Here is a 54,956-nt window from a genome sequence, read left to right as displayed (position 1 = left end):
ACGGACATGCCGCTTGCGCGGTGGATCCTCGGGTCAAGCCCGAGGATGACGTCGGAGGTTGTTCTTTTTCCGCACCAAGGTGATCATCTCCGCATGGGTGAACGACGAACACAGCCTGCGTGCCTATGGCTCGAAAACCGATGCCACTGCGGGGATCAGGTCCATCCTGGAGAGCGGCCCAAAAAGGCGGCCTTCGTAGCATTACAGCTGAGCACTTCCCCCCATCAGAAAGGAGAGTGCCAGCGCGACAAGCCAGGCTGACATGAGCGGCACTACGCCGATTGCCAGGATTGCCCTCGAATTGGAAACATCAGCCAGAAAGATTGCATGCACCGCCAGGAATAATCCGAGCGGCATGCCGATCCACATCGCAGCACCGCCGAGACCCCAAGAGACGCCGCAGATCCAGATCGCAGCGAAGAGGTGAACACCCATGCGCAACGCCCAAACGATCTTTTCCCCGATGTGATTGATCGACACCATGTCGACCAGCGCATCCATGTAAAGCCACAGATAGCCTGCAAATTTTACCTCCGGCCCACCAGGAAGGTGCTCGATCAGAGGGATAAGAGCCAGGTGATAGATCAGACCGGCAACGTCTCCCGCAAAGAGGTTTCGATGCTTGAGACCGAACATCGAGAGCCACCCCGCGAGCGAGACAAGCGGGAGAGCAACGAGAATTCCTGTAGTCATGACGTCATCCTTCAACGTGGCGACGCGCGCCATTGGAAAAACAGCGTCTCAAGGCGACCGTGTTCTGCGAAGAAAGTTGTCGAACGCAGATGAACGGAGCACGCGAAACGCCTGCTACCGTCGAGGTCCGCGGCCCCTTTCAGTGGGGATGGAATATCCCTGCTTATCAAGCAGGGCGACCGGGGCTCACCATACCGGTCCGCCATTTTCGACGCCCAAAATCTATTCAGGGCGTACTTCAAAGTCAAGTTGCAGGTGACAGTCTACTGTCAACGTGACAGGTATGGCTTTCGTTATTCTTGAACGTCATGGGAGCAGTTGTTTACCCGCCCTTCCTTCGGTGTCTGGCCAAAACCAAACACTTCGGAATAAGCCTCTTTTACCAATGCCCCCTGATCACCCAGCCGCACCCACCTGAACCCCACGCCCGAGCGCCGTGAACACCGTCTTCACGATCCCGGCGCGGTCGAGGCCGGCCTTGGCATACATCACTTCGGGTTTCGCCTGGTCCATCCAGAGATCCGGCAGCACCAGCGAGCGGATTTTGAGGCCGCGATCCAGCAGGCCGTCATTGGCGAGGAAATGCATGACCTGGGAGCCGAAGCCGCCCACGGCGCCTTCCTCCACCGTCACGACGATCTCATGGTGGCGGGCAAGCTGGCGGATGAGGTCGTGGTCGAGCGGTTTGGCAAAGCGCGCATCGACAACCGTCGTGGAAAGGCCCGCGGCATCCAGGTCTTCGGCGGCCAGCAGACAGTCGGCCAGCCGCGTGCCGAAGGAGAGGAGCGCCACCTTGGCGCCCTGCTTCATCACCCGGCCCTTGCCGATTTCAAGAATTTCGCCGCGCTCCGGCAGGTCGACGCCCACCCCTTCGCCGCGCGGATAACGGAAGGAGATCGGGCCGTCGTCGTAAGCGGCGGCGGTGCGCACCATGTGTTTCAGTTCCGCCTCGTCGGCCGCCGCCATCACCACGAAGCCGGGCAGGGACGCAAGGAAACCGGTGTCGAAGGAGCCGGCATGTGTCGGCCCATCGGCACCGACGAAACCGGCGCGATCGATGGGAAAACGCACGGGCAGGCCCTGGATCGCCACGTCATGCACCACCTGATCGTAACCGCGCTGCAGGAAAGTGGAATAAAGCGCGCAGAAGGGTTTGTAGCCTTCAGACGCAAGGCCGGCGGCAAAGGTCACCGCATGCTGTTCGGCAATGCCCACGTCGAAGGTACGGGCGGGATAGAGGTTTTGCAGCTTGTCGAGCCCGGTGCCGTTCGGCATCGCCGCGGTAATGCCGACGATCTTCTCGTCAAGCTTCGCCTCCTGCACCAGCGCATCGGCAAACACGCTCGTATAACTCGGCGCATTGGGTTTCGCCTTGGCCTGCGCGCCGGTGATGACGTCGAACTTGTTGACGCCGTGATATTTGTCGGCCGCGGCTTCCGCCGGCGCATAACCCTTGCCCTTCTGCGTCACCACATGGATCAGCACCGGGCCCTTGGCATTATCGCGCACATTGCGCAGAACCGGCAGAAGGTGCTCGAAGGAATGCCCGTCGATCGGGCCGATATGGTAGAAGCCCATTTCCTCGAACATGGTGCCGCCGGTCACGTAACCGCGCGCATGTTCCACGGCCCGGGTGATGGCGCGGTCGACATTTTTGCCGAGATAGGCGGTGAGTTTCTTGCCGAATTCGCGCACGCCCATATAGGTGCGGCCCGACGCAAGCCGGGCGAGATAGGCGCTCATCGCCCCGGTCGGCGGGGCAATCGACATGTCATTGTCGTTGAGAATGACGATGAGGCGGGCGTCGAGCGCGCCGGCATTGTTCATTGCCTCGTAAGCCATGCCGGCCGACATCGCGCCGTCGCCGATGACCGCAATCACGTTGCGTGGTGTGCCGGAAAGGTCGGCCGCCACCGCCATGCCGAGGCCGGCGGAAATCGAGGTGGAGGAATGCGCCGCGCCAAACGGATCGTATTCGCTCTCGGCGCGTTTGGTGAAACCGGAGAGCCCGCCTTCTTGGCGCAGCGTGCGGATGCGCTCGCGCCGGCCGGTGAGGATCTTGTGCGGATAGCACTGGTGGCCGACATCGAAGATCAGCCGGTCATCCGGCGTGTTGAACACCTTGTGGATCGCAATCGTCAGTTCCACCACGCCCAAGCCAGCGCCCAGATGTCCGCCGGTCTTGGAGACGGCGTCGATCATCTCGTCGCGCACTTCCCGGGCCAGTTGCGGCAGGTCGCGGTCTTCGATCTGGCGCAGGTCGGCGGGCCAGGTCACCTGGTCCAGAAGCGGCGTCTTGGGCATGGAGGTCACGATGGGGATGCCTTTTCTGCTCTCGCGGAGCCTTTGTTTCTTCCCAACATGAGGAGAAACACGGCTTTTTCAAGTGTCACAAAGCCGCGCTTCTAGCGGAAAACCGTCTCAAGGCAAAGGGACGAACTCGTCTTCATCCCCCGGCACGATATCGAACCGGGCCGTACGCCATTCTTCCTTCGCCTGTTCTATCCGTTCCTTGGACGAAGAGACGAAGTTCCACCAGATATAACGTTTGGAATTCAGCGCCGCGCCGCCGAACAGCATCAAGTGACAGCCCTCCGGCCCGCCTTCGAGCGTGATCTCGTCGCCCGGTCGGAAGACCAGCAACTGGTCCGCCGCAAACCGATCGCCGGCCACGATCAGCGAGCCGGAGAGAATGTAGATCGCCCGTTCCTCATGCGCGGCGGAAAAGGGAAAACGCCGCCCGGCGGCAAGCGCGAGATCCGCATAAAGCGTATCGGTCAAGGTTTCGACCGGTGAGGAGAGGCCGTCGAGCGAGCCCATCACCACGCGTCCGCTGATACCGGCGAGATCGATGATCGGCATGTTTTCCTTGGCCGTATGGGCAAAGGCCGGATCGATCTCCTCCTTGTCGTCCGGCAGCGCCAGCCAGGTCTGCAGGCCGGACATCGACAGCGGATGGCCGCGCAGATTTTCCGGCGTGCGCTCGGAATGCACGATGCCGCGCCCAGCCGTCATCAGGTTCACGTCGCCGGGGCGGATGACAAGTTCGGTGCCGAGGCTGTCGCGATGTTTGATCTCGCCGTCGAAGAGATAGGTGACGGTGGAGAGCCCGATATGCGGATGCGGTTTCACATCCAGCGCCTCGCCCGCCTTCAGGATCGCCGGGCCCATGCGGTCGAAGAAGATGAACGGCCCGACGAGCCGCCGCTGGCGCGTCGGCAGCGCCCGGCGCACGAAAAATCCGCCGATATCGCTGGAGCGCGGAATGATCAGGTTCTCGATGGCGTCACAGGCAAAGGCATCGCCCGCGTCGGGATCGGTTCCGGGAAAGAAGGACATCGGCTTTCTCCTGTTTATGGTGCCGCACGCACTCGGCTTTGGAATGTTCATTTAGGGAGAAAGAGGCCCTCCCCAACCCCTCCCACAAGGGGAGGGGCTTAACCCTGCCGCACCATCGGTGCCCTTCATAGAGAGCGCTTCGGCGATCGGGCGCTCTGGTTGGGCGAGGCGTTGCCGCGAGTCTTCTCCCCCCTTGTGGTGGGGTGAGGAGCGGTTCGCGAAGCGAAGCAATCGATCCAGTGAATCGATTGCAGCGACGAACGCCGACAGGCCAGAGAGGGCCTTATTTTCCCGCACGTCTTCGCTGCACCAGCCCGACAAACCCGGTTGATCAGAGCAAGGTCCGGTGCCAGAGGCACGGATCATCACTATGCCACCACAGATCTATTCCGTCTTGTTCATTTACCCTGTCGCGAGCGCGAAAGCCCCGCCTGCGCATCCGCTTTGACATTTCACCTGCAAATCGCTACAGCGGGCGCCATGTATGCCGCGGTCTGTCGCGGCCCTTCGCGCGAAAATGCGCCTTGCTCCGAAAGACCTTGAAATGTCCGAACTGAATAACGCCGTTCCGGCGATTGCCAAGGCGTTGTCGAAACGCGGCTATGAAACCCTCACCCCCGTGCAGCAGGCGATGCTGAACCCGGATCTGGCCAATGCCGATGCGCTGGTCTCCGCCAAGACCGGCTCCGGCAAGACGGTCGCCTTCGGCATGGCCATGGCCTCCACGCTGCTGCCGGAGGGCATGGAGCGTTTCGGCCGCGCCGAGGCGCCGCTGGCACTGGTGATCGCGCCGACCCGCGAGCTTGCCTTGCAAGTGAAGCGCGAATTCGAATGGCTTTATGAAATGACCGGCGCGGTGATTGCAAGCTGCGTCGGCGGCATGGATATCCGCACCGAACGCCGGGTTCTGGAACGCGGCGCCCATATCGTCGTCGGCACGCCCGGCCGCATCTGCGACCATATCCGCCGCAATGCGCTCGACATGTCGGAAGTCCGCGTTGCCGTACTCGACGAGGCCGACGAGATGCTCGATCTCGGTTTCCGCGAGGATCTCGAATACATCCTCGAACAGGCACCCGATGACCGCCGCACGCTGATGTTCTCCGCCACGGTTCCGTCGGGCATTGCCCGGCTTGCCAAGCAGTACCAGCGTGATGCGGTGCGCATCGAGGTAGCGTCCGAAGAAAAACAGCATGCGGATATCGAATACCGCGCCCTGATGGTGGCCCCCTCCGACCGTGAAAACGCCATCGTCAACGTGCTGCGTTTCTACGAGGCGAAGAATGCCATCGTCTTCTGTTCGACGCGCGCAAACGTGAACCACCTGACGGCCCGCCTCAGCAACCGCAATTTCTCGGTCGTGGCGCTCTCCGGCGAACTGACGCAGAACGAACGCACCCATGCGCTGCAGGCCATGCGCGATGGTCGCGCCCGCGTCTGCATCGCGACCGATGTCGCCGCGCGCGGCATCGACCTGCCGGGTCTCGAGCTCGTGATCCATGCGGACCTGCCGACCAATTCGGAAACCCTGCTGCACCGCTCGGGCCGCACGGGCCGCGCCGGCAACAAGGGCATCAGCGCCTTCATCGTGCCGGTCAACCAGCGCCGCAAGGCCGAGCGTCTTCTGATGGGCGCCAGCGTGACGCCCGCCTGGGTGCTGCCGCCGTCCGCCGAAGAGGTGATTGTCCGCGACCAGGAACGTCTTCTCGCCGATCCGGTGTTTTCCGAAGAGGTGCGTGAAGAGGAACTGGATCTCGTCGCGCGGCTGGTCGAAGCCTATGGCGCCGAAAAGCTCGCCGCCGCCTTCGTCAACCTGCACCGCAACAACAATGCAGCGCCGGAAGACCTGATCGAGATCTCGATCGACGGTCCCCGCAAACCGCGCGAGCGCAGCAATGATCGCTTCGACGCGCGCGGCGAGGCTGGCGAAAGTTTCCCCTCCACTCCGCGCACGCCGCGCGGCGATTTCGGCCCCGCCATCTGGCTGTCGCTGTCGGTCGGCCGCAAGCAGAATGCCGAACCGCGCTGGCTGATCCCCATGCTCTGCCGCAACGGCAACATCACCAAGTCGGGCATCGGCGCGATCAAGATGCAGCAGACGGAAACCTATGTGGAACTGTCCGCCGATGTGGCCGATACCTTCCTCGGCGCCATCGGCCCCAACCGCATGCTGGAACGCGGCGTACGGGTGACCGTGCTGGACGGCATGCCGGACCTTTCCCGCCAGTCCGAGCCGCGCAGTTTCGAGAAGCGCAGCTACGAGGACCGCCCGCCGCGCCGCGAGTTCAACGACGCCCCGCGCGAGGGTGGCCGTGACGACCGCGCTCGTGATGAGCGTCCTCGCGAAGACCGCAGCCGCGATGACTGGAGCAAGGGCAAGCCGAAGGCAAAACCGACCTATGCCGGTGGCGAGGGGCGCGAGACGAAGAGCTTCGACAAACCGTTCCGCGACAAGCCCTATCGCGAAAAATCGTCCGGTGACCGCCCGGCCGGTGACCGCCCCTATGGCGAACGCTCCTATGCCGACAAGCCCGCGGGCGACCGGTCTTTCCGCGAAAAGCCGTTTGGGGACAAACCTGCCGGTGACCGTCCCTTCAAGGACAAGCCCTTCAAGAAGGACGGCAAGCCCGCCTTCAAGGACGGCGGCAAACCCGCCGGCAAGCCGGCAAAACCCGCCGCCGGCAAGGGCAAGCCGAAAAAGGCGAACGGCAAGGACCGTTGGAACTGACGTTCTGAACACGACGGGCGGGCCGCGCCATCAGCGGCCCGCCCGTCGACATGGTTTCGACGTCAAGGCGAATCCATCTTCTGGAGGCTGTGTTCCATGCAGGTGCTTCGGAGGGTTTCGATCTTTCTTTTCAGTCGGCATCGATACCAGTCAGCCGTTTCAGGAGCCAGTTGCTCGAATCGATACCAGATGCTGTCGATCCGGTCATGCCAGCGTGCCTGAAAAATGGGTTCGTGATGAGCAATCCGATTGCGCAGATCGCGCGCCTTGAGCAGATCCTTGTGGACCTTCTTCAGGTTCTCACCCTTCGGCCATATCCTGTGCAGATGCGGCGTCCAAAGACTGTCGCGATATTTGTTCTCATGGAGCGAGATCCAGAAATGTAGGGAAAGGCCGGCGATAATTCTGCCGGATCGTTCGTCCTGCTTCTGTGACTTCAGGCGGGCACGAATTTCCCGAATGTTCTTGCGGCGTTCGGCATTCAGATGTTGAACGAAGGCTCGGCACCGATACCAGTCTTCGCGAGCATAATGGCTTGCGATTGAGGCCGAGATTCGATTGCGCAGAGCAATTTCGAAACCGCCCATGACCTCGTGTACATGCTTCGCCAGCCGACCATTCGTCTGGTAGAGTTGCAGTGCGTCGCGCAAGGACGTCATGGATGCGAGATAGGTGCTGAGTCTCTCCTGACCGATCGTTGAGACGATCAGGGAGAGCTGATCGTCGGAAATATCCTTCAGATATTGATCCATGGACCTGCCCACGTTATATTATCAATGAACACTCCGGTGCGTCCCTGTCGGCTCGTCCGACATATGCCCGGGGTGATGCATTTCAGCGGCCATTGGCGAGGCGCCTATCGATTTTTGCGCCTAATGGTTGCGAAGACAATCTGAAAATCCATCACTTCGGACGAGAAGCAGACTCTATCGCACTCTCGGCGAACCCCTCCTGATGGTGTGATCTTTCCCCGACTCTATCGTGCAACGAAAAACCTGTTCCGCTTCGTCCTCTGATGCGCTATCGCCACGCGAGGGCAGGGATAGAGGATTTTTCGCATGACCACGCTTCGCATTCTGGATGGCGGCATGAGCCGCGAACTCGTTCGCCTGGGAGCGGAGTTGAAGCAGCCGGAATGGTCGGCGCTCGCCCTGATCGATTGCCGGCAGATCGTCCGCCAGGTGCATGAGGAATTCATCGCCGCCGGCGCCGATGTGATCACCACCAATTCCTATGCGCTGGTGCCCTTCCATATCGGCGAGGAGCGTTTCGCCCAGGAGGGTGCGGCGTTGATTGCGCTGTCGGGCCAATTGGCGCGCGAGGCGGCCGATGCGGCGGGACGTCCGGTCACGGTTGCCGGTGGTCTGCCGCCGATCTTCGGGTCCTACGAGCCGCAGAATTTCGATCCGGCGCGGGTGCAGGATTATCTCTCCGTGCTGGTCGAGAACCTGTCACCCTTCATTGATGTCTGGCTGGGCGAAACGCTGTCCCTGATTGCCGAGGGAGAGGCCGTGCGGGTGGCGGTGGAAAAGACCGGCAAACCCTTCTGGATCTCGTTCACGCTGGCCGATGACGCGGCCCAGGTGGCCGGCGCCAAGCCGAAACTGCGCTCCGGTGAAACCGTGGCGGATGCGGCGCTCTGGGCCGCAGGGTCTGGCGCCGAGGCGCTGCTTTTCAACTGCGCCCGTCCGGAAGTGATGGAAGCCGCCGTCAAGGTGGCGGCAGAGGCGATGCGCGCCAAGGGCGTCTCGATGCCGATCGGCGTTTATGCCAATGCGTTTGACAGCGATACGGACGAAAGTGCCGCCAATGAGGGCCTGCACGAGACACGCAAGGACCTGACAAGCGACGTCTATTCGCGTTTTGCCTGCCGCTGGGCAGATGCCGGCGCCTCGATGATCGGTGGCTGCTGCGGCATTGGCGCGTCGCATATCCACACGCTCGCCGGTGTTTTGAGGGCTCGGTAGCGGCTCACCCGCACGGTTCGACCACCACCTCATCGCCGGTCTTTTCGCCGAGCGTCAGGCAGCCACCCGCATGGCAGAGGCGCCAACCCGCGCCTGTGGCGCCGGAAGCGGCAAGCGTCAGGCGGGGTAGCGCCGCAAGCTGCGGTTGCCAGACCCACCAGCCATTCTCTAGCGCGGCATCCGGACCCGGCTCCATACCGGCGCCGGAGCCCTTGATGGCCGCCTCCTCAAGCTGGAGCCCCGCCGGTGTGACGTGGTAATTCTCGCGCCATTCCACCTTTTCCACCGAATGGGTCCAGCTCAGCGTGAAGCTGGAGGCGGCAATCACCGCCACCTTGCCCGCCGTCAGGACGCAAAGGCTCATGGTGCACCGGCGAGCGGACCGGCGGTCTTGGCGCGTCGCACCATTACGTAATGATAGGCGATGAAGGCAAAACCGAGCGCAAAACCGATCTCGTCGGTCAAGGGCAGGGCGAGCACCATGCACGCGCCGGCCACCAGTGCCACGGCGCGCTCCAGAAGGTTCAGCCGCGCAAACAGATAACCCACCACCGCCGCGCCCCAGAGCCCGATGCCGAAACAGGCCTTGAAGAAGACATAGGCCACCTCCACCGGATAGCCCCAGGCCTCCGCGATCGGCCCGGCATCCTGCAGCATCAGCGCCGGGGCATAAACGGCCATGAAGGGCACGACGAAGCCGGCTGTCGCAAGCTTCGTCGCCTCGATGGAAATCTTGAGGCCGGAGGTTTTCGCCATCGGGGCCGCGGCAAAACAGGCGAGTGCCACCGGCGGGGTCAGATCCGCCATGATGCCGAAATAGAAGACGAACATGTGGCTGACGATCAGCGGCACGCCGAGTTCCAGCAGCGCCGGCCCGGCGAGCGACGAGGTGATGATGTAGTTCGGGATCGTCGGGATGCCCATGCCGAGGATCAGGCAGGTGATCATCGTCAGCACCAGCGACAGGAAGAGGTGCTCCTCACCGATGCGAATGATCGCGCCGATGAAGGTGGAGGCGATGCCGGTCAGCGTTAGCGTGCCGATGACGATGCCGACGATCGCGCAGGCAATGCCGACGGGAAGCGCGTTCTTCGCACCCTCCGCCATGGCATCGCGGCAGATCACCAGCGTGTCGCGGCCACCCCTGACGAAGAAACAGGCGGCGATCATGCCAAGGATGATGAACACGAGGATGTTGACGCCGAATTTCAGGAAGGCGCTCGCGGCAAAACCGATCGCCAGCCAGAAGACGATGCGGAAGGCGAGTGGCCCGATGCGCGCGGCAAGCGGCATGCCGAGCAAAAGCACCACGACGAGCGCCAAACCCATCGTGCCGGCAAAGATCGGCGTGTACCCGGCAAACAGCAGGTAGACGAGAGCGGCGAGCGGCAGGATCAGCGGCCAATGTTCCTTCACCGCGGCCCACGGGTTCGGCAGGTCCGCCTTGGCGAGCCCCGCAAGCCCCGCCTTGCCGGCCTCCAGATAGACCATCCAGAAACAGACGCCGAAATAGAGGATGGCGGGGATCAGCGCCGCCTTGACGATGTCCGCATAAGGTACATTCAGCGTCTCGGCCATGATGAAGGCAACGGCCCCCATCACCGGCGGCATGATCTGCCCGCCCATCGAGGATGTCGCTTCGACCCCGCCGGCAAAGGCGGAACGGAAACCGAAACGCTTCATCAGCGGAATGGTGAACTGGCCGCTTGCCACCACATTGGCAACGCCGGAGCCGGAGATCGTGCCCATCAGCGCCGAGGACATGACGCAGACCTGCGCCGGCCCGCCCTTCCAGGACCCGACGAGACCGAGCGCGAAATCGTTGAACAGGCCCAGCATCCCGCCGCGCTCCAGGAAGGAGGCGAACACGACAAAGATGAAGATATAGGCGGCCGAGACATAGATCGGCGTGCCGTAGATGCCCTCCGTGCCGAAGCCGAAATGCTCGATGATCTGCTCGAAATCATAACCACGATGCACGAAGGGGTCGGGAAAATACTGGCCGAAGAAACAGTAGGCGAGAAAGATGCCCGAAATGATCGTCAGCGGTAGGCCCATCAGGCGGCGCGCGCCCTCAAAGACGAGCACGATGACGATGCTGCCGACCACGAGATCGACAGGGGTCAGAAACCCGCTGCGCAGGATCAGGTCTTCGTAGAAGACCCAGTTGTAGATACCGGTCGAAAAGCCGAGGAGGCCGAGACCCCAGAACCAGAGACGCCCGGCGGGTGTCTTTGCCACCAGATTGCCGATCAGCCCGAAACCGAGCAAAAGCAGGAAGCCCACATGCATGGCGCGCACCACCTGGCTCGGCATGGTGCCATAGGCTGCGGTCCACAGCTGGAACAGCGAAAAACAAAAGGCGATCCAAAAGGCGATACGGCCCATCGGCCCTTCGCCGAAACCGGAGGGCAACCCTTCCGTATGGGCCTCCTCGATCTCGACCGCTGCTTCCTTTTCCACCAGGGTCTGTGTCATGCGTGTCCCACACTGATTGGTCTTCTTCGCGGAGGCTTCATTGAACGCCGACAGATGACGTGCCGTCACTTTTCCTGCGTTCTCCGGCAAAAGCCCCTCACCCTAACCCTCTCCCCGCTTGCGGGGAGAGGGGACGTGCCCCGCGGCCGGGTCCGAAAGAGGAGGTGAGGGCGCGGCATATCCCTTCTCCCCGTCAGGCGGGGAGAAGGTGGCGGCAGCCGGATGAGGGGCGTTTCCGACACCCGGGCGATGGCAAGATGCCACCCCTTACTTGATCAGTCCGACTTCCTTGTAATAACGCTCCGCCCCCGGATGCAGCGGCACCGGCATGCCATTCAGCGCCTTTTTCACGTCGATCGCCTTGGCGGCGGCATGGGCCGCGGTCAGCTTCGGCAGGTTTTCGAAGAGAAGTTTCGTCATCTGGTAGGCGGTCTCGTCCGAGACGCCGGAATGGGTGACGAGGAAATTGCCGACGGCTGCGGTCGGCACATCGGCCGTCTGGCCGTCATAGGTGCCGGCGGGAATGGTGGCGGCCGTATAGGGCGCGCCGATCTTCGTCACCACATCGGCCGGCACGGCCACGACATTGATCGGCAGCGAACTGGCGAGATCGCGGATCGAGGCGACGCCGAGACCTGCCGATTGCAGGGTCGCATCCAGCTGGCGGTTCTTGATCAGCTCGACGGATTCGGCAAAGGGCAGGTATTCCGTCTTGCCGAGATCCTTGTAGGACATGCCGGCGGCCTCAAAAATCTGGCGGGCGTTGAGCTCCGTGCCGGATTTCGGCGCGCCGACCGACAGGCTCTTGCCCTTCAGATCGGCAAGCGAGGTCACGCCGGACTCCTTCGAGGCGACGATCTGCACGTAGTTGGAATAGATGCCGGCAATGCCGCGCAGTTTGTCCAGCTTGCCGGGAAATCCGGCCTCCTTGTTGCCGTCCCAGGCCATCTTGACGGAATCGCCGAGCGCAAAGCCGATTTCACCGCGGCCGGCCTGCAGCAGGTTGAGGTTCTCGACGGAGGCCTTGGTGGCCTGCACCTGCGTGCGCGAATCCTTGATGTTCTGGCCGTAGATTTCCGACAGCGCGACGCCGAGCGGATAATAGACACCAGAGGTGCCGCCGGTCAGGACATTGATGAATTCCGCGGCGTTTGCCGAAGGCGCGACCGCCGAAAGCCCGGCGGCAATGGCGGTGGCAAGAACGGCGCGGCGTGTGATCTGTTTCATGATGACCCTCCCAAGTCGTGTTCACTGTCCTGCATCATGGAGTGCGGGGGAGGGGTGGTCAATTGCTGCAGGCTTCGACTATTGGACTATTGTCTTATACGGCAGCGCTGATAGGCGCTGCCGTCGGTTCTCGTGGCAGGCGTTAAGCCTCCTGCATGGCGCCCGGACCCGGCACGGCGCCTGGCGGCACCTTGCCGAGGATGATCATGCCGAGCACCTCGTCCTTCGTCACGTCTTCCGTGCGCGCATGGCCGACCACCTTGCCGTTCTTCATCACGAACACCCGGTCGGCGAGATCGAACACGTCGTGGATGTCGTGGGAAATCAGGAAGATGCCGATGCCTTCCCGCTTCAGCTGGGTGATGAGTTCGCCCACTTGTGCGGTTTCCTGCGGCCCGAGTGCCGCGGTCGGTTCGTCCATGATCAGGATGCGCGCATCAAAGAGGATCGCACGGGCAATCGCCACCGATTGCCGCTGGCCGCCGGAGAGCGCCTTCACCGGCTCCTTGAACCGGCGGAAGTTGGGGTTGAGCCGCCCCATCACCTCGCGCGCCTTCGCCTCCATCGCCACATCGTCCAGCGTGCCCCAGGGGGTGCGCAGCTCGCGGCCGAGGTAAAGGTTGGCGGCGGCATCGACGTTATCGGCAACCGCCAGCGTCTGGTAGATCGTCTCGATGCCATATTGTTTGGCATCGCGCGGATTGTTGATGTCGGCGGCCTGGCCGTTGATCAGGATCTCGCCCGCATCACGCCGATAGGCGCCGGAGAGGATCTTGATGAGGGTGGATTTGCCCGCCCCATTGTGGCCGAGAAGCGCAACGACCTCGCCGGCGTGAAGATCCACAGAGGCATTGTCCACCGCATGGATGCCGCCGAAGGAGATCGAGATGTTGCGCATCTCGACAAGCGGAGTGTGTTTGTCTGACATGATGTCCTCCGTTACCGGCTGCGGCCGCGATAGATGGTGTCGAGCCAGACGGCCACCACCAGGACGATGCCGACGACGATGCGCTGGAAGGGCGTATCGATCCCGAGCAGCACCATGCCGGATTGCAGCGATTGCATGACGAGGGCACCCAGCATGGCGCCCGCGATGGTGCCCGTGCCGCCGGCAAGCGAGGTGCCGCCGATCACGGCTGCGGCGATCGTGTAGAGTTCGTCCAGCTCCCCTTGCGCATTGGTTGCGGCATTGAGGCGGGCGGTGGAGATGGCGGCTGCGATGGCGCAAAGCGCCCCCATCAGCGCAAAGATCTTGACGGTGACCCAACGGGTCTTGATGCCGGCAAGTTCGGCGGCTTCCGGATTGCCGCCGATGGCAAAGACGTACCGGCCGAAGCGCAGGCGGGTCGAGATGAAGGTCATCACGATGCCGACGGCAAGCGCGACAAGCACCGGAACCGCAATGCCATGCGCGATGAACAGGCCACCCTCCGGCCAGGCAATGCCGTTGGCTTCGGCATAGTTGCGGGCGATGTTGATCGGCCAGGGATAGCTGTTGACCACCCAGACTGCGACGAGCACGATCGCGCAGCCGACGCCGGAAAGAAAGACTTCCGCCCAGACCGGGCGCAGCGGGAAACCGAAGCGGTAACGCTGCCGGCGCGAATTGAGGATGATCGCGACGATCGCGGCACACGCCAGCAGTCCGACGATCCAGCTCCAGGTGGCGCCGATCGAACCGTTCGTGCCGCCGCCCATCAGCCTGAAGGTCGCATCCATCGGTGCCACGGTGCGGCCGCTGGTGACGAACCAGGTGGCCCCGCGCCAGACGAGCAGGCCGCCGAGCGTCACGATGAAGGAGGGCACGTTGAGGAAGGCGATGATGGATCCGTGCAGTGCGCCGATCGCCGCACCGAGCAGAAGCCCGGCGGCAAGCGCGATCACCCAGATCAGCGGATGTTCGAAACCCAGGATCTGCGGCAGGATTTCCGCCTGCAGCACACCCATGATCATCCCGACGAACCCGAGGATCGAGCCGACGGAGAGATCGATGTTGCGGGTGACGATGACGAGAACCATGCCGGTCGCCATGACCGCCACGGAGGCCGTCTGCACCGAGAGGTTCCACAGGTTGCGCGGGGTCAGGAACAGACCGCCGGTGAAGATATCAAAGCCGATCCAGATGATCAGCATGGCGCCGATCATGCCGAGCAGGCGTGTGTCCAGTTCCGTGGCGCGCAGCAGGCGCTTCATCGGGTTTTCGGCGGGGGTGCTGACCGCCGCCCGGTTGACATTGGTTGCTTCGGCCATGCCCTTGCCGTTCTCCCTGTTCGTGCCGGTCCATCCCTGGACGGGCGAAAGGCGCGCCGCTTGAGGAGCGACGCGCCAGCCATCTGTGTTTCAGATCAGTTGCAGGCCTTGACCGAACCGGCCTTGACGCCCTGGCAGGCGGCAGCCTTGGTGATCCAGCCCGCGTCGATCACGACGTTCAGGTTGTCCTTGGTGATCGCCATCGGGGTCAGGAAGACCGACTTCATCGGCACTTTCTTCGGGCCGCCGCTGAAGGTCTGCACGCCCTTGATCTCGTCCATCTTCTTGCCATCGGCGAGTGCCACGGCGATTTCCGCGGCGTTCTTGCCGAGTTCGCGCGCGTCCTTCCAGACGGAGACCGTCTGCGTGCCAAGTGCCACGCGGTTCAGCGCAGCCGCGTCACCGTCCTGGCCGGAGACCGGAACCGAACCGGCAAGGCCCTGAGCCGTCAGAGCTGCAATCGCGCCGCCGGCGGTGCCGTCGTTCGAGGCAACAACGGCGTCGACCTTGTTGTTGTTCTTGGTGAGGAACTGCTCCATGTTCTTCTGGGCATTTTCCGGCTTCCAGCCGTCGGTATAGGCTTCACCGACATTCTTGATCTTGCCGGAATCGATCGCAGCCTTCAGCACTTCCATCTGGCCGCCGAACAGGAAGTCGGCGTTCGGGTCGGACGACGAGCCCTTGATGAAGACATAGTTGCCTTCCGGCTTGGCCTTGAACACTTCCTTGGCCTGCAGGCGACCAACTTCCTTGTTGTCGAAGGTGATGTAGAAGGCCTTCGGGTTTTCGATCAGGCGGTCATAACCGACGACCGGGATGCCTTCTGCCGTGGCCTTTTCGATGGCCGGGCCGATGGCGGACGAATCCTGCGCCAGAACGATCAGTGCGTTGGCGCCCTGGGCAATCAGGCTTTCGATGTCGGTTAGCTGCTTGGCGGCAGACGACTGGGCGTCAGCCGAGATGTACTTGTCGCCGGAGGCGGCGAGCGCCTTCTTGATCGCTGCCTCATCCGTCTTCCAGCGTTCTTCCTGGAAGTTGGACCACGATACGCCGATGATCTTGTCCTTGGCGAAGGCCGGAGCGTGAACGGCCGTTATGACAGCCGCGCAGGCCATCAGCTTCAAAACTGATTTCATAGGAACCTCCCGATTGACGCGGTGGCCGACCTCCTCGTCTGCCTCTCCCGCTTGACCTACCGTCGATGAACCCCGCTACCCCTGAGGGAGATTGTTTTTCTCGACAGTCGAGAAAATATCTGTCAGATGATTTTCAGCCTGTCAACAGCACCAATTTCAGTATTTTCAGCCTCTGGTCCAAAACATGGCCACTGCCGTTCCGCTCAATCCCTCGCAGGCCGTGAAGCCGGGCACGGAGCAACTGCGTCGCCACAATCTGGCAGCGGTTCTCGGTGCCTTGCGGGAGGCCGGCCGGCTGTCGCATACGGATCTGTCGGAGCGCACGGGGATGGCCTCTGCCACCGTCACGGCGGTGACCGCCGACCTCGAGCGTGTCGGCGCGATCGAGCGGCTGGAGCAGGCGGCGTCTGGTGGTCGCGGCCGACCGCGTGTGCTTTTTGCCCGTCGCCGGACCTTTTCGCATGTGGTGGCGGTGCAGATTTCGTCCGATCAGCTGCATTACGGGCTGGCCGATTACGGCGGCACGATGATCGACCGTTTCAGCCGCCCGCGCGACCTGGTGTCGGGCACACCGGGCAGCCTGTTGACCGAGATGGCGGAGGCCTTCGCCCGGCTGATCGACCGCTCGAAACTGTCCCCCGGATCGATCGGGGCGATTTCTCTGTCAAGCAAGGGCATCGTTGACCCCGACGCCGGTCGTCTCGTCTGGTCACCTGTCTTCGGGGAGAGGACGGTGGAGTTTTCCTCGCTGCTTGGCGCTTATCCCGGGGCTGATCTGTTTGTCAGCAACGAGACGCTACTGGTGGCGCATGCGGCTGCCCGCAAGGCGATGGCGCAACGGTCACAAGGCGATTTCAGCGGCCTCATCGCGCTTTCGCTCGGCCACAGCATCGGTCTCGGCATCGCCCGGCTTTCCGGCGGGGGGCTCACGGTCAGCGCTCCGAATTTCGGCCATATGCTGAATGCGGTGGACGACCGTCTCTGTCGCTGCGGTTCGCGCGGCTGCATCGAGGCGACCGCCGGCTTCTACGGCATCCTGAGACTTGCCTTCCAGGTCCCGCCAAACACGATCCCCGCCAAATTTGTGCCGCTTGCGGAGATCGAAAAGATCGCCGTCTCGGCCCGCCAGGGCGCGCGCATGGCACAATATGCCTTCCGCCAGGCGGGGCTTGCTCTGGGGCAGGGACTGTCGCGGGTGCTGAGTCTCAACGAGACGATGCCGATCACCGTCACCGGGCCGGGAACACGCTTCTACGATCTGCTTGCGGGTGGAATGGAAGAAGGCTTGCGCCAGTCGCTGCATGTGCGCCTGAACGGCCCGCCGAAGATCGAGGTGGTGTCGAACGAGGCCGAACTGGTGTTCGACGGCCATGTGGATCGAACGCTATCGGCAGTGGATCTCAAGGTTGCGGCGCTGCGGTAGGGATTTTGACTGTCGAGCTTGAGCGAGCCTGATCACTGATCCTCGACGTCGAAGTCGTCGCCCAGTTCCAATGCCGGCGGACGCTCCCGACCATGGCGGATCGCCAGGATCAGAATCTGTTTTCCCCGAACCTCGTAATCGACGAGATAAGCGCCCATGACAAAGCGCAGCACGCCCGGAATCGGAATTTCGTCATTCGCTTTTCCCATCTCGGGAAAACGCAAAAGATCATGCCGCAGCCGCTTCAGATCGTTGCTGAACTCATGCCCGGCCTTGGGACTGACTGCGCTGAGATATCGGGCCTCGCGTCTGACATACTCCAGCGCCTTCGGCGACAGAGTGACTTTCACGCAGCCGCATCCTTGAGAATCGCGTCAACTTCGGCAATCACCTCATCGAGGTCTTGGCCCTCGCCATTTTCGATATCCCGTCGCGCCTGGGCGAGGTCGAGGATTTCGCGTCCCTCCGCGGCAAGATAGGCCTTCATGGCACGAACAAAGACCCAGCTTCGGCTGCGTTGGCAGATGCTGGCGATCTCCTCGATGTCCGACAGGATATCGATGGGCAGGCGCATGCTGATCGGATCTGATAGCTCACGTTCCGTCATCGCTTTTCCCTCCATTTGTAATACAAGGAAGGTAAGCCAAGGTTACAGGGACGTCAAATCTCCCACCTCAGTTGGTCTCGCCGGGCGTGAAGCCGAACATGTAGATCCCCGCCAGCAGAAGTGCCAGCGCGAAGATGGTGAGAACGAAGGTGATCATGCCGCTGCGGGCCTTGTGTCCGGTGTCTTTTGCCATGCGCCATCAACGCGCTTCGGCAGAAACGGTTCCGGACTATTCGCCGTCGAGCGGCTCGACGCCCTGCGGTTTGCCGGAGCGGTCGAGGCGGATCTTTTCGATGCGGTTTTCCGCCGCCGAGAGCAACTGCTCGCAGTGTTTCTTGAGCGCTTCGCCGCGCTCGTAGATGGCGATGGATTCATCCAGCGCCACGTCGCCGCGTTCCAGGCGTGCCACGATGCTTTCCAGTTCCGCAACGGCCTTTTCGAAGGTGTAGCCGCTCACGTCGTGGACTGTTGCGCTCTCCGCCATACTCAACCCTTCATCAGTCTCAGGATATGCATGCCCGCCGATTCGGCGAGCCCTTCCAGATCATAACCGCCTTCCAGAAGGCTGACGACCCGGTTGCCAGCGTATTTCCCGGCTATTTCCATGAGCCTTCCGGTTGCCCAGTCGAAATCGTCGCCGACGAGGTTGATCTGCGCCAGCGGATCGCGGTGGTGGGCGTCGAAACCGGCGGAGATCAGGATGAAGTCCGGCCGGAAATTGTGAAGCGCCGGCAGCACGCGGTCGGCAAAGGCCTCGCGGAAATGATCACCCGCCGCATTCGGCTCCAGCGGCGCATTGACGATGTTGCGATGCGCGCCGGTCTCGTCCTTCTCGCCCGACCAAGGATAGAGCGGCATCTGGTGGGTAGAGCAGAACAGCACGGAGGGATCATCCCAGAAAATGTCCTGCGTGCCGTTGCCGTGATGCACGTCCCAGTCGACAATCGCGACCCGTTCCACGCCATAGGTTTTTTGCGCATGGCGGGCGGCGATCGCCACGTTGTTGAAGAGACAGAACCCCATCGCCTTGGTCTTTTCCGCATGATGGCCGGGCGGGCGTGAGGCGACGAAGGCATTGTCGGCTTTGCCGGTGAACACGTCGTCGACGGCGGCCATTGCGCCGCCGATGCCGGTCAGCGCCGCCTGCAGGCTTTTCGAACTTACATGCGTGTCCGCCTCGATCTGGCGGATCAGGTCTTCCTCCTCCGGAATCTCGCGCATGACGGAGAAAAAATGGCTTTCGGGATGCGCCAGCATCACCGCATCCTCGTTTGCCTGCGGCGCTTTTAGCCGCTCCAGCCGGGCGAAATTCGGGTGCTCCAGCGCAAGCGCCAGCGAGCGCAGCCGGTCGGCGCGTTCCGGATGGCCTTTCGGCGTATTGTGTTCCAGGAAGATCGAGTGCTCGTAAAGGCGCGTGGTCATTCCGGCAAGCTCCTGCCGCGAGAGGAAAGCCCCGCCGAGATGGCGCAAAAACCCGTAATTTTCAAGGTGTCTGCGCATGGCGACTTGTTCACCACAGCACTGTCGTCTTTAATGGGCAAGGTCAAGTCAGGGCCAATGCGGGGGCAAGGGAGATGGGCAGACCGTGAGCCAGGCAAATCCTTATGTGTTCAGCGTACCTTTTCGGGATGTCGGCATGCGCGGTGAGATGCACAGCTCCGCCTATCTGGCCTATGCGGAAGAGGCGCTCGGCCAGTTTTGGGCAGCGCGCGCGCCACAAGCCTCCGATCCGGCCTTCTGTGTCTCGAAGGTCAGCTGCCAGCTGCACAAGGCGCTACATTTCGGCGACGAGGTGAAGACATCCGTGCGCGCCAGCAAGATCGGCGGCAAAACGGCAGGGTTTGCCGTCCTGATGTATCGCGGCGAGGATCTCGTCGCAGAAGCCGAGATCGTCTGGAGCGCCTGCGATGCCGACAGCGGCGAACCGGTGCCGCTGCCGGAGGAACTGCGCGACTGGCTTTACCAGTATCTGGAATAGCCGGTCGCGTTGGGCGTCACGCCTTCTGCGGCAGAAGCGGATACCCCACCATCACTGCGCGGGCGGCCAGCGTGGCAATTGCGGCCTTCAGTACGTCGCCCGGCAGGAAGGCAAGCGAGCCCATGACCACCTTGGAGAAGGGCGTGCCGGCAATCAGCGAAACAACCGGCATGCCGATCGCATAAACCACGACGATGCCGCCGATCAGGCTGGCAAGGAAGAAGCCCGCCATCTGGCGAACGGCCGGCTGGCCCTCGCGCACGAAACGTTCGGCCAGAAGGCCCACCACGAAGGCGCCGATGACCCAGCCGAAGATGTAGCCGGCAGTCGGCCCCATCAGCACGCCGAGGCCGCCGCGGCCGCCGGACAGCACCGGCAGGCCGATCGCCACCAGCAGCACCAAAAGCCCGTAAGCAAGTGCACCGCGCCGGGCGCCGATGATGGTTCCGGCCAGCATGACGCCCATCGACTGGGCGGTGATCGGCACCGGGATGAAGCCAAGGCTCACCGGCGGGATAAGGCCCAGCACGATGATGATGGCGGTGAACAGGGCGGCAAGCACCAAATCTCTGGTCGTCATGAAAATCTCCTCAAAGACGTGACAGTGGTCACGCCCTGTTTACTGGCCCCGAATGCCGCGGGCGTCAATCGCCTGGGCAATGCTGTCGGCATCCTTCAGCGTCGAAATGATCAGCGGTCCGAGGATTCGCGACAGCCGCACCGGCAGGCCGCGCGCCCGGTGCGCCTCCTTCAATCCCTCGTAACGGGCGGCGATCTCCGGCACGAACCGCAGCACGAGCCCGACGGCGAGGCTGATATCGGCGGCCTTCAGCAGGCCGAGACGTTCCAGCGGCAAGAACAGTTTCGTCAGCACATCCATGAAGGCGGCTATCGTGGTCGTCGCGGTCACGCTGGCGGCCAACAAAAGAACGGACAGTAGCCTGAGCGTCGTGGTGAGCGCTTCAGTCGCGGAAATCAGCACGAGGTTGACGAGGGCAAACAGGAGGATGGTGATCAGCACCGGCCGGATGCGTTTCAGCGCTTCGCCCGCCGAAAGGCCGAGGCTTCCATAGAGCAGGCCGGTGACCGCCAGAGAGAGGGCGAGGATCGGCAGGCTTTGTACGAAGAAAAGCGCAAGGCTGACCGCTGCCAGCAGAGCGAGTTTCGGCCCGGCGGGCAGCCGGTGCAGCAAGGTGCGGCCCTCCACATGCAGGCTGTTCAGCATGCGGCGATCTCCAGGTAACGGGCAATCGCGACCTCGCCGGCGCCATCAAAGGCAAGCCGCCCTTCGTGAAACACCAGCACTCGCCCGAAATCGCGCACCAGATCGAGATCGTGGCTGATGACGATGGCCTGTTCCGAGAGGCTGTCGATCGCGGCCTTCACCAGGGCGCGGTTCTTGAGATCGAGCTGGTTGGTCGGTTCGTCGAACAGGATCAGCTTCGGCTCAGTCACCACCACGGCGGCGAGTGCGGCAAGCTGCAACTGACCGCCGGACAGTTCATGCGGGCGCCGGCTTGCGAGATCGGCAATGCCGAAACGGGTGAGCACGGTATCGACCGCCTGATCGAGCGCTTCACCCTTCAGCCCGCGGCTCTTCGGCCCGAGCGCAATATCGTCACGGATGATCGGCAGGATGATCTGGTTGCCGGGATTCTGGAAGATGAAACCGGTCGCCGCCATCACCGCCTTTTCGTCGGTCACGGTGTCGAGCCCATCCAGCGTCACCCGGCCGTGGCTCGGCTTGGCAAGCCCGTTCACCAGCCGGGCAAAACTCGTCTTGCCGGACCCGTTCAGCCCGATGACGCCGATGCGCCGGTCGGTCAGTTCAAGGCTCAGCGGATGAAGCGCGATCCGTTCGCCGTATCGCAGGTCCGCCTGATCGAAGAGGATGTGCACGTGGTCGGCCACTCGTTACCAGAAACTCACGCCTCTATAGACCCTGCATCTTCGCAGGGAAACGCCGGAAATTTCCATTGAGACCCGCACACCTGTTGAACAAAACACGAACATCCTCTAGCCTCGGATGTATGACGATTCTGATCGACAACCGGCAGGCCCGGCACATCTTTCTCGAACGGCAGGGGCTTTCCCGGCCGCCCAACCGCCTGCTCGGGCGGGATGGCTTGCGCGACCTGATCCACGATCTCGGTTTCGTGCAGGTCGACAGCATCCAGACGGTGGAGCGCGCGCATCACCAGATCCTGTTTTCCCGCAACCAGACCTATCGCCGCGAACATCTGACCGCACTTCTCGAAGAGGATCGCAGCCTGTTCGAGCATTGGACGCATGATGCCTCGATCATCCCGTCCGCCTTCTTTCCCTTCTGGAAGCACCGGTTCGTGCGCCGCGAGGTCCGCATCCGCGAAAACTGGGGCAAATGGCAGGGGGAGGGGTATGATTCCGCCGTTGAGGAGACGTATCGGCGCATCCGCGATCATGGCCCGGTCATGGCGCGTGAGGTGAAGGCGGAGGATCACAAATCCGGCGGCTGGTGGAACTGGCATCCGTCCAAGACGGCGCTGGAATTCCTCTGGCACACTGGCAAGCTTGCCATCGCCCGGCGCGAAAATTTCCAGAAGGTCTATGATCTCGCCGAACGGGTGATCCCGCCCGACCATTTCGAAGCGGAGGTCGAGCACGACGCCTTTATCGACTGGGCCTGCCGTTCGGCGCTCACCCGGCTCGGTTTTGCCACCTCGGGTGAAATCGCCGCCTTCTTCGATCTTGTCACACCGCAGGAGGCGAAGGTCTGGGTGGCCGACCATCGCGCGGAACTCACAGAGGTCGAGCTGCAGACGGTCGATGGAAGAAAGCGTCCCTCCTTCGTTTTTGCCGAGCAACTGCCGTCCCTTCTGGAAGCGCCCGAACCGCCGGCGCGTCTGAGGGTGCTCAGCCCCTTCGATCCGCTGTTGCGTGACCGCGACCGCGCCGAACGCCTGTTCGGTTTCAATTACCGGATCGAGGTTTTCGTGCCCGAGCCGAAGCGGCAGTACGGTTATTACGTCTTTCCCTTGCTGGAAGGCGACCGAATGGTCGGCCGCATCGACATGAAGGCAGACCGCAAGGCGGGAGCACTTATCGTCAAGCGCCTCTGGTGGGAACCGGCTATCCGTGCAAGCGCCGGCCGACTGGAAAAGCTGGACGCGGAACTGGAGCGGCTCGCCCGTTTCTCCGGCGTCGACAGGGTCGAGTTCCTGCCGGATTGGCGTGGCTGACAACAATAAGGGTTTGTATTTTCATGACGACTGACGATTACCGGATCGAAGCACGTACACCCCACATCGAAGACTATATGCGGTTGCGCCTGGTCTCCGGCCTTACGCCCTTTTCGCGTGAGGCGGCGGAGAAGGGCTTGCCGAACACGATCTTCGCCGTCTGCCTGATGCGGGGTGACGAGACGGTCGGCATGGGCCGCCTCATCGGCGATGGCGGCTGTTTCTTTCAGGTCACCGACATCGCCATCCAGCCGGAGCATCAGGGCCGCGGGCTTGCCAAGTGGATCATGCGGGCACTGAGCGATTACATCGAAACCCAACTTCCGGCGACCGCCTATGTCAGCCTGATCGCCGACGTGCCGGCCAACCGTCTCTACGGCCAGTTCGGTTTCGCCGAAACGGCACCGCGCTCGGTCGGCATGTCGCGCGTCAAGCGATAGGGGAAAGAGGGCGATGGATCACGCGGAACTGCACGATTTCATCGTCGAAGCCAAGGCCGCCACCTATGTCGGCGGCGGGGCAAAGGCGCCCTCGTCACGCACCGGGGCGCACGATCTTCAGTATCGGCGCGGCGACTGGGCCTATCGCGACAGCTATTTCGGCGGCACGGATTTTCTCGGACAGGAGATCGTCTGGTGGCACGACGAACCGGTCTGGGTGATGAACTATTATGGCCGCGTGCTGGATCCATCAGCGATCGACGGCGCGCGGGCCGGCCATGTCATCCGCACGGCGCTACCTGCCATGTATCGTGAGGGCCGGTTCCTCGGCGGTTTTTCCATGGAGGTCGGCCTCTATCGTTATGCCGATGAGAGCGAGGGAGATCCTCAAAGCTTCGTCGGCCTCGAACGCATCTTCGCCGATGGCCGCGAGGTCTATCGGATGAATTATCACGGCGGTCTGGTCGTACCGTGAAGCCGCACAAACGGACCATGTTGTAACGGACCATCAAATGACGTATGGTCTCTCTGTCATTTGATGGAGAGACTTATGGTCGCCATACCGAGTGCAACGCGCCAACCGGGCATCATCGAGCGGCGCGGCTTTGCCGATGAGGGCGAACGGGCGCGTCTGTCTGAGACGGCGCTGAAGGCGTTCGGGCGACTGGTGGCTGCGTGGGGCCTGACCGCGCAGCAGGCATCTGCTCTCCTCGGTGTCTCCGTCAGCACTTGGGAGCGGATGAAGGGCGGTACCGTCACGAAGACGCTGAGCCAGGATCAGTTGACGCGGATCTCGGCGCTGACCGGCATCTACAAGGGCCTGCATCTGCTTTTCGTCGATGACATGGCCGATCGGTGGCCGCAGCTTTCCAACAGCGGCGTCCTCTTTGATCGCCGCACACCTGTCGAGGCGATGATGTCAGGCGGCATTCCGCATATGCTCGAAGTACGCCGGTATATCGATGCCGTGCGCGGGGGCCTTTGAGTGCAGGTGGCTGGCGTTCCGGTGACGGTGCTGGCCTATCCGCGCACCGTGCAGCTCGTCTCGACGGCGCGGCTCAGGGCCTCGGTACTGGAAACCCTGGTGGACAGTGAGCGCGAACTGCAGGAACTGGCGGAGATCGAGGGCGCGACCTCGGGCCGGCTGCAGGCGGAAACGATCGGATTTTCCGACCTCTCTCCGCAGGACCTCGTCTACGACGTGCCACACGGCCATTTCATCAATGCCAGTTTTGCTTATGCCAAGCCGCGTGAGCCGAACCGCTTTAACGGCGAACGTCGTGGCGCCTGGTATGCCGCCTTGGCGGTCGAGACCTGCCTCGCCGAAATCACCTTCCACATGACCGATTTCCTGGAAAAGGCCGGGGATTTCCACGCGACGGTCGATTATGCAGAAATGCTGTGCAGCGTCTCAGGCGAATTCGTCGATCTGCGCGAGAGGCCGCACCATCCTTCGCTCGCAGCGGACAAGGCCAGCGGTTATCCGGCGGGCAATCGTCTGGCGGATGAGGCCCGCCACGCCGGCACCAACGGCATCATCTACCCGTCGGTGCGCCATCCGGGCGGCACCTGCCTGGCCATCCTGCGTCCGGCTGCCGTGCAGTCGGTCCGCCAGGGTGACGTCTGGCGCCTTATCTGGAACGGACAGCCGGCGCCGGTCGTCGAGGGACCGCGCGCCGGTTGATCGGACAGCGTCAGATGATCTCGGTCGCCGTGATCTTGATGCCGAACCCTTCCAGGCCGACATAATGGCGCTCGCGGGAGGAATAGAGCTTGATGGAGGTGACGCCGAGATCCTTCAGGATCTGCGCGCCAAGCCCGATTTCCAGCCATTCGCTTTCGCGGCTCTGGGCCTGGCCGTGGTCCTCGGCACCCTTGCGGGCGCGCCGTCCCGTGCCGGACTGGCCGACACCGACAGAACCTTCACGCAGATAGATGATGATGCCGCGGCCGGCTTCGCTGATCTTCTGCATGTAGCGCGAGACCGAGCGTTCGGTGCCAAACACGTCGCGAGCGACGTTTTCCAGGTGCAGGCGCACCGGAATGTCCTCGCCGTCACGGATATCGCCAAACACCACGGCCAGGTGCTGCATCGGGTCCCAGGGCAGCGAATAGGCATGCGCCTTGGCCGGGCCGACCGGGGTGGCGATCTCGAAGCTCGACTGCAGCTCGATCAGTGTTTCCTTGCGCTGGCGGTAGGCGATGAGATCGGCGACAGAGACCTGCAGCAGGCCGTGCTTTTCAGCAAAGGCCGTCACCTGCGGGCCGCGCATCACGGTGCCGTCGTCGTTCACCAGTTCGCAGATCACACCGACCGGCGGCAGGCCGGCGAGCTTGCAGAGGTCGACGGCTGCTTCCGTATGACCGGAGCGCATCAGAACCCCGCCTTCGCGGGCGATCAGCGGGAAGATATGGCCGGGGCGGACGAAATCCGAAGGCCCGACATTCGGGTTGGCGAGGTTGCGCACCGTCAGCGTCCGGTCTTCCGCCGAAATGCCGGTGGTCGTGCCGTGCTTGAAATCGACGGTCACGGTGAAGGCCGTGGTATGCGCGCTGTCGTTTTCCGCCACCATGGCGTTGAGGTTCAAGCGCTTGGCCTCTTCGCGCGGCATCGGCGTGCAGACGATACCGGAGGTGTGGCGCACGATGAAGGCCATCTTGTCGGCCGTGCAGTGAACGGCGGCGACGATCAGGTCGCCCTCGTTCTCGCGGTCGTCGTCATCGGTCACGACAACGATCTGGCCGGCTTCGAAGGCACGGATGGCGTCGACGACGCGCTTCTGGTCGAAAGGCATGGCATTCATCCCCTGGATAGCCGGATTATTTCAGGCGGCCGGTCTGGCCGCGATCCCGCAGGTAATGGTCGGCGATCGCGCAGGCGACCATGGCTTCGCCGATGGGTGCGGCACGGATACCGACACACGGGTCGTGGCGGCCCTTGGTGCGGACATCGACATTGTTGCCGTCGGAATCGATCGACTGGCGCTCGGTCAGGATCGAGGACGTCGGCTTGACGGCAAAACGGGCAACGATCGGCTGGCCGGTCGAGATGCCGCCCAGGATGCCGCCGGCATGGTTGGACAAAAACAGCGGCGTGCCGTCATTGCCCATACGCATCTCGTCGGCATTGTCTTCGCCGGACAGTTCGGCTGCGGCAAAACCGTCACCGATTTCCACGCCCTTGACGGCGTTGATAGACATCAAAAGCGAGGAGATGTCCTGGTCGAGCTTGGCATAGATCGGCGCACCGAGCCCGGCCGGCACGTTTTCGGCCACGACCTCGATGACGGCGCCGATCGAAGAACCCGCCTTGCGGATCCCGTCGAGATACTCTTCCCACACCGGCACCATCTCGGCATCCGGGCAGAAGAACGGGTTCTGGTCGACCTGGGCCCAATCCCAGTTGGCGCGGTTGATCTTGTGTTTGCCGATCTGCACCAGGGCGCCGCGGATCGTCGCCTGCGGCACCACCTTGCGGGCGAGAGCTCCGGCCGCCACGCGGGCTGCCGTCTCGCGCGCCGAGGAACGACCGCCGCCACGATAATCGCGGATGCCGTATTTCAGATCATAGGTGAAATCCGCATGGCCGGGGCGGAACCGTTTGGCGATCTCGCCGTAATCCTTGGAGCGCTGGTCGGTGTTTTCGATCAGCATCGAGATCGGCGTGCCGGTCGTCGTCATCGTCACGCCATCCTCGCCGATCATCACGCCGGAGAGCACCTTGACGATGTCGTCCTCGCGCCGCTGCGTCACGAAGCGCGACTGGCCGGGCTTGCGTTTGTCCATGAAGGACTGGATTTCATCAAGCGTGAAGGTGAGGCCCGGAGGGCAGCCATCAACGACACATCCGAGAGCCGGCCCGTGACTTTCACCCCAGGTGGTGACGCGGAAGAGATGACCGAATGTATTATGCGACATGAGACCTGACCGTTGCGCGCCTTCTTCTCCCAGGCGCCGTGACGTGGAGCGGCTCTGTCATAGTGGAAAAGCGCGTGGGGTGGAAAGCCTTTTTGCGCGGCTTTCCGTCTCTGTCGATGAACGCTGTGTCGTCCATTCAGGCGACTTTGCGGAAACCGTTGCGCGCGCCTTCCAGGAAGTCCGCAAAGGGCAGGGGGCGTGCAAAGGCATACCCTTGCAGCAGGTCGCAGCCAAGCGTCCGCAACAGGGCGGCATGTTCCATCGTCTCGGACCCCCTCGGCCACCGTCTCGACGCCCAGCGACTTGGCAATCTCGATGATGGAACGGACCAGCGAACGCTCCTGCGCCGAGGAAACGATCGGCATCACCAGCTGGCGGTCGATCTTCAGCCGCTTCGGCTTCAATTTCAGCAGGCTGACGATGGAGGTATGGCCGGTGCCGAAATCGTCGATCTCGATGTCGATCCCCAGCGCCTTGATGCGCTCCAGATTGTGCGTGACGATGTCCTCGCTCTCATCGAGGAAGATGGATTCGACAAGCTCGAAGGCAATGCTGCCGGGTTTGATCGACAGCGTTTCCAGCGTCGAGACCAGGCTTTCGTCACGCAGGCGCTTGGAGGAGACGTTGACGGAGACGCGCGGTACCGCAATGCCGCTTGCCGCCCAGCGCATCTGATCCTTCAGCACCGTTTCGAGAACGATCTGGTCGATCACCGCCGAAACATTGAGGTCTTCTGCAATCGGCAGGAAAGCATCCGGCGCGACGATGCCGCGATAGGGATGGTTCCAGCGTACCAGCGCCTCGACGCCCAGCATCTCGCGGGAATCGGCACAGAACTGCGGCTGGTACCAGGTGACGAATTCACCGTTTTCGATGGCGCTCAGCAACTCGTCGGCCGTGCGTTTGTGAGTGATGATCTCGGCCTGCAGGTTCTGGGTGAAGAATTCGAAGCGGTTGCGGCCTTCCGCCTTCGCCCGGTAGAGCGCGATGTCGGCATTGACCAGCAGGCGGCGGGCATCGATGCGCATCCCGTTGGCCTGGGCAATCCCGATCGACACGCCGCAGCGGCAGGAAAAGCCATCGAAATCCATCGGCTGGCGGAATTCGCTGATGATCCGGTTCGCTAGTTCCGCCACACCTGCCGTATCGGCGGTATCGCGCAGCAGAATGACGAATTCGTCGCCGCCGATCCGGGCAACGACGGCATCCGGGCCGACATTGTTGCGCAGGATTTCGGCCGTGTGTGTCAGCATCGCGTCGCCGGCGGCATGGCCCAGCGTGTCGTTGATCTGCTTGAAACGGTCGAGGTCGAGGTGCAGGATCGTTGCGCTACGACGGGCATTCTGGCTGTCGCGGGACAGGGCATCAAGCTCCAGATCCAGCTTGCGGCGATTGCCGAGCATGGTCAGCGGATCGTGCAGCGCATTGTGCTCGATGCGTTGTTTTGCCAGTTCCAGCTCGACATTCTTCGCCTCGGCATCCCTTTTGGCGATCTGCAGCTGCTGGGTGAGGCGCATGTCCTGCGTCACGTCGAAGGCGATGCCGACGATCTTGACCGTTCCGTCGCGCATCGTATGCGCCTTGCCGAACGAGCGGACGTAGCGAATGCTGCCATCGGATTGCGGCACGCGCACTGTCAGCGGCTCCTTCATCGAGACGGGCAGGTTGGGCGAAATTGTCCGTGCCATCTCCCGATCGTCGGGATGCACCATCTCGAGCCAGTCATGCGTGCTGATCGTCTTGCTCGTGGCGGCGATGCCGTAGAGCTGGCACATGCGCGCGTCCCAGACTTCGGTGCGTGTGGACGGTGTGGCTTCCCAGATGCCGCAATTGTAGGAGCCGAGTGCCAGGTCCAGGCGGCTGGACAGCTCTTCCAGCTCCAGTTCCCGGTTCGACAACTCGTCCAGCGCCAGTTCCAGCTCGATGTTTTTGGCTTCGGCCTCGTGTTTGGCAGCTTCGATCTGCCGTGTCATCTGCATGTCTTCGGTCACGTCGAAGGCGATGCCGACGATCTTCTTCGAACCGTCACGCATCAGGTGGCCCTTGCCGACCGAGCGGATGTAACGAATGCTGCCGTTCGGAAGCGGAACACGCACGGTCAGCGAATTCTGGATGCCGCGCGGAAATTGCGGGCGGATGTCGGTCGCGCTCGGCCTGTCGTCGGGGTGAATGAGGTTGATCCACTGATCACTGGAAATCACGCCGTCGGTATAGGGAATGTTGTAGAGCTGGCACATGCGCGCGTCCCAGAGCTCGTAACCGGTCTCGACATTCGATTCCCAGATGCCGCAATTGTAGGAGCCGAGTGCGAGGTCGAGACGAGTGGACAGCTCCTCGAGTTCCTGTTCCCGGTTCGACAGTTCCTCGAGCGCGAGTTCCAGCTCGGCATTCTTGATGTCGCTGTCTTCCTTGGCGCTGCGCAGCGTCTGGTTCACCATCATGTCCGAGGTGACGTCCCAGACAATGCCGGTGGTGCGCGTGCTGCCATTGGGATTGCGATAGCTCGCACCCGCAGAGCGCAGGTAACGGACGTCGCCGTTGTCGAGCTTCACCCGGTACACCTGTGAGCAGGGTCCGGTCGAACAGATACAGGTGAAGAAATGCGCCTCGGCGGTGTCGATGTCCTCGGGGTGGACCGACTGCAGCCATTCGTCCAGACGATTGTCCGCAACTTCTCCAAGGCGACCATGCAGCGCTGCGGCGCGGGCGTCCCAGGTCAGGTGATTGTCGCCGGTCACTTCCCAGATGCCGATATTGGACGTTTCCATCGCCAGGTTGAAACGTTGCGACAGTTCGACAAGCTTGGCTTCGCGCGACTTCAGCATGGTGATGTGCCGGTTGCGTTCGGCCACCAGCACGCTTGCGACAAAGACGGGGACGATCATGGCAAAACCGGTGATGGCGAGCATCAGCCGGAAAGAGATCTGGTCTTCCGGAACGGTATCCCACCCCCCATGCGGGGCAGCCGCAATTTCCCAGGCGCCCCCCGCTACCGGGATCGAGGAGACGATTGGCGCAAGATCCGAAAGATCCTGACCGGTGAGGCGCGTCTTGCCGCCAGGATCAAGATGATGAATGGAGACATGCATCCAGCCGGTCTTGGTGGTTTCCTGGAGATCCATGCTGGAGGTCGAAGGGCTGATGCCTGCATCGCGCAGGAACTGCTGTTCATCGATCAGCAGGGCGAGAACGCCCCAGGCCTGTCCACTGTCATCGGTCAGCGGCACGGCGAGCGTCAGGGTGGTGTCTTCGGCACTTTCCACGAGCAGGCTGCGTTCGGACGCCTTGAAGCCGCGAAGTTGCTGCGCGAGACTGTCCGCATTGACGCCGGCGATGTTGCCGGCAAGCGGCGCCGTCCCGTCACCGACAGCTTCGGTGCGGGTGATCAGCCGGGCGAGCTGATTGTCCGGGGCAATGGCAACCGCAAGCAGTGAGGAACTGCGTTCCAGTTCCTGGCGGGCCTGTTGATCGATCGACTGGATGGCGAAATCGCCGAAGTGCCTCAGCGTATGGGCAAGGCCGTCGGCGGCCATGATCTGATTGTCCAGCTGATCGATCACCTGTTTCAGCATGGTATTCATGCTGATATCGGCAGCTTCCTTCAGGGCAAGCTGGTGGTGTCGCGTGCGTTGATAATCCAGGACGACACCGACACACACGACCAGAAGCGCAATAACAACGGCGATCGCGACAGGGCCGCGATACCGCTGATACGCATGGTCCATTTGCCAGTTCATCGGTAGCCTGGAGAGCAAGCGCCTGGACCTCCCTGTATTACTTAGATTTTCAAGCAAGTTAGACCTTGCCAGTTAATATCCGATTGCATCGCCCTCCATAAAATCGAGGGGGATTTCTAGTGGTGCGGGCTTAACGCCTCAGCCAGAGCTTGCGCTTATGGGGACCGGCAATCTGTGGCGCGTTTGAGGGCGAGGACGGGCACCGGCCTGATCGGGGAGGGACGGCTGTCACCGAAATGCAAGATCCTGTGCGTATGGCTTCCGCTCGACGTCACTTGGCGGTATGCCTTTCATTGCAACGAAATTGTCATCCCGCCGGGCGAATTTCGCCACAATCGAACGAGAAAACGCGTCCCTACAAGGCTTGCCTGATTCATGAGAGTTCCACAGATGCGCATCCTGATTTCCGCCCTTCTGGCCACCGCAAGCCTGTTGTCTCCCCTGTCTGCCTTTTCGCAGAGCATGGATGTCGAGGCGACCATCAAGGCCGTGGACACCAAGAAGCTCAATCTCACGCTGGATGATGGCAAGGTCTACAAGGTGCCGGAAGAGTTTAACTTCGACGGTCTGACCGCCGGCGTGAAAGTTGTGGTTTTCTACACCGTTGTCGATGGCAACCGCGTTGTGGATGACCTGCAGGTCATGCAGTAGTCGAAGAAATCAACGTCAGACCTGGAACCAGTCGGCGCGATCCTTGTCGCGTTCGATCACCAGCACGCGGTCCTGCGGAATGTCGCAGCGCGCCGCCTCAAGCTCGTCCCAGCCGCCGACCAGCTTCAGGACGGAACGGATCACGCCGCCATGGCTGACACAGACGGTGGGCCTGTCCACCGATTGCAGCCATGCGCCGACGCGCCATGAGAGGATTTCATAACTTTCCGCATCGCTGCCCGGCGGGATGAAGGCCCATTTCTGGCGGGAGCGCATTTTGAGGCGTTCGGGAGAAATCGCCCGGATCTCGTCGAGCGTGTGGCCTTCCCAGTCGCCGAAGGAGAGTTCGACCAGCCGTTCGTCGGTCTGGTAATCGAGGGGTTCCAGCCCCATCTCCTGCCGCGCGATCTGCATGGTCTCCCGCGTGCGGGAGAGGGGAGAGGCGACAAACGCGAACTCTCCCACATCATCGCCGACCAGCATGCGAAGCGTAGCACCGTTGTGGCGCGCCTGCGCGCGCCCCTTGTCGTTCAGCCCGATGTCCTTCTGGCCCTGAAGCCTGCCTTCGGCATTCCAGTCGGTCTGCCCGTGGCGGATCATGTAGATGAGCACGGTGCCTGCCTTTGGATGGCGTTTACATCAGTCCTTGACGACGGAAATGTCCGGTGCGTCGACCGCCTTCATGCCGATGACGTGGTAACCGCTGTCGGCGTGATGGACTTCACCGGTCACCGAACGCGACAGGTCGGACAGCATGTAGAGGCCGACATCGCCGACTTCCTCGATCGAAACGGTGCGGCGCAGCGGCGCATTGTACTCGTTCCACTTCAGGATATAGCGGAAATCGCCGATACCGGATGCGGCGAGCGTCTTGATCGGGCCCGCCGAGATCGCGTTGACGCGGATGTTCTTCGGGCCAAGGTCGACGGCGAGATATTTGACGCTCGCTTCGAGAGCCGCCTTGGCAACGCCCATGACGTTGTAGTTCGGCATGACCTTTTCCGCACCGTAATAGGTCAGCGTCAGCATGGAGCCGCCATCGGTCATCAGCTTCTCCGCCCGGCGCGCGACCGAGGTGAAGGAGTAGACCGAGATCTGCATCGTCTTGGCGAAGTTTTCCGGCGTGGTGTCCACGTAACGGCCGGTCAGTTCGTCCTTGTCGGAAAAACCGATCGCATGCACCAGGAAGTCGATCTTGCCCCAGCGCTGTTCGATGTCGGCGAAGACGGCGTCGATCGAAGCCTCGTCGGACACGTCACAATTGCCGGCAAGTGTGGCGCCGAGTTCGGCGGCCAGCGGTTCGACGCGCTTCTTGATGGCGTCGCCCTGATAGGTGAACGCCACTTCGCCGCCCTGAGCATGAATGGCCTTAGCAATCCCCCAAGCGATAGAGCGATTGTTCGCGACACCCATGATGATGCCGCGTTTGCCTGCCATGAGGCCAGATGCCTGAGCCATACTCGTCCCTCTGAACTATCAACGAAGGATGCCTATGGCATAGCCCGCAAGCGCGTTCAAGCTTGACGGGGATCATCTCCTGTAAGCCAGCGTAACAAAGGGTGCTCGGGCTGGAAACTGTCGCAAAAGTTTCAAACAAACAGGCCGTGGCGCATGTGGCGCATCAGGTCGACGACCTTGTCGTCCGGTTTTTCCCACAGGACAACCCGAAGTTCGACGATGAGGTCGCCGCGTTCGCCGCCCTCCTTCAGCAGGCCAAGCCCCGGAACGGTCACGCTCTGGTCGGAACCGGACCAGGCGGGTACCGAAATCGGGATCTTGCCGCCCGGCGTCTCCACTTCGTGCTCGCCGCCCAGCACGGCATCTTCCAGCGAAATCGGCAGGACGGTGTGAAGATCGTAGCCATCGACCTGGAAGCGCTCGTCGCGGGCAATCCGGAGCGTGACGACCAGATCGCCCCGCTGCATGCCCTGGAGGCGAAGTCCCTGGCCCTTCATGCGGATCTCCTGGCCATCGGTCATGCCCGCTTCCAGCGGAAGGCGCACGTCGCGGCCATCCGAGAGTGCCACCGTCGCGACATTCAGTTTCAGCATGTCGTCGAGCGTCACCTTGGCGGTCGCCAGCAGATCCGGTGCCTTTTCCGGTGGCGGTGCTTCGCCGCGAATGCGCCGCATCAGTGATGTGATCAGTTCCAGCGCCTGAAGCGGCAGCGGTGCGGCGGGCTTCGGCGCGGCATCGGCGTTGCTGGAGCCGGTTGCGCCATCGGCGTCGGCCTCGGTGCCGTCTGCAGCTGCAGGATCACCGGTCCGGGCGTCGGCTTCGGGTTTTGCCTGCGCCTGTTGCTGTTCGTGAAGTTTGGCGCCGGCGGCTCTTGCTTCCGCGGACGTGCCGAAAATCCGCTCGACCATTTCCTCGGGCGTCTCTGCAGCGCCGGCTCCGGCGGCCTGTCCCGGGTTTGCACCCGCGGCTTTGGCCTGCTTGGCCGCCTGCGCATTGGTGCGGGCGAGTTCCTCCATCACCTGCTCGGCCTTGGCGCGGGCGGCTTTTGCCCGTTCCTCCGCCTGGCGGGCTGCCTCGCGCTGCTGCATGATGGTCTGCTGCGTTTCGACGGCGCGGTCATACCGGCGCCGGCGTTCCGGGTCCTTCAGCACGTCATAGGCCTGACCCATTTCCGCGAATCGCTGCGCGGCCATGGGATCGTCCTGGTTATGGTCCGGATGCAGCGTCTTGGCCTTGGACCGCCACGCCGCCTTGATCTCGTCTGCTGCTGCGTCCCGTCGTACGCCGAGAATGGAATAAGGATCACGCATCAAAGCCACCGGTCAAAAGAGGGCCCCTGTCCGGCCGGCATGGCGACAGGCTGCCTCGCATGAACTCCCAAAATGAGCCTCGGGTTCCGGATGACCGGCTGCCGAGGCGTCGATGGGGGGACGGTAGCGGCTGAACCGGTAAATATGCTTTTACACGAAAGCTGGATCTAAAATTAAGCTTACCGGAAGGTAAGCGCCAGGACCGTATCAGGAGCGCGCGGCAAAGGAGACGAGCGTCCAGCGGCCCGCCGGATCGAGGCAGGCGGTGCCACGATATTGCGCAACGCCGTCGAAGGCATGGCGTGTCGTGACGAAATCCCGGCAGGTGGTGCCGTTGCGGCTGGCTTCGCGGATGGACGAGACGACGCCGGCGCTGCCCGTTGTGGTATTGGCCCAGGGAAGCGGCGAATCACCGAGCTTTGTCAGGTCGGTGGAGGTCACGGCATTGAGGATGGTCACCTGATCGGACACCGTTTCCTGCGGCGGCTTGGGCACCGTGGCAGTCGAGATGCTGCGGTCGACCTTGCTTGCGCCTTCGAAAAGATCGAGGCTACCGCTGGTGCAACCGGAAACGGCTGCTGCGACGAAAAAGAACGTGATGGCTCGAATGGACAATGAGAGCGGCAGTCCAATGCGGTTTTTTGTCGTATCAGTCACTGCCACCTTGCGTCCAATCCGGAAAAGGTCCTACGGCTGCATTCGATCAGATCAGGAGCGTTTTAGTCAATATGTCCGAAGAACGGTTAACAGGCGGTGACTTCACCGAAGAGAACGAGCCCTTTGCCCTCTTTGCAACCTGGCTGAAGGATGCAGAGGCCTCCGAGATCAATGATCCCAACGCGGTTGCGCTGGCAACCGTCGATGCGGACGGGCTGCCGAATGTGCGCATGGTGTTGCTGAAAGGCTTCGATGAGCGCGGTTTCGTCTTCTACACGAACTTCGAAAGCCAGAAGGGCCAGGAGATCCTGGGCCAGAAGAAGGCCGCCATGTGTTTCCACTGGAAGTCGCTGCGCCGCCAGGTGCGGGTGCGCGGCCCCGTCAGCGTGGTTTCCGATGAAGAGGCCGATGCCTATTATGCCTCGCGCCCGCGCGGCAGCCGTATCGGTGCCTGGGCCTCCAAACAGTCGCGCCCGCTGGAGGGGCGGTTTGCCCTGGAAAAGGCGGTTGCCGAATACACGGCTCGGTATGCGATCGGCGAGATCCCGCGGCCGCCCCACTGGTCCGGTTTCCGCATCGAGCCGCAGTCGATCGAGTTCTGGCACGATCGGCCGTTCCGCCTGCACGACCGCGTGGAGTTCCGTCATGCGCCTGAAGGGCAGGGCTGGTCGAAGACGCGGATGTATCCCTGACGAAAGGCACGCCGCGACGGGCGGTCAGGCGGCGCGCAGCGCGAAGGGAATGCCCGAGGCCAGCGCCGCCACGTAACGCGGTGCCTGGTAATAACCGTTCAGCGAAATGCGCGGCAGGCCGGTCAGATGATTAGAAAACCGTTCGCAGATCGTGCCCGGCCGCGTCGTGACGGCCACCTGGAAACCGAGTTCCGCCGCCAGCGCCCGGTCGCGCTCAGAAACCGCCGAATCGGTGCCGTAAGGGTAAGCGAGGGTTGCCGGGCGTTCTCCGGTCAGGGCTTCCAGCCAGTTCGCCGAGCGCAGCATTTCGCGCCTTGCCTCCGCATCCGACAGGCGCTTCAGCGCCCGGTGGCTGACGGTATGGGCGCCGAAACTCGCCAGCGGATGCCGGTTCAGCCGGAGAAGTTCCTCCCGCCCCATGGTCAGCCTCTCGGTGATCGTCAGCGGTTCCAATCCGAGGCGACGGGCCAGCCCATCGAGCGCGCCGACCGCCTCGGCCTCGTCGGTGCTCTGGATGAACAGGGCAAAACGATCGAAGGCATCGAGTTTCTGCGTTTCGGTTGCCAGATCGATCGTCTCGTCGCCCGTTCCGAAATCGAAGACCACGCGGGTCTGCGCATTCAGGATCTCCGCCAGCGTTTCCCACCAGATGGTGTGCGTGCGGTCGGCAAACCCCTCGTTGATGAAGATCGTGAAGGGCACGGCATGGCGTTCGAACACCGGCAGTGCGTGCTCGGCATTGTTGCGATAACCGTCATCCAGCGTGAAGCAGGCGAAGGGTCGCTCTTTTGGCGCGCGCAGCCGGTCCGGCACGTCGATCAGGGAGACGAAGTCGTAGCCGTCCTCCTTCAGCCGCCGGACGGCGAGATCGAGGAATTCCGGCGTTACCTCCAGATGCGCATTCGGTGCGATGGCGCGCGGCGTGAAGGGACGGACGTGATGGAGCGTGAAGATTGCGCCGCGGCCGCGGGCACGACGCAGCAGACCGAGCCGCGACAGGACATGCGCGGTCTCCAGTCCTCCGGCAATCAAGCCACGCTTGACCCCGCGGCGCCAAATGGCATCGAGATTTACGCTCATGCGTGTCGCCGACCGCCTTCCACCCAATAGAGACCGCACGCTAGCGCCTAGAAGGTTAAGCCTTGTTGAAGACGTGTGGTGTTTCCGGATCTACCGCAGCAGGTTGTCCAGCAACGGCAGGCTGATCAGGGCCGAAGACGCAATCAGCCCGTAGCAGATGCGGCGAAAGGTCTGTTCGCTCGCTTTGCCGAACAGGGCGGAGCCGATGGCGATACCGACCGCATAACCGGGACCGACGGCGACCGACAGAAGCAGGCTTTCGAGCGTCAGCAGGCCGGCACTGACATAGGACGTCGCGGAAATCACCGAACTGAGGGCGAAATACGTCACGAGATTGGCGCGGACGGTTTCCCGCGGGATGGCGCCGCCCAGCCAGTAGGCGACGACCGGCGGACCTGACAATTGCGCCACGCCACCGAAGACGCCGGCAACGGCGCCGGTGGCGATGCTGAACGGGGCCTTCGGCTGGCCGCGATAACGCCAGCCACTGATCAGAAAGCAGAGAAGGCAAAAAGCGATGACGGAAATCGTCCAGCGCAGGACAAGCGGCGGGGCGAGCGCCAGCGCCGCCGTGCCGAGCGGCACGCCGAACAAGGCACCGATCAGCATGGTCAGCACTTCGCGGCGGTTTGCCCGTTTGACTGCATCCGGCAGAAGCCCGAGCGTCATCGTGGCGTCGATCACCAGGAGGAGGGGTGAGGCGATGCGCGGCCCGGCGAGCGCGCTTGCCAGCGGCACGAAAATCAGCGCGCCGCCGAAACCGGAAAAACCGCGCGCCAGCCCGGCGATCAGCGCAACGGCGAAAAGAAGCGCGATCTGCCCGGGCGGGTGGGCGATCAGAAGCTGACTGGCGGTTGTGGCAAGGGTTTCGGAGAGGGGCATGAGGAGGGATTCCCAATGACGCCGCAGGGTGGGTTAGGCATGGGTTGTGGGCTTTGCCCCCGTGACTTGTCAATGATCACATCTGCCCCACGGGTTGCTGCGGTGCGCTGGACCTTGCACCCCGAATCGGGTTGGGATGCCTCGAAACAAATGGAGAACAGTTATGCTCGCCACCCTGATGGCCCAGTTCGAGGCCGCGTCCGCCCGTTATGTCGAAGCCAATGGTCTGACGCGCGACCCCGACTGGTATCTGCTGAAACTGCACGAGGAGGTGGGCGAACTGACCCAGGCTTTCAACCGCAAGACCGGCCGCGGACGCCCCAAGGGCCGCTCGCCCGAGGATCTTTCCCGCGATCTGGCCGATGAAACCGCGGACGTGCTCGGCCATATCCTGCTGTTTGCCCATGCCCACGGTCTCGATCTCGAAGCGGCGATCGAACGGAAGTGGTGGTTCCGGCCGGAGTGAGGGCCGGCAACGGGTTCGGTGAGGCATCTTGATCTTGAAGGTTCGATTCATGTTGTGTAGAACTACACAATGAGGAGCCCAGCATGACGCCCAAGCGAAGTCCCATGACGCCGCGCGAGGTGGCCAAACGCCTGAAACAGGAGGGCTGGGTGATCAAGCGACGCGGCCCTGGCGACCACGTCCAATATGTACATCCGCAGATACCACGCCGGGTGTCGCTCGACATGGGTGTGCGGGAGATCCCGACAGGCACGCTCCGCTCCATCTTCCGGCAGGCTGGGTGGGATTGGTAACGGGCAAGGAAAAGAGCCAGATGCAGACGACCTACGGAATTTTGCACCACGAGAACCAGTCCTTCGGCGTTTCCTTCCCGGATTTTCCGGGCTGCGTGACAGGCGGGGCTACCGAGGAGGAGGCTCTTCGCAAGGCGGATGAGGTTCTGACCTTCCACGTCGCCGGAATGGTCGAGGATGGCGAAGCTCTGCCGATTTCGCGAACGCTGGAAGAACTGCGGCTGGACCCGGACGTGCAGGAGGCTTTGGCGGAGGGCACGGTTTTCGTTGCCCGCTACGATGTTCCGCGCAAGGCCGTCCGGATCAACATCTCGATGGATGAAGGCCTTGTCGAAGCCGTCGATCGCGCCGCCGGCCGCATCAACCAGAGCCGGTCCGCTTTCCTCGCCGACGCAGCGCGCCGACGGCTGGAGGAACTGATCTTCGTCAAGACCGGTTGAGATGCCGCCGGTCAGCCCAGCGGCGAGGCGACCACTTTGAGGTCGAAAAACGCACAACAATCGTGAAGGCTCTCCGCGACCGTTGCACACAGCGCCCGGATCTCGTCGGTCGGTGCCAGCATGTCCGGCACCATCACCGCCATCATGCCGGCCGAGGCGGCGCTGCGAATGCCGTTGAAGCTGTCTTCCAGCGCCAGGCAATCGGCCGGTGCGATGCCGAGGCGTCTGGCAGCTTCCAGATAGGGATCGGGGTGCGGCTTGCCGCGCGGATAATCGCCATGCGCAACGATGTGGGTAAAGCGTTGCTTGAGATCGAGCTTGCCCAGATGATGCTCCACCTGAAAATGCGCGGATGAGGTGCACAGCGCGCGTGGCAGCTCGAGTGCATCCAGAATGTCCAGCAGAGCGGCAGCGCCGGACTTCATCTCCAGCCGGGTTTCGGCCAGTTCGTGGAAATGGTCAAGCCAGATCTGACGGAAGCCATCCGCATCGAAATCCTGACCGTAATGCTCGCGCAGCAGTTCGGCAATGCTTACCCACGGGCGTCCCAGCATGCCCTCATAGATCGATGGGCCGATCGGCAGGTTCAGCGAACCGGCAGCGGAAATGATGGATTGGCGATGAAGGATTTCGGTATCGAGCAGCAGGCCGTCCATATCGAAGATGACGGCTTTGGGCGGGCGTGGAAGCATCGGATCTTGCCTTCAAAAATGCCGGATACCCAAATCCTGAAACGGCCGCAAGAGGTAACCGTCCGGATCGGCAACGAGGCATTGGCGGTTGCCGACCTCGTGATCGTCGCGACGATACCACTTTTCCTCCACCGGCAAGGCAAGTGGATGACCGGCACGCTGAAGCCGCGCGACGATCGCTGACACGTCCGGCACGCGAAGCTGGAGATTGAGGCCGCGCCCGAGCGGCGGAACGAGGGGTCTCTCGTCGTCGAACGTCCTGCCGGTGCCGATTTGGTCGATCATCAGCTGCGCAGTGCCGAGCGTCAGAAAGGCAAATCCATCCTCTGGACGCTCGTAGAGAGTTTCAAAGCCGATGAGATCGACATAGAAGGCCCGACTTTTCAGCCAGTCCGTCACCGCCAGTTCGGGAATGAGCGCGTTTTCGGAAGCGGTGGCCCTGTTGATGGCTTGCCGGATGAAATCGCCCTTGGCGGCCGTGTAGAGGTCGCCGTCCCCGGAATGGAGCCTCGCTAGTTCCTGCTTCAGGACACGATAGGCAGAGGCGAGATGCGGATCGGCTCTCAGAGCATTGCGAAAGAGGACACGCTCGCGATGGGTCCGGCTGCAGGGTGGGCAGAGATAGACCCGTCGAGTGGGATGGCCCAGCATCAGGAAGGCGAAGACGCCGTCGCCGTGTCGCGAACCGCGCGGCTGGTAGCCGGCTTTCTCCAGCAAAGCAGCAAGAGCCGGAATGTCGGCAGGGTCTGCTACAGTTAGGTCAATATCGATCAGCGGTTTGGCGCAAAGACCTGGCACGGATGTACTGCCGACATGCTCCACTGCCGAGGCCGGCAGGCCGAGAAGCTGCTGTAATTCGGTGCTGGCTCTTTCGAACGCCAGCGGCCAGGCCGGGTCGTAATCAACGATTTCAACCCGCGTCGCCATGGTCCGGCCTCACGCCTTCGTGCCGCCCACCGTCACCTGGTCCATCCTGAGATGCGGCTGGCCGACGCCGACCGGCACCCATTGGCCGCCTTTGCCGCAATTGCCGATGCCGGTGTCGAGTTTGGTGTCGTTGCCGACCATCGAGACACGCTTCATCGCATCCGGGCCGTTGCCGATCAGCATGGCGCCCTTGATCGGCGCGCCGATCCTGCCGTTTTCGATGAGGTAAGCCTCGGTGCAACCGAAGACGAACTTGCCTGAGGTGATATCCACCTGGCCGCCGCCGAAGGAGACGGCATAGATACCCTTTTTCACCGAGGCGATGATCTCCTCCGGGGTCTTGTCCCCGGAGAGCATGTAGGTATTGGTCATGCGCGGCATCGGCTGGTAGGCGTAACCCTGGCGGCGGCCATTGCCGGTCGGCGTCATGCCCATCAGCCGCGCATTCTGCCGGTCCTGCATGTAGCCGACCAGTTTTCCGTTCTCGATCAGCACGTTGTAGGCCGACGGCGTGCCTTCGTCGTCGATGGTGATCGAGCCGCGGCGGTTATCGATCGTGCCGTCATCCACGACGGTGACGCCTGGCGCTGCGACCATTTCGCCAAGCAGGCCGGCAAAGGCGGATGTCTTCTTGCGGTTGAAATCGCCCTCCAGCCCGTGGCCGACGGCCTCGTGCAGCATCACGCCCGGCCAGCCATTGCCGAGCACCACGTCCATGGTGCCGGCGGGCGCATCGATCGCCTCCAGGTTGACGAGCGCCTGGCGCAGCGCCTCGTCGGCGCCGGTGTGCCAGTTGCTGCCGGTGACGAAATCGCCGAACCCGATGCGGCCGCCGGTGCCGAAGGAACCGCTCTCCTGCCGGTCGCCATCGCCGACCACGACGGAAATGTTGATGCGTGTCATCGGCCGGATGTCCTGCACTCGGTGACCATCGGCGCGCAGGATGTCGACCACCTGCCAGCTCGCAGCCACCGAGGCCGTCACCTGGCGCACCTTGGAGTCCTTGGCGCGCAGATAGGCGTCGATCTCCGTCAGAAGCGCCACCTTCTCTTCGAAGGAGGGCTGGCCGATCGGGTTCTCGTCGCCGTAGAGCTTTTTGTTGGTGCGCTGAGGTGCGGCCGCATAGGAGCCGGAATAACCGCGGGTGACGGCCTGTACCGCATCGGCCGCCCGCGAAAGCGCCGAGGCGGAGAGTTCGCCGGAATGGGCATAACCCACCGCTTCACCGGCCACCGCGCGCAGGCCAAAACCCTGGTCGGTGTTGAACGAACCGCCCTTCAGGCGGCCATTATCGAAGGTCAGCGATTCGGCCTGGGCATGTTCGAGGTAAAGTTCGCCGTCATCGGCGCCGGAAAGCGCATCGGAAAGGATCCGGCGCAGCTGGCTCTCGTCGCAATCGAACAGGTTGATGAGGTCGGTGGTCATCGTCGGGCTCCTTTGGCCGTTGATGAAGCACCCGGCCGTGTTGTGCCGATGTAGGTTCGAAGCCTGGCCGAAGCAAGCCTCGGAAAAAGGCCTCAGGGAAGGGCGTCGTAACCGGAGGCGAAACCGGCCAGCTCGATCGGAATGCCGACGCGGTCCTGGTCGACCGATTCGCGCAGCGCAAAGACGGCCCGTTTGCCGGCGCGCAGGATCTTCATCAGCTCGTCGTCGATTTCCACTTCCACATAGCAGCCTTCGGAGAAGCAGCGGGTGAAATAGGCGCGGCCGATATTGTTGCCGTCGACGAAGAGATCCATGCCGTCCTTCAGAAGCACGCCGAGCGGCGCGAGGATGCGCAGGATGCGCGCCTTGCGGTCGGCCGTCTTCAGCACGACGACGGAGAGGCCGACTTCCGGCCGGTCATCGGCAATCACGTTCTGCATCAGCGCGCACTGGTCGGCGGTGGAGCCGGCCGGTTTGTCGCAGAGGATCGACCACGCGCCGTGATTGCCTTTCACCGTTCCCGCCTGCGGTGCGCCACCCGGCTGCGGGGCGGGCGCCGGTGCCGGCACCTGTGCGTCCGGCCGCGTCTGCTTGTCCGCCGGCTGCTGCGCCTGTGCCAGCTCCGCCAGAACCATGACCGGCATGAGTGCGGCCAGGAGAGCGGCGCACAGGGTGGGAAAACGCATGGATACCTCTGTCTTTCGAATCAGTCTGGCTATTCTTGTCGCCCGCGAACGCGAATGAAAAGCCCTTGACCTCATTTCAGCCGAGTGCGGCGAAAATGCGGAGCGGCTGCGGGCCCGGCAATTTCACAGGTTTTATGCCACAATTTGACAACGCGCAAAAATGCCGCACGGAGAGCGAAGGTCTAGCCGTGGCCGGATGTTGCGACAACTGCTAAACTGTGGTTCAACCGATAGGCTATAGCATTGGGAATGCGCGTGACGATCTGATCTAGATCAAACGCATGGGGAGAGACATCGTGATGAACAGAGCCTGCGCAGCCTTGGCTGCAACACTCTGTCTGCTGTTCGCTTCGGGGGCGGCGGCAGACCAGCCTGTACCGTGGCAGCTGGACCTCCAGCAGCCCGTGACGCCGATCATGCATGAGATCAAGTGGTTTTCGCACTACACCTTGTGGTTCATCGTGCCGATCACCCTCTTCGTGCTGGTGCTTCTGATCTGGGTCGTGCTGCGCTACCGCGCAAGTGCCAATCCGGTACCCTCGCGCACAAGCCACAACACCACGATCGAAGTGGTGTGGACGCTCGGCCCGGTGCTTATCCTGCTCTTCCTGGCGATCCCGTCCTTCAATCTGCTCAATGCGCAGCTGACCATGCCGGAAAATCCGGACGTGACCGTCAAGGCGACCGCCACGCAGTGGCTGTGGAGCTATGAATATGAGGGCCTGCAGACGCCGGTCGGATTCGACAGCTATATGCTGCAGGACAAGGATCGTGCCGGTGCCGGCAAGGAAGACCGCGCGCGCTATCCGCGCCTGCTCGCCGTCGACAACGAACTGGTCCTGCCGGTCAACAAGACGGTGCGCATGCTGGTGACGGCTGCGCCGACCGATGTCATCCACGCCTTCGCCATGCCTGCCTTCGGCGTCAAGATCGATGCCGTGCCGGGCCGCCTGAACGAAACCTGGTTCCGCGCCGAGAAGGAAGGCCTCTATTACGGCCAGTGTTCCGAGCTCTGCGGCAAGGATCACGCCTTCATGCCGATCGCGATCCGCGTCGTCTCCGATGCGCAGTACCAGGCCTGGCTCGGCGCTGCCGGAAGTGATCTTCCCGCCGCCAACCGCCAGCTGATGGCCGCAACCGACCAGCCGGCACGCGCCGTCGACGTCGCGTCCAAGTAAGGGGAGTGAGGACAATGGCTGGACATTCGACACATGATGGTCATCACGCCCGCGTTGCGGACGGCGCGCATGCGCATGACGATCACCACGACCACAAGCTGAGCTTCTTCGATCGCTGGTTCAAGTCGACGAACCACAAGGATATCGGAACGCTCTATCTGATCTTCGCGATCTTCGCCGGCATCGTCGGCGGCCTTCTCTCGGTCTTCATGCGCATGGAGCTGCAGGAGCCGGGCATCCAGATCTTCCATGGCCTTGCCGCCATGGTCTACGGTTTCGAGGGTGACGCGGCCATCGACGGCGGCAAGCACATGTACAATGTGTTCACCACCGCGCATGCGCTCATCATGATCTTCTTCATGGTCATGCCGGCCATGATCGGCGGTTTCGCCAACTGGATGATCCCGATCATGATCGGCGCTCCGGACATGGCATTCCCGCGCCTCAACAACATTTCCTTCTGGCTCATCGTGCCGGCCTTCCTGCTGCTGCTCCTCTCCATGTTCGTGGAAGGCCCGGCAGGTGCTTACGGTGTCGGCGGTGGCTGGACCATGTATCCGCCGCTCGCAACCAGCGGCCATCCGGGACCGGCGGTGGATCTGGCGATCTTCTCGCTGCACGTGGCGGGTGCGTCGTCCATCCTCGGTGCGATCAACTTCATCACCACGATCCTCAACATGCGCGCGCCGGGCATGACCCTGCACAAGATGCCGCTGTTTGCCTGGGCGGTTCTCGTCACGGCCTTCCTGCTGCTCTTGTCGCTGCCGGTTCTGGCGGGCGGCATCACCATGCTCCTGACCGACCGCAACTTCGGCACCACCTTCTTTGCACCGGAAGGCGGCGGTGACCCGATCCTCTACCAGCACCTGTTCTGGTTCTTCGGTCACCCGGAAGTCTACATTCTGATCCTGCCCGGTTTCGGCATCATCAGCCACATCATCTCGACCTTCTCGAAGAAGCCGGTCTTCGGTTACCTCGGCATGGCCTATGCCATGGTGGCGATCGGCGCCGTCGGTTTCATCGTCTGGGCCCACCACATGTACACGGTCGGCCTGTCGCTCGATGCACAGCGTTATTTCGTCTTCGCCACCATGGTGATCGCGGTTCCGACGGGCGTGAAGATCTTCTCCTGGATCGCAACGATGTGGGGAGGTTCGCTCTCCTTCCGCACGCCGATGATCTGGGCGATCGGTTTCATCTTCCTGTTCACCGTCGGCGGTGTGACGGGCGTCCAGCTGGCGAATGCCGGTCTCGACCGCTCGCTGCATGACACCTATTACGTCGTGGCCCACTTCCACTACGTGCTGTCGCTCGGCGCCGTCTTCGCCATCTTCGCCGCCTGGTACTACTGGTTCCCGAAGATGACCGGCTACATGTATTCCGAGATGCTCGGCAACCTGCACTTCTGGGTCATGTTCGTGGGCGTGAACCTCGTGTTCTTCCCGCAGCACTTCCTCGGCCTTGCCGGCATGCCGCGTCGCTACATCGATTATCCGGATGCCTATGTCGGCTGGAACTACGTGTCGTCCATCGGCTCTTACATCTCCTTCGTCGGCGTGCTGATCTTCCTCTACTGCGTCTGGGAAGCCTTCGCGAAAAAGCGGGTCGCCGGCGACAATCCCTGGGGTGAAGGTGCAACCACGCTCGAGTGGCAGCTGTCGTCGCCGCCGCCGTTCCACCAGTGGGAACAGCTGCCCCGCATCAAGTAACAAGAGTATCGGTCGGCGCGGGCAAAGGCTCGCGCCGATCCAGAGTTTTGAAACACAGGAATGACAATGACCACGATCGACGATCACGCAGATCTGCGCACAGAGGAGCAGGTTCGCCTCTCCGAAGCCGGAGCGCGCGATTTCTTCGAACTTTTGAAGCCGCGCGTCATGTCGCTGGTGGTCTTCACGGCCTTTGCCGGACTGCTTCTGGCGCCGGGCACGATCAACCCGGTGATCGGCGCGATCGCGATCCTCTGCATCGCCGTTGGCGCGGGTGCCTCCGGTGCACTCAACATGTGGTATGATGCCGATATCGATGCGGTGATGACGCGCACGGCGCGCCGCCCCATTCCGGCCGGCCGCATCATGCCGCAGGAGGCGTTGGCTTTCGGCCTGACGCTGTCCACCTTTTCCGTGGCGATCCTCGGCTTGGTGGTCAACTGGTTCGCCGCCGGCCTGCTCGCCTTCACCATCTTTTTCTACGCCGTTGTCTACACCATGTGGTTGAAGCGCTCGACGCCGCAGAACATCGTGATCGGCGGCGCCTCCGGTGCCTTCCCGCCGATGATCGGCTGGGCCTGCGTCACCGGCGGTGTGTCGCTCGACAGCATCGTGCTCTTTCTCATCATCTTCCTCTGGACGCCGGCGCATTTCTGGGCGCTCGCCCTCTTCAAGATGCGTGACTACGGCTCGGTCGGCATTCCGATGATGCCGAACGTGGCCGGCGAAAGCTCGACCAAGAACCAGATCCTCGTTTATGCCGTGCTGACGGCGGTCATCGCGGTCGCACCCGCCATGACCGGCCTCGTCGGCTGGGGTTACGGCGTCTTTGCCGCCGCGCTCGGCGCCATCTTCATCATCTGTTCCATCGCCGTCTGGCGGATGCCGGAAGGTGATGACAAGATGGTGCCGGCCAAACGCCTGTTTGCCTATTCGGTGCTTTATCTCTTCGCCATCTTCTCCGCGCTGATTGCCAGCCACTACGGTTCGCATCTGATCGGTCTGCTGGGAGGTCCGGCATGATCGAGACGATGAAGCCGACGGAGGCGCAGAAGAAATCGCGGCGAGGCCGCAACATCGCGCTCGGCCTTGTGCTCGCGGCGCTGGTGCTGCTCTTTTACGTGGTGACCATCATCAAACTGGGCGGAATGGGCTGAACGGGACGGGGAGGAGAACGGGATGGCCAATCAGCAGGTGACGATCAACCGGCAGCCGAGGAAACAGGGCGGGGTGGGCAACAGCACCATTCTCGTCGCCTGTCTGGTCTTCGTCGGCGGCATGGTGGGCGCCGCCTATGCTGCCGTGCCGCTCTATCGCCTGTTCTGTCAGGTCACCGGTTATAACGGCACGACGCAGCGGGTGGAGCAGTATTCGGAAACGGTGCTGAACCAGACCATGCGCGTGAGTTTTGACGCCAACACCTCGAGCGGGCTGAACTGGGAGTTCAAACCGGTCGACAAGATGGTGGAGCCGAAGATCGGCGAGACCATCCAGATCACCTATACGGCGACCAACCGGTCGCCGGTTGCCACCACCGGAACCGCCGTCTTTAACGTGACGCCGATGGAAGCCGGGGCCTATTTTAACAAGGTGCAGTGTTTCTGTTTTACCGAAACGACGCTGAAGCCGGGCGAGACCCTGGACATGCCGGTGGTCTTCTTCATCGATCCGGAGATCGTCAAGGCGGAAGAAACGAAGAATATCAGGAATATCACGCTGTCCTACACCTTCTATCCCAGCCAGGGGGCCAAGCCGGTTGCCGGCTTGAAGGGCGAGAAGGCGGACGGCGCGAACAGGTTGTGAGAGAGGGCTTGTCCGTTTGATCGCGGGCGGGCTTGAGGAGAAACTTCGGGGACTGATCACATGGCGGAAGCGCATCAAAAGAACCACGACTACCATATCATAGACCCGAGCATCTGGCCGCTGATGGCCTCGATCGGTGCCTTCATCGTCACCTTCGGTGGCGTCGGCTACATGCGTTATGCGCATGGCGGCACGTTCAACATGTTCGGCCTGAACTTCGCCAATCCCTGGCTCTTCTTCATCGGGCTTGCCATCCTGGTCTATACCATGGCCGGCTGGTGGGCCGATACGATCAAGGAAGGCCGCGAAGGTCATCATACCCGTGTCGTGTCGCTGCATCTGCGCTACGGCATGATCATGTTCATCGCCTCCGAAGTGATGTTTTTCGTCGCCTGGTTCTGGGCCTTCTTCGATGCGAGCCTTTATGCCAACGAGGCGATCCAGGCGAGCCGTGTGGGCGCGACCGGTGGCCAGTGGCCGCCGAAGGGCATCGAGGTTCTCGATCCCTGGCACCTGCCGCTGTACAACACGGTGATCCTGCTTCTCTCCGGCACCTGTGTCACCTGGGCGCACCATGCGCTCTTGCACAACGACCGCAAGGGCCTGGTGAACGGTCTGGCGCTGACGGTGGCACTCGGCGTTCTGTTCTCCTTCGTGCAGGTCTACGAATACATGCACGCGCCATTCGACTTCAAAAATTCGATCTATGGCGCGACCTTCTTCATGTCGACGGGTTTCCACGGTTTCCATGTTTTCGTCGGCACCGTCTTCCTGCTGGTCTGCCTGATCCGTGCGATCAATGGCGGCTTCACGCCGCAGAAGCATTTCGGCTTCGAAGCCGCCGCCTGGTACTGGCACTTCGTTGACGTGGTCTGGCTGTTCCTCTTCTTCGCCATCTACATCTGGGGTGGCTGGGGCGCGCCGCTGGCGCATTAAGCCGCCAGTCTTGACCGTTGAAAAATGTGAGGGGCGGGCTGGGACCGCCCCTTCGGTTTCCTGACAAGCAGATTGGGGCGGATTCGGCTTGTACCAGCCTGCGCTCCCTCTCCCCGCTGGCGGGGAGAGGGCAGGGGTGAGGGGCCGATGCGCCCGTGAAGCTCGCCGAACCGCCCCTCATCCCGCTGCCGCGACCTTCTCCCCGCAGGCGGGGAGAAGGGGCACGAGGCAATCTCCCGTTCCCAGGCGGAGTCGGGCGCGCAGAAAGGATCAGATACGATGCCACAGGACGAGGCCCATTATCCGCCGCAGGATGCCGTTTCCACCGGCCTGCGTGGCCATTGCCCCCGGTGCGGTCAGGGCAGGCTGTTCGATGGCCTTTTGAAGGTAAGGCCCCGCTGCACCGCCTGCGGGTTGGATTACGGCTTTGCCGATGCCGGTGATGGTCCGGCGGTGTTTGTCATGCTGCTCGTCGGTTTTCTGGTGGTCGGCTTTGCGCTCTGGTTCGAATTCACCTTTCATCCGCCGGTCTTCCTGCATGTCATCGTCACGCTGCCCTTCGCCGTGATCGTCTGCCTGGGCAGCCTGCGGATGCTGAAGGGCCTGCTGATCGCGCTGCAATACAAGCACAATGCCAGCGAGGGCCGGATTGACCGTGAATGAGTCGAACGCCGTGATGAGCAGGACAAAGATCATTGCGACCGGCGCGATTGTGCTTCTGGCGCTCGCCATCCTTCTGTCGCTCGGCACCTGGCAGGTGCAGCGGCTTTACTGGAAGGAAAGCCTGCTGGCGCAGATCGACAGCCGCCGCAATGCCGATCCCGTCGATCTGGCCGTCGCCGAGCAGGTGATGGCGAGGGGCGAGGATAGCGAATATCTGCATGTGCGGGTGAGCGGCACCTTCGATCACGCTCGCGAGCGGCACTTCTTTGCCACCTTCGAAGGCCAGAGCGGTTTTTATGTCTATACGCCATTGTCGCTTGCCGATGGCCGGTTTCTCTGGGTCAATCGCGGTTTTGTGCCCTATGACCTGAAGGAGGCGGACAAGCGCGCCGCAGGGCAGGTGGCAGGTGTGGTGACGCTTTCCGGCTACGTTCGCAACCGCCTGGACGCAAAACCGTCCTCGCTGCTGCCGGACAACGAACCGGGAAGAAATATCTTCTACTGGAAGGACTGGCAGATGATGACGGCAAGCGCCGGTCTCACCCCCGCCACGGTTCTGCCCTTCTTCGTGGATGCCGATGCAACAGTCACGAATCCGGGCGGTCTGCCGAAGGGCGGGGTGACCCAGTTCGACCTGCCGAACAATCATCTGCAATATGCCGTCACCTGGTACGGGCTGGCTGCTGCCTTGGTCGCGGTTGCGGGCCTGATGCTGTTCCGGCGCAAGACATAAAGGCGAGGGGCTGCGTGATCCTTGCCGGCGGGGAGCGCAACCGGCATTTTTTGAAGAGGGGGAGTTTTCATGACAGTCGTTTCGAACCTGCTGGTGGCGCTCGTCGCGCTGGAGCATGTCTATATCCTGGTGCTGGAAATGTTTCTCTGGACGAAGCCGCAGGGCCGCAAGGCCTTCGGTCTTTCGCCGGACCGCGCCGAGGCCACGAAAGTGATGGCGGCCAACCAGGGCCTTTATAACGGCTTTCTCGCGGCCGGCCTCGTCTGGGCGCTTGTGCATCCCGATCCGGTCTTTGCCTTCCAGCTCAAATTGTTTTTTGTTGGCTGCGTGCTGGTCGCTGGCCTATATGGGGGTGCAACGGCCTCGCGGAAGATTTTTGTCATTCAGGCGCTTCCGGCGGGGCTCGCTTTTCTTGCCGTCCTGATTGCAGGTTGACTGAATGAACATGCATGTGAACCGACCGCCGCTGACCATTCGCCTCTGCGGACCGCGCGGCTTTTGCGCCGGCGTCGATCGGGCGATCCAGATCGTCGTTCTGGCGCTGAAGGCCTATGGTGCGCCGGTCTATGTGCGCCACGAGATCGTGCATAACCGCTATGTCGTGGAGGGCCTGGAGGCCAAGGGCGCGATCTTCGTCGAGGAGTTGAACGAGATCCCGGAAGAGCATCGTGAGCAGCCGGTGGTGTTTTCCGCACATGGCGTGCCGAAGTCCGTGCCGGAGGATGCGCAGGCGCGCAATCTTTTCTATCTCGATGCGACATGTCCGCTGGTCTCCAAGGTGCACAAGCAGGCGATGCGCCACCAGCGGCTCGGCCGTCACGTGGTGCTGATCGGACACCAGGGCCATCCGGAGGTGATCGGCACCATGGGGCAGTTGCCGGAGGGCACGGTCTCGCTGATCGAAACCATCGAGGATGCGGAAGTCTATCAGCCGGCCGATCCCGACAATCTCGGTTATGTCACGCAGACGACGCTGTCGGTGGACGATACGGCCGGCGTCATCGCCAAGCTGCAGGAGCGGTTCCCGAACCTGACGGCGCCGTCCGCCGACAGCATCTGTTATGCCACCACCAACCGGCAGGAGGCGGTCAAGCAGGCCGCTCCCGGCTGCGATCTCTTCATCGTCGTCGGCGCACCGAACTCCTCCAACTCCAAGCGGCTGGTCGAAGTGGCCCTGCGCGCCGGAGCCACCCGCTCGCTGCTCGTCCAGCGGGCTTCCGAAATCGACTGGTCGCAGGTCGGCGAGATCCGCACGCTCGGCATTTCCGCCGGCGCCTCTGCCCCGGAGGTCATCGTCGACGAGATCATCGAAGCCTTCCGCGAACGGTTCGACGCCCAAGTGGAACTGGCAATCACGGCCGAGGAAAACGAGCATTTCCTCGTCAACCGCGAACTGCGCAGCATCGAGCTCACCCGCGAGGACATGGCCTGGGTGAATGGGTGAGGGGGCAGGCGAAGCCTGAGCAACTGAGGGGTTCTTGAAAATACACACCTCGTGTGTATAGTTGTTTCATGAGAAGCTCGGATGTGATTTCGGCTCTGCGAGCAGACGGGTGGTACGAGGTGTCCACTAGGGGCAGTCATGTCCAGTTCAAGCATGACACGAAGCCTGGACGCGTGACCGTGCCGCATCCAAAGCGGGATATTCCGATCGGCACCTTGAAGAATATCGAGAAACAGGCTGCGCTGAAGCTGAGGTGACCCCATGCGTAACTTTATCGGCTTGATCCATAAGGACCCGGACAGCGATTACGGTGTGTCCTTTCCCGATTTTCCCGGCGTGATTACGGCAGGAACCGATCTCGATGATGCCCGCCGCATGGCAGAAGAGGCGCTCGCCTTCCATGTCGACGGCATGATCGAGGATGGCGAGGCGATCCCAGAGCCCTCCTCGCTGGAAGAGATCATGTCGGTACCGGACAACCGGGATGCCGTCGCCGTGCTTGTCCCGTTGAAGACCCAGGCCAGGAAGGCGGTCAGATTGAACATCACCCTGCCGGAGGATGTGCTGGAGAAGATCGACGCCTATGCCGAGGCGCACGGCCTGACGCGTTCCGGATTTCTGGCGCAGGCTGCAAAGCGCCAGATGCAGGACGATGAACATCGCGACAATGCTCGGGAATGTGCATTGTCTGCGTGAAGGCGTCGCAGATCTTCGCGACGTAGCCCTCTTCGTCCCCTCCGCAATTCCTGTGCCCATTTCCTCCACGGGACTAGCCAGTCTGCCATCCCCCTGTGTATGCCTTGTGCAAGACTGGCTGGGAAATCAGCCGCAAAATTGCAGGGGCAGGACCATTGGCCGTCTATACCGATATCAGCGAAACCGATCTGAGGGCCTTCCTTGCCCAGTATGATGTGGGAGAGCTCACCTCCTACAAGGGTATTGCCGAAGGGGTGGAAAACTCCAACTTCCTGCTGCACACGACCAAAGACCCGCTGATCCTGACGCTTTATGAAAAGCGCGTCGATGCCGGCGATCTGCCGTTCTTCCTCGGCCTGATGCAGCATCTGGCGGAAAAGAGTCTGTCCTGCCCGCTCCCTTTGCCGCGCCATGATGGTCAGCTGACGGGAGAACTGTCCGGCCGGCCGGCGGCGCTCATATCCTTCCTCGAAGGCATGTGGCTCAGAAAACCGGAGGCGGTTCATTGCGAGCAGGTGGGCCGGGCGCTCGCTGAAATGCATCTGGCGGCGGCCGATTTTTCCATCCGCCGTCCCAATGCGCTGTCGCTCGATGGCTGGATCGAGCTGTGGCAGAAGGCCGCCGCCCGCGCCGACGAGGTGCAGGAAGGGCTCGAATCCGAGATCGGCGACGAACTGGACTATCTCTCCGGCCATTGGCCAAGCCATCTGCCGGCCGGTGTCATCCATGCCGATCTCTTCCAGGACAATGTGTTTTTCCTGGGTGACCGGCTCTCCGGGTTGATCGATTTCTATTTCGCCTGCAACGATCTGCTCGCTTATGACGTGGCGATCTGCCTGAATGCCTGGTGTTTCCAGCCGGACGGTTCGTACAATTTCGCCAAGGGTGCAGCGATGCTCGCCGGTTATCAGGCGGTGCGGCCGCTCTCGGCGGAGGAACGGGCGGCTCTGCCGATTCTTGCGCGCGGTTCGGCGTTGCGGTTTTTCCTTACCCGTCTCTACGACTGGCAGATGACGCCGGAAGGCGCGCTGGTGGTGAAGAAGGACCCGCTCGAATACCTGCGCAAATTGCGCTTCCACCGCGCCATCGTCTCGCCCACCGAATACGGGCTGGAGGTATCGGCATGAAACAGGTGGAGATCTTTACCGATGGCGCCTGTTCCGGCAATCCGGGGCCGGGCGGCTGGGGCGCCATCCTGCGTTATGGCGAGGTGCAGAAGGAGCTTTATGGCGGCGAGGCGGACACCACCAACAACCGCATGGAACTGCTGGCGGCGATCACCGCGCTGAATGCGCTGAAAAGCCCCTGCGAGGTCGATCTGCACACCGACAGCAAATATGTAATGGACGGCATTTCCAAGTGGATCTTCGGCTGGAAGAAAAACGGCTGGAAGACCGCGGACAAAAAGCCGGTGAAAAATGGCGAGCTGTGGCAGCAGCTCGATGAAGCCAACCAGCGCCACAAGGTCAAGTGGCACTGGGTCAAGGGCCATGCCGGCCATCCGGAAAACGAACGGGCCGACGAACTGGCGCGGCTCGGCATGGCGCCGTTCAAGACGCGCTGACAGAATGGACCGTGGCCTCGTGAAGGCTTGCGGCAGGCGAGGGAGGAAAACCATGATCCTGCACTGCGTGTTTCTGAGGCTGAAGGCGTCGCTGCCGGCAGCCGATAAACAATCGATCTTCGAGGATCTCACAAAACTCCAGGCGATCATCCCCGGCATCGTCAGCATCAAGACGGGGCCGAACGTCTCGCCGGAAGGCCTGAGTGGCGGCTTCCGCGACGGTTTCGCCGTGACCTTCGAGGATGCGGCGGCGCGCGATGCCTATCTCGCCCATCCCGACCACATGGCCGTCGGCGACCGCATCGTCACCGCCTGCGACGGCGGCTTGGCGGGGCTTTTGGTGTTCGATCTGGAGGTGTGAGGCGGGGAGGCCGGTCTTGGCTCATGGCCCCTCATCCGGCTGCCGCCACCTTCTCCCCGCAGGCGGGGAGAAGGGATATGCCGTGCCGGCGCAGTCTTCTCAAGGTATTGCGGGCCTCGTCCCCTCTCCCCGCAATGCGGGGAGAGGGTTAGGGTGAGGGGCAAGACTTTTCAGAGGGTGAGGGGCAATGAAACAGGGTGAGCCCCCCAAACAACCCTCAGCTGCCTTTGCTCATCGCAGCGGCGAGCTGGTCCACATTGTAGCGGAACATTTTTTCATAGGTGGGTGCCGGGCCTTTGGCCTTGGACAGCGCTTCCACATAGAGCTCGCCGCCCGGTTCCGCGCCGGTCGCCTTGGCCACCTGTTTGACGAGGCGCGGATCGTTGGAGTTTTCGAAGAAATAGGTCTTTACGTGTTCGGCCTTGATCTGGTCGATCAGCTTGGCGACATCGGTGGCGGAGGCTTCGCTTTCGGTGGAGACGCCGAGCGGCGCGAGGAAGGTCACCTTGTATTCACGGCCGAAATAACCGAAGGCGTCGTGGCTCGTCAGCACCTTGCGGCGGTCTTCCGGCACCTTGCCGATCTTTTCGCGCGCATAGGCGTCCATGGCGTCGAGCTTTTTCGTATAGGCTTCGGCATTCGCCTTGAAGGTGGCAGAATCGGCCGGATCGGCGGCGGAGAGCGCCTTTTCGATATTGGCGACCCAGACCTTCACATTGACCGGGCTGTTCCACACATGCGGATCGGTCACTGTCTTGCCGTCCTCTTCCATGGTGCGGGTCTTGATGCCGTCCGAGGCGGTGACCGGCTTGCCCTTGAAACCGGAGGCGGAAATCAGCCGGTCCATCCAGCCTTCCAGGCCCTCGCCGCTGACGAAGACGACATTGGCCTCCTTCAGCTTCTTGGCATCGCTCGGCGAGGGTTCGAATTCATGGGGGTCGCCATCGGGGCCGACCAGGGTTGCGACCCGCACCTTGTCGCCGCCCACCTGGTGAACGACGTCGGCGAGCACGGTGAAGGAGGCGACGGCCTTCAGTTCGGCGGCGGAAACCGGGGCGCTGAAGGCAAGCA

The 54,956-nt window shown here is 62.4% G+C and carries 60 protein-coding genes and 3 pseudogenes (1 of these 63 only partly in view); 29 read left to right on the top strand and 34 right to left on the bottom strand.

From position 1 onward, the window contains the following. Positions 1-201 precede the first annotated feature (201 nt). From OU993_RS02980 to OU993_RS02970, 3 genes are all read right to left on the bottom strand, one after another. Complete coding sequence (locus OU993_RS02980; RefSeq protein ID WP_268154774.1) at positions 202-636, bottom strand: hypothetical protein; 435 nt, start codon at positions 634-636, stop codon at positions 202-204. A gap of 453 nt (positions 637-1,089) precedes the next feature. Then, a complete protein-coding gene (gene dxs / locus OU993_RS02975; RefSeq protein WP_268154773.1) occupies positions 1,090-3,006 on the bottom strand; it encodes a 1-deoxy-D-xylulose-5-phosphate synthase in 1,917 nt (638 codons plus the stop codon). Positions 3,007-3,114: 108 nt separating this feature from the next. Beyond that, complete coding sequence (locus OU993_RS02970) at positions 3,115-4,032, bottom strand: pirin family protein (RefSeq protein ID WP_268154772.1); 918 nt, start codon at positions 4,030-4,032, stop codon at positions 3,115-3,117. 544 nt (positions 4,033-4,576) lie between these two features. Between OU993_RS02970 and OU993_RS02965 the strand changes: the two genes are divergently transcribed. Continuing rightward, positions 4,577-6,760, top strand: a complete 2,184-nt coding sequence (locus OU993_RS02965; protein WP_268154771.1) for a DEAD/DEAH box helicase — start codon at positions 4,577-4,579, stop codon at positions 6,758-6,760. 62 nt (positions 6,761-6,822) lie between these two features. Here the strand turns inward: OU993_RS02965 and OU993_RS02960 are convergent, their stop codons facing one another. Beyond that, the gene (locus OU993_RS02960) at positions 6,823-7,512 is read right to left on the bottom strand and encodes an Abi family protein (protein ID WP_268154770.1); all 690 of its coding nucleotides are present in this window, start codon (positions 7,510-7,512) and stop codon (positions 6,823-6,825) included. A 306-nt stretch (positions 7,513-7,818) separates the two neighbouring features. Between OU993_RS02960 and OU993_RS02955 the strand changes: the two genes are divergently transcribed. Then, entirely contained in the window at positions 7,819-8,727 is a 909-nt protein-coding gene (locus OU993_RS02955) for a homocysteine S-methyltransferase family protein (protein WP_268154769.1), read from the top strand. Between the two features lie 4 nt (positions 8,728-8,731). Here OU993_RS02955 and OU993_RS02950 read toward each other — a convergent pair whose 3' ends face one another. The 6 genes from OU993_RS02950 to xylF all read right to left on the bottom strand — a co-directional run bounded on the left by OU993_RS02950 (position 8,732) and on the right by xylF (position 15,818). Beyond that, positions 8,732-9,091 (bottom strand): DUF1850 domain-containing protein, encoded by a 360-nt coding sequence (locus OU993_RS02950; RefSeq protein ID WP_268154768.1) that lies wholly within the window; start codon positions 9,089-9,091, stop codon positions 8,732-8,734. Further along, complete coding sequence (locus OU993_RS02945; RefSeq protein ID WP_268154767.1) at positions 9,088-11,205, bottom strand: TRAP transporter permease; 2,118 nt, start codon at positions 11,203-11,205, stop codon at positions 9,088-9,090. The genes OU993_RS02950 and OU993_RS02945 overlap by 4 nt, the downstream gene beginning before the upstream one ends. A 267-nt stretch (positions 11,206-11,472) precedes the next feature. Then, positions 11,473-12,432, bottom strand: coding sequence for a TAXI family TRAP transporter solute-binding subunit (locus OU993_RS02940; protein WP_268154766.1), 960 nt, complete (start codon positions 12,430-12,432; stop codon positions 11,473-11,475). A 142-nt stretch (positions 12,433-12,574) separates the two neighbouring features. After that, positions 12,575-13,360, bottom strand: coding sequence for an ATP-binding cassette domain-containing protein (locus OU993_RS02935; RefSeq protein WP_268154765.1), 786 nt, complete (start codon positions 13,358-13,360; stop codon positions 12,575-12,577). Positions 13,361-13,371: 11 nt separating this feature from the next. Continuing rightward, positions 13,372-14,625, bottom strand: coding sequence for a sugar ABC transporter permease (locus tag OU993_RS02930; RefSeq protein WP_268157475.1), 1,254 nt, complete (start codon positions 14,623-14,625; stop codon positions 13,372-13,374). A gap of 152 nt (positions 14,626-14,777) precedes the next feature. Continuing rightward, the gene (xylF, locus tag OU993_RS02925) at positions 14,778-15,818 is read right to left on the bottom strand and encodes a D-xylose ABC transporter substrate-binding protein (protein WP_268154764.1); all 1,041 of its coding nucleotides are present in this window, start codon (positions 15,816-15,818) and stop codon (positions 14,778-14,780) included. A 184-nt stretch (positions 15,819-16,002) separates the two neighbouring features. On the opposite strand from xylF, the gene OU993_RS02920 reads away from it, so the two are divergent. Continuing rightward, complete coding sequence (locus OU993_RS02920) at positions 16,003-17,241, top strand: ROK family transcriptional regulator (RefSeq protein WP_268154763.1); 1,239 nt, start codon at positions 16,003-16,005, stop codon at positions 17,239-17,241. Between the two features lie 32 nt (positions 17,242-17,273). On the opposite strand, the gene OU993_RS02915 is transcribed toward OU993_RS02920, so the two are convergent. The 5 genes from OU993_RS02915 to OU993_RS02895 form a co-directional block, all read right to left on the bottom strand. Then, entirely contained in the window at positions 17,274-17,591 is a 318-nt protein-coding gene (locus OU993_RS02915; protein WP_268154762.1) for a type II toxin-antitoxin system RelE/ParE family toxin, read from the bottom strand. Next, on the bottom strand, positions 17,588-17,848 hold the full coding sequence (locus OU993_RS02910; RefSeq protein WP_268154761.1) for a CopG family ribbon-helix-helix protein: 261 nt from the start codon (positions 17,846-17,848) through the stop codon (positions 17,588-17,590). The genes OU993_RS02915 and OU993_RS02910 overlap by 4 nt, the downstream gene beginning before the upstream one ends. 67 nt (positions 17,849-17,915) lie before the next feature. Beyond that, positions 17,916-18,041, bottom strand: a complete 126-nt coding sequence (locus tag OU993_RS02905) for a hypothetical protein (protein WP_268154760.1) — start codon at positions 18,039-18,041, stop codon at positions 17,916-17,918. A gap of 36 nt (positions 18,042-18,077) precedes the next feature. Continuing rightward, positions 18,078-18,332 (bottom strand): exodeoxyribonuclease VII small subunit, encoded by a 255-nt coding sequence (locus OU993_RS02900; protein ID WP_268154759.1) that lies wholly within the window; start codon positions 18,330-18,332, stop codon positions 18,078-18,080. A 2-nt stretch (positions 18,333-18,334) separates the two neighbouring features. Next, the gene (locus OU993_RS02895; protein ID WP_268154758.1) at positions 18,335-19,270 is read right to left on the bottom strand and encodes a histone deacetylase family protein; all 936 of its coding nucleotides are present in this window, start codon (positions 19,268-19,270) and stop codon (positions 18,335-18,337) included. Positions 19,271-19,433: 163 nt separating this feature from the next. On the opposite strand from OU993_RS02895, the gene OU993_RS02890 reads away from it, so the two are divergent. After that, positions 19,434-19,826, top strand: a complete 393-nt coding sequence (locus OU993_RS02890) for an acyl-CoA thioesterase (protein ID WP_268154757.1) — start codon at positions 19,434-19,436, stop codon at positions 19,824-19,826. 16 nt (positions 19,827-19,842) lie between these two features. Here the strand turns inward: OU993_RS02890 and OU993_RS02885 are convergent, their stop codons facing one another. The 3 genes from OU993_RS02885 to OU993_RS02875 are packed head-to-tail and all read right to left on the bottom strand — an operon-like array spanning position 19,843 to position 21,725. Further along, positions 19,843-20,406: a biotin transporter BioY gene (locus OU993_RS02885; RefSeq protein WP_268154756.1), complete on the bottom strand. Its 564-nt coding sequence runs from the start codon at positions 20,404-20,406 to the stop codon at positions 19,843-19,845. 39 nt (positions 20,407-20,445) lie between these two features. Beyond that, complete coding sequence (locus OU993_RS02880) at positions 20,446-21,051, bottom strand: energy-coupling factor transporter transmembrane component T family protein (protein ID WP_268154755.1); 606 nt, start codon at positions 21,049-21,051, stop codon at positions 20,446-20,448. After that, positions 21,045-21,725, bottom strand: a complete 681-nt coding sequence (locus OU993_RS02875) for an energy-coupling factor ABC transporter ATP-binding protein (RefSeq protein ID WP_442792921.1) — start codon at positions 21,723-21,725, stop codon at positions 21,045-21,047. Before OU993_RS02875 ends, OU993_RS02880 begins: the two co-directional genes overlap by 7 nt. 131 nt (positions 21,726-21,856) lie before the next feature. Between OU993_RS02875 and OU993_RS02870 the strand changes: the two genes are divergently transcribed. From OU993_RS02870 to OU993_RS02850, 5 genes are all read left to right on the top strand, one after another. Beyond that, entirely contained in the window at positions 21,857-23,044 is a 1,188-nt protein-coding gene (locus OU993_RS02870; RefSeq protein ID WP_268154753.1) for a winged helix-turn-helix domain-containing protein, read from the top strand. A 23-nt stretch (positions 23,045-23,067) separates the two neighbouring features. Further along, entirely contained in the window at positions 23,068-23,484 is a 417-nt protein-coding gene (locus tag OU993_RS02865; protein ID WP_268154752.1) for a GNAT family N-acetyltransferase, read from the top strand. Between the two features lie 13 nt (positions 23,485-23,497). Further along, positions 23,498-23,959 carry a DUF5680 domain-containing protein gene (locus OU993_RS02860; RefSeq protein WP_268154751.1) on the top strand — a complete coding sequence of 154 codons (462 nt, stop codon included), beginning with the start codon at positions 23,498-23,500 and terminating at the stop codon, positions 23,957-23,959. Positions 23,960-24,034: 75 nt separating this feature from the next. Then, on the top strand, positions 24,035-24,469 hold the full coding sequence (locus tag OU993_RS02855) for an antitoxin Xre-like helix-turn-helix domain-containing protein (RefSeq protein ID WP_268154750.1): 435 nt from the start codon (positions 24,035-24,037) through the stop codon (positions 24,467-24,469). Between the two features lie 6 nt (positions 24,470-24,475). Next, the gene (locus tag OU993_RS02850; RefSeq protein WP_268154749.1) at positions 24,476-25,168 is read left to right on the top strand and encodes an RES family NAD+ phosphorylase; all 693 of its coding nucleotides are present in this window, start codon (positions 24,476-24,478) and stop codon (positions 25,166-25,168) included. Between the two features lie 10 nt (positions 25,169-25,178). On the opposite strand, the gene ribB is transcribed toward OU993_RS02850, so the two are convergent. The 4 genes and pseudogenes from ribB to OU993_RS28810 form a co-directional block, all read right to left on the bottom strand. After that, entirely contained in the window at positions 25,179-26,279 is a 1,101-nt protein-coding gene (gene ribB, locus OU993_RS02845; protein WP_268154748.1) for a 3,4-dihydroxy-2-butanone-4-phosphate synthase, read from the bottom strand. A 25-nt stretch (positions 26,280-26,304) separates the two neighbouring features. Then, entirely contained in the window at positions 26,305-27,402 is a 1,098-nt protein-coding gene (gene aroC / locus OU993_RS02840; protein ID WP_268154747.1) for a chorismate synthase, read from the bottom strand. Between the two features lie 136 nt (positions 27,403-27,538). Next, positions 27,539-29,495: pseudogene (locus OU993_RS02835) on the bottom strand (EAL domain-containing protein); the annotation flags it as partial. A 399-nt stretch (positions 29,496-29,894) separates the two neighbouring features. Then, positions 29,895-30,170, bottom strand: a pseudogene (locus OU993_RS28810) (PAS domain-containing protein); the annotation flags it as partial. Between the two features lie 1,359 nt (positions 30,171-31,529). On the opposite strand from OU993_RS28810, the gene OU993_RS02830 reads away from it, so the two are divergent. Continuing rightward, the gene (locus tag OU993_RS02830; protein ID WP_268154745.1) at positions 31,530-31,790 is read left to right on the top strand and encodes a DUF1344 domain-containing protein; all 261 of its coding nucleotides are present in this window, start codon (positions 31,530-31,532) and stop codon (positions 31,788-31,790) included. 15 nt (positions 31,791-31,805) lie between these two features. On the opposite strand, the gene OU993_RS02825 is transcribed toward OU993_RS02830, so the two are convergent. From OU993_RS02825 to OU993_RS02810, 4 genes are all read right to left on the bottom strand, one after another. Further along, positions 31,806-32,402: a histidine phosphatase family protein gene (locus OU993_RS02825; RefSeq protein ID WP_268154744.1), complete on the bottom strand. Its 597-nt coding sequence runs from the start codon at positions 32,400-32,402 to the stop codon at positions 31,806-31,808. 27 nt (positions 32,403-32,429) lie between these two features. After that, positions 32,430-33,248, bottom strand: a complete 819-nt coding sequence (fabI, locus tag OU993_RS02820) for an enoyl-ACP reductase FabI (protein ID WP_268154743.1) — start codon at positions 33,246-33,248, stop codon at positions 32,430-32,432. A 131-nt stretch (positions 33,249-33,379) separates the two neighbouring features. Further along, positions 33,380-34,558, bottom strand: a complete 1,179-nt coding sequence (locus OU993_RS02815; protein ID WP_268154742.1) for a J domain-containing protein — start codon at positions 34,556-34,558, stop codon at positions 33,380-33,382. Between the two features lie 207 nt (positions 34,559-34,765). Further along, positions 34,766-35,215 carry an RT0821/Lpp0805 family surface protein gene (locus OU993_RS02810; protein WP_268154741.1) on the bottom strand — a complete coding sequence of 150 codons (450 nt, stop codon included), beginning with the start codon at positions 35,213-35,215 and terminating at the stop codon, positions 34,766-34,768. 71 nt (positions 35,216-35,286) lie between these two features. Here OU993_RS02810 and pdxH point away from each other — a divergent pair, with 71 nt between their 5' ends. After that, a complete protein-coding gene (pdxH, locus tag OU993_RS02805) occupies positions 35,287-35,907 on the top strand; it encodes a pyridoxamine 5'-phosphate oxidase (RefSeq protein ID WP_268154740.1) in 621 nt (206 codons plus the stop codon). A gap of 24 nt (positions 35,908-35,931) precedes the next feature. On the opposite strand, the gene OU993_RS02800 is transcribed toward pdxH, so the two are convergent. Beyond that, positions 35,932-36,987, bottom strand: coding sequence for a polysaccharide deacetylase family protein (locus OU993_RS02800; protein ID WP_268154739.1), 1,056 nt, complete (start codon positions 36,985-36,987; stop codon positions 35,932-35,934). 90 nt (positions 36,988-37,077) lie between these two features. Further along, positions 37,078-37,869: a sulfite exporter TauE/SafE family protein gene (locus OU993_RS02795; RefSeq protein ID WP_268154738.1), complete on the bottom strand. Its 792-nt coding sequence runs from the start codon at positions 37,867-37,869 to the stop codon at positions 37,078-37,080. 163 nt (positions 37,870-38,032) lie between these two features. Between OU993_RS02795 and OU993_RS02790 the strand changes: the two genes are divergently transcribed. The 3 genes from OU993_RS02790 to OU993_RS02780 all read left to right on the top strand — a co-directional run bounded on the left by OU993_RS02790 (position 38,033) and on the right by OU993_RS02780 (position 39,068). Beyond that, complete coding sequence (locus OU993_RS02790) at positions 38,033-38,335, top strand: MazG nucleotide pyrophosphohydrolase domain-containing protein (protein WP_268154737.1); 303 nt, start codon at positions 38,033-38,035, stop codon at positions 38,333-38,335. 83 nt (positions 38,336-38,418) lie between these two features. Continuing rightward, the gene (locus tag OU993_RS02785) at positions 38,419-38,628 is read left to right on the top strand and encodes a type II toxin-antitoxin system HicA family toxin (protein ID WP_268154735.1); all 210 of its coding nucleotides are present in this window, start codon (positions 38,419-38,421) and stop codon (positions 38,626-38,628) included. A gap of 20 nt (positions 38,629-38,648) precedes the next feature. Beyond that, positions 38,649-39,068, top strand: a complete 420-nt coding sequence (locus tag OU993_RS02780) for a type II toxin-antitoxin system HicB family antitoxin (protein ID WP_268154734.1) — start codon at positions 38,649-38,651, stop codon at positions 39,066-39,068. 11 nt (positions 39,069-39,079) lie between these two features. Here OU993_RS02780 and OU993_RS02775 read toward each other — a convergent pair whose 3' ends face one another. The 5 genes and pseudogenes from OU993_RS02775 to OU993_RS02755 all read right to left on the bottom strand — a co-directional run bounded on the left by OU993_RS02775 (position 39,080) and on the right by OU993_RS02755 (position 42,798). Then, positions 39,080-39,760 carry an HAD family hydrolase gene (locus tag OU993_RS02775; RefSeq protein WP_268154733.1) on the bottom strand — a complete coding sequence of 227 codons (681 nt, stop codon included), beginning with the start codon at positions 39,758-39,760 and terminating at the stop codon, positions 39,080-39,082. A gap of 12 nt (positions 39,761-39,772) precedes the next feature. Continuing rightward, complete coding sequence (locus OU993_RS02770; protein ID WP_268157473.1) at positions 39,773-40,207, bottom strand: bleomycin resistance protein; 435 nt, start codon at positions 40,205-40,207, stop codon at positions 39,773-39,775. Positions 40,208-40,213: 6 nt separating this feature from the next. Continuing rightward, positions 40,214-40,687, bottom strand: a pseudogene (locus OU993_RS02765) (GrpB family protein); the annotation flags it as partial. A gap of 9 nt (positions 40,688-40,696) precedes the next feature. After that, a complete protein-coding gene (tldD, locus tag OU993_RS02760) occupies positions 40,697-42,112 on the bottom strand; it encodes a metalloprotease TldD (RefSeq protein WP_268154732.1) in 1,416 nt (471 codons plus the stop codon). Positions 42,113-42,204: 92 nt separating this feature from the next. After that, complete coding sequence (locus tag OU993_RS02755) at positions 42,205-42,798, bottom strand: invasion associated locus B family protein (protein WP_268154731.1); 594 nt, start codon at positions 42,796-42,798, stop codon at positions 42,205-42,207. Positions 42,799-43,097: 299 nt separating this feature from the next. Between OU993_RS02755 and coxB the strand changes: the two genes are divergently transcribed. The 15 genes from coxB (at position 43,098) to OU993_RS02680 (ending at position 53,885) form a co-directional block, all read left to right on the top strand. Then, a complete protein-coding gene (gene coxB, locus OU993_RS02750; protein ID WP_268154730.1) occupies positions 43,098-43,976 on the top strand; it encodes a cytochrome c oxidase subunit II in 879 nt (292 codons plus the stop codon). Between the two features lie 14 nt (positions 43,977-43,990). Continuing rightward, the gene (gene ctaD / locus OU993_RS02745; RefSeq protein ID WP_268154729.1) at positions 43,991-45,685 is read left to right on the top strand and encodes a cytochrome c oxidase subunit I; all 1,695 of its coding nucleotides are present in this window, start codon (positions 43,991-43,993) and stop codon (positions 45,683-45,685) included. A 66-nt stretch (positions 45,686-45,751) separates the two neighbouring features. Next, positions 45,752-46,708 carry a heme o synthase gene (locus OU993_RS02740; RefSeq protein WP_268154728.1) on the top strand — a complete coding sequence of 319 codons (957 nt, stop codon included), beginning with the start codon at positions 45,752-45,754 and terminating at the stop codon, positions 46,706-46,708. After that, positions 46,705-46,842 carry a hypothetical protein gene (locus tag OU993_RS02735; protein WP_165214843.1) on the top strand — a complete coding sequence of 46 codons (138 nt, stop codon included), beginning with the start codon at positions 46,705-46,707 and terminating at the stop codon, positions 46,840-46,842. The genes OU993_RS02740 and OU993_RS02735 overlap by 4 nt, the downstream gene beginning before the upstream one ends. Positions 46,843-46,864: 22 nt before the next feature. Further along, positions 46,865-47,488, top strand: a complete 624-nt coding sequence (locus tag OU993_RS02730) for a cytochrome c oxidase assembly protein (protein WP_268154727.1) — start codon at positions 46,865-46,867, stop codon at positions 47,486-47,488. A gap of 60 nt (positions 47,489-47,548) precedes the next feature. Next, positions 47,549-48,424 (top strand): cytochrome c oxidase subunit 3, encoded by an 876-nt coding sequence (locus OU993_RS02725; protein WP_268154726.1) that lies wholly within the window; start codon positions 47,549-47,551, stop codon positions 48,422-48,424. 279 nt (positions 48,425-48,703) lie between these two features. Next, a complete protein-coding gene (locus tag OU993_RS02720; RefSeq protein ID WP_268154725.1) occupies positions 48,704-49,087 on the top strand; it encodes a DUF983 domain-containing protein in 384 nt (127 codons plus the stop codon). A gap of 13 nt (positions 49,088-49,100) precedes the next feature. Beyond that, positions 49,101-49,820 (top strand): SURF1 family protein, encoded by a 720-nt coding sequence (locus OU993_RS02715; protein WP_268154724.1) that lies wholly within the window; start codon positions 49,101-49,103, stop codon positions 49,818-49,820. A 69-nt stretch (positions 49,821-49,889) separates the two neighbouring features. Next, entirely contained in the window at positions 49,890-50,255 is a 366-nt protein-coding gene (locus tag OU993_RS02710) for a DUF1304 domain-containing protein (protein ID WP_268154723.1), read from the top strand. A 4-nt stretch (positions 50,256-50,259) separates the two neighbouring features. After that, positions 50,260-51,264, top strand: a complete 1,005-nt coding sequence (gene ispH / locus OU993_RS02705; protein ID WP_268154722.1) for a 4-hydroxy-3-methylbut-2-enyl diphosphate reductase — start codon at positions 50,260-50,262, stop codon at positions 51,262-51,264. Positions 51,265-51,332: 68 nt separating this feature from the next. After that, positions 51,333-51,521, top strand: coding sequence for a type II toxin-antitoxin system HicA family toxin (locus tag OU993_RS02700; protein WP_268154721.1), 189 nt, complete (start codon positions 51,333-51,335; stop codon positions 51,519-51,521). Between the two features lie 4 nt (positions 51,522-51,525). After that, on the top strand, positions 51,526-51,960 hold the full coding sequence (locus tag OU993_RS02695; protein ID WP_268154720.1) for a type II toxin-antitoxin system HicB family antitoxin: 435 nt from the start codon (positions 51,526-51,528) through the stop codon (positions 51,958-51,960). 155 nt (positions 51,961-52,115) lie between these two features. Beyond that, entirely contained in the window at positions 52,116-53,087 is a 972-nt protein-coding gene (locus OU993_RS02690) for a homoserine kinase (protein ID WP_268154719.1), read from the top strand. After that, positions 53,084-53,524, top strand: coding sequence for a ribonuclease HI (gene rnhA, locus OU993_RS02685; protein WP_215564548.1), 441 nt, complete (start codon positions 53,084-53,086; stop codon positions 53,522-53,524). The genes OU993_RS02690 and rnhA overlap by 4 nt, the downstream gene beginning before the upstream one ends. A gap of 52 nt (positions 53,525-53,576) precedes the next feature. Further along, a complete protein-coding gene (locus OU993_RS02680) occupies positions 53,577-53,885 on the top strand; it encodes a Dabb family protein (RefSeq protein WP_215564546.1) in 309 nt (102 codons plus the stop codon). A 217-nt stretch (positions 53,886-54,102) separates the two neighbouring features. Here the strand turns inward: OU993_RS02680 and OU993_RS02675 are convergent, their stop codons facing one another. Then, positions 54,103-54,956, bottom strand: the 3' portion of a protein-coding gene (locus OU993_RS02675; RefSeq protein ID WP_268154716.1) for a metal ABC transporter substrate-binding protein. The gene runs 46 nt beyond the window's last position; 854 of the gene's 900 nt are visible here — the last part of the coding sequence; its start codon lies off the right edge, out of view — the gene reads right to left on this strand; it ends in the stop codon at positions 54,103-54,105.

The sequence above is a fragment of the Rhizobium sp. SL86 genome (assembly GCF_026672545.1).
Taxonomy (GTDB): Bacteria; Pseudomonadota; Alphaproteobacteria; order Rhizobiales; family Rhizobiaceae; genus Neorhizobium.
This window is presented reverse-complemented; position numbering and strand designations above follow the sequence as displayed.

Bases quoted from the DNA above. Each gene is read 5' to 3' on its own strand.
- OU993_RS02700 (WP_268154721.1), top strand. From the start codon at position 51,333: ATGAGAAGCTCGGATGTGATTTCGGCTCTGCGAGCAGACGGGTGGTAC.
- ribB (WP_268154748.1), bottom strand. From the start codon at position 26,279: ATGCCTTTCGACCAGAAGCGCGTCGTCGACGCCATCCGTGCCTTCGAA.
- xylF (WP_268154764.1), bottom strand. From the start codon at position 15,818: ATGAAATCAGTTTTGAAGCTGATGGCCTGCGCGGCTGTCATAACGGCC.
- OU993_RS02955 (WP_268154769.1), top strand. From the start codon at position 7,819: ATGACCACGCTTCGCATTCTGGATGGCGGCATGAGCCGCGAACTCGTT.
- OU993_RS02680 (WP_215564546.1), top strand. From the start codon at position 53,577: ATGATCCTGCACTGCGTGTTTCTGAGGCTGAAGGCGTCGCTGCCGGCA.
- OU993_RS02895 (WP_268154758.1), bottom strand. From the start codon at position 19,270: ATGACCACGCGCCTTTACGAGCACTCGATCTTCCTGGAACACAATACG.
- OU993_RS02880 (WP_268154755.1), bottom strand. From the start codon at position 21,051: ATGCTGAACAGCCTGCATGTGGAGGGCCGCACCTTGCTGCACCGGCTG.
- OU993_RS02735 (WP_165214843.1), top strand. From the start codon at position 46,705: ATGATCGAGACGATGAAGCCGACGGAGGCGCAGAAGAAATCGCGGCGA.
- OU993_RS02800 (WP_268154739.1), bottom strand. From the start codon at position 36,987: ATGAGCGTAAATCTCGATGCCATTTGGCGCCGCGGGGTCAAGCGTGGC.
- OU993_RS02885 (WP_268154756.1), bottom strand. From the start codon at position 20,406: ATGACGACCAGAGATTTGGTGCTTGCCGCCCTGTTCACCGCCATCATC.
- OU993_RS02860 (WP_268154751.1), top strand. From the start codon at position 23,498: ATGGATCACGCGGAACTGCACGATTTCATCGTCGAAGCCAAGGCCGCC.
- OU993_RS02950 (WP_268154768.1), bottom strand. From the start codon at position 9,091: ATGAGCCTTTGCGTCCTGACGGCGGGCAAGGTGGCGGTGATTGCCGCC.
- OU993_RS02855 (WP_268154750.1), top strand. From the start codon at position 24,035: ATGGTCGCCATACCGAGTGCAACGCGCCAACCGGGCATCATCGAGCGG.
- OU993_RS02970 (WP_268154772.1), bottom strand. From the start codon at position 4,032: ATGTCCTTCTTTCCCGGAACCGATCCCGACGCGGGCGATGCCTTTGCC.
- OU993_RS02815 (WP_268154742.1), bottom strand. From the start codon at position 34,558: ATGCGTGATCCTTATTCCATTCTCGGCGTACGACGGGACGCAGCAGCA.
- OU993_RS02725 (WP_268154726.1), top strand. From the start codon at position 47,549: ATGGCGGAAGCGCATCAAAAGAACCACGACTACCATATCATAGACCCG.
- OU993_RS02710 (WP_268154723.1), top strand. From the start codon at position 49,890: ATGACAGTCGTTTCGAACCTGCTGGTGGCGCTCGTCGCGCTGGAGCAT.
- coxB (WP_268154730.1), top strand. From the start codon at position 43,098: ATGAACAGAGCCTGCGCAGCCTTGGCTGCAACACTCTGTCTGCTGTTC.
- OU993_RS02900 (WP_268154759.1), bottom strand. From the start codon at position 18,332: ATGGCGGAGAGCGCAACAGTCCACGACGTGAGCGGCTACACCTTCGAA.
- OU993_RS02830 (WP_268154745.1), top strand. From the start codon at position 31,530: ATGCGCATCCTGATTTCCGCCCTTCTGGCCACCGCAAGCCTGTTGTCT.
- ctaD (WP_268154729.1), top strand. From the start codon at position 43,991: ATGGCTGGACATTCGACACATGATGGTCATCACGCCCGCGTTGCGGAC.
- OU993_RS02935 (WP_268154765.1), bottom strand. From the start codon at position 13,360: ATGTCAGACAAACACACTCCGCTTGTCGAGATGCGCAACATCTCGATC.
- OU993_RS02965 (WP_268154771.1), top strand. From the start codon at position 4,577: ATGTCCGAACTGAATAACGCCGTTCCGGCGATTGCCAAGGCGTTGTCG.
- pdxH (WP_268154740.1), top strand. From the start codon at position 35,287: ATGTCCGAAGAACGGTTAACAGGCGGTGACTTCACCGAAGAGAACGAG.
- OU993_RS02865 (WP_268154752.1), top strand. From the start codon at position 23,068: ATGACGACTGACGATTACCGGATCGAAGCACGTACACCCCACATCGAA.
- fabI (WP_268154743.1), bottom strand. From the start codon at position 33,248: ATGGCTCAGGCATCTGGCCTCATGGCAGGCAAACGCGGCATCATCATG.
- OU993_RS02720 (WP_268154725.1), top strand. From the start codon at position 48,704: ATGCCACAGGACGAGGCCCATTATCCGCCGCAGGATGCCGTTTCCACC.
- OU993_RS02930 (WP_268157475.1), bottom strand. From the start codon at position 14,625: ATGAAGCGCCTGCTGCGCGCCACGGAACTGGACACACGCCTGCTCGGC.
- OU993_RS02920 (WP_268154763.1), top strand. From the start codon at position 16,003: ATGGCCACTGCCGTTCCGCTCAATCCCTCGCAGGCCGTGAAGCCGGGC.
- OU993_RS02780 (WP_268154734.1), top strand. From the start codon at position 38,649: ATGCAGACGACCTACGGAATTTTGCACCACGAGAACCAGTCCTTCGGC.
- OU993_RS02715 (WP_268154724.1), top strand. From the start codon at position 49,101: ATGAGCAGGACAAAGATCATTGCGACCGGCGCGATTGTGCTTCTGGCG.
- OU993_RS02695 (WP_268154720.1), top strand. From the start codon at position 51,526: ATGCGTAACTTTATCGGCTTGATCCATAAGGACCCGGACAGCGATTAC.
- aroC (WP_268154747.1), bottom strand. From the start codon at position 27,402: ATGTCGCATAATACATTCGGTCATCTCTTCCGCGTCACCACCTGGGGT.
- OU993_RS02755 (WP_268154731.1), bottom strand. From the start codon at position 42,798: ATGCGTTTTCCCACCCTGTGCGCCGCTCTCCTGGCCGCACTCATGCCG.
- OU993_RS02775 (WP_268154733.1), bottom strand. From the start codon at position 39,760: ATGCTTCCACGCCCGCCCAAAGCCGTCATCTTCGATATGGACGGCCTG.
- OU993_RS02940 (WP_268154766.1), bottom strand. From the start codon at position 12,432: ATGAAACAGATCACACGCCGCGCCGTTCTTGCCACCGCCATTGCCGCC.
- OU993_RS02960 (WP_268154770.1), bottom strand. From the start codon at position 7,512: ATGGATCAATATCTGAAGGATATTTCCGACGATCAGCTCTCCCTGATC.
- OU993_RS02945 (WP_268154767.1), bottom strand. From the start codon at position 11,205: ATGACACAGACCCTGGTGGAAAAGGAAGCAGCGGTCGAGATCGAGGAG.
- ispH (WP_268154722.1), top strand. From the start codon at position 50,260: ATGAACATGCATGTGAACCGACCGCCGCTGACCATTCGCCTCTGCGGA.
- OU993_RS02980 (WP_268154774.1), bottom strand. From the start codon at position 636: ATGTTCGGTCTCAAGCATCGAAACCTCTTTGCGGGAGACGTTGCCGGT.
- OU993_RS02740 (WP_268154728.1), top strand. From the start codon at position 45,752: ATGACCACGATCGACGATCACGCAGATCTGCGCACAGAGGAGCAGGTT.
- rnhA (WP_215564548.1), top strand. From the start codon at position 53,084: ATGAAACAGGTGGAGATCTTTACCGATGGCGCCTGTTCCGGCAATCCG.
- OU993_RS02790 (WP_268154737.1), top strand. From the start codon at position 38,033: ATGCTCGCCACCCTGATGGCCCAGTTCGAGGCCGCGTCCGCCCGTTAT.
- OU993_RS02730 (WP_268154727.1), top strand. From the start codon at position 46,865: ATGGCCAATCAGCAGGTGACGATCAACCGGCAGCCGAGGAAACAGGGC.
- OU993_RS02870 (WP_268154753.1), top strand. From the start codon at position 21,857: ATGACGATTCTGATCGACAACCGGCAGGCCCGGCACATCTTTCTCGAA.
- OU993_RS02910 (WP_268154761.1), bottom strand. From the start codon at position 17,848: ATGACGGAACGTGAGCTATCAGATCCGATCAGCATGCGCCTGCCCATC.
- OU993_RS02795 (WP_268154738.1), bottom strand. From the start codon at position 37,869: ATGCCCCTCTCCGAAACCCTTGCCACAACCGCCAGTCAGCTTCTGATC.
- OU993_RS02905 (WP_268154760.1), bottom strand. From the start codon at position 18,041: ATGGCAAAAGACACCGGACACAAGGCCCGCAGCGGCATGATCACCTTC.
- OU993_RS02785 (WP_268154735.1), top strand. From the start codon at position 38,419: ATGACGCCCAAGCGAAGTCCCATGACGCCGCGCGAGGTGGCCAAACGC.
- tldD (WP_268154732.1), bottom strand. From the start codon at position 42,112: ATGACCACCGACCTCATCAACCTGTTCGATTGCGACGAGAGCCAGCTG.